The sequence below is a fragment of the Streptomyces sp. Ag109_O5-10 genome, assembly GCF_900105755.1.
Taxonomy (GTDB): Bacteria; Actinomycetota; Actinomycetes; order Streptomycetales; family Streptomycetaceae; genus Streptomyces.
The window spans coordinates 8,328,661-8,386,139 of the sequence record NZ_FNTQ01000001.1 but is presented as its reverse complement, the minus strand read 5'-3'; the positions used below and the strand labels follow the sequence as shown (position 1 = coordinate 8,386,139).

The following is a 57,479-nucleotide window of genomic DNA, read 5'->3' as shown; positions in this document are numbered from 1 at the left end:
CGTGCTCACCGGTCACAACGAGTGCGGGCGGGCACGCGGCCGCCCGACTGCCTCAGGAAAGGAAACCGCCATGTCGTACCCCTACCCGGAACAGAAGTACTTCGGAGACAACGGCGAGGTCAGCGCCGTGTTCCGGCCTGCCGACACGCCGCCCGACCTCGGCGAGAGCGGGCCGGGCAAGGACGCCACCCACTATCTGGCCACCACCGCGACCACCCGCGGCGAGTTCGGGTTGTACCGCGTCGAGATGAGTCCGCGGGCCGGCGGCCCCAAGACCCACTTCCACAAGCGGATCTCGGAGTCGTTCTACATCCTGGACGGCACCGTGCGCATCTTCGACGGTGTGCGCTGGGTGGACGCCCGCAAGGGCGACTTCCTGCACGTGCCGCAAGGCGGGCTGCACGCCTTCCGCAACGACTCCGACGCACCGGCGGACATGCTCCTGCTGTTCACACCGGGTGCGCCGCGCGAGGAGTACTTCGAGCAGGTGTCGCAGCTGGCACACGCCTCGGAGGAGGAGCGCTCCGCGTTCTTCGACCGGCACGACTCCTACTTCGTGGAGTAGGTCCACCCCTGCGGTGTCCCGAGGCACCCGCGTCCTCCCCGCGGTCGTGGTCGCGGGACACCCGCCGTCGGGACGATCCGGGTTCGGGTAACGGGCAGCTTGTCACAACAACACCATTCGTCCGGTCAACAAGGCAGGGCGCGCGGGCGTACCCGCCCTCGTCGCGCCCTCTCAGCACGTCCTGGCCGTCACGCCCGACCGTCCCGCCCCCGGCAAGGGAGACCGCATGAAAGTCGTCGTTGCAGGCTCCACGGGACGGATCGGCTCGGGACCGGTCACCCGTCTGCGGGGCCACGGGGCGCCGGTGGTGCCCCTCTCCCGCGCCCTGGGCGTCGACGTCGGTGACCCACACGCTCTGCGCCGAGCACTGCGCTGCCCGCAGATCCTGGTGGACGTCACCGACGCGCCCTCACGACAGCAGGACGTGAGCACGGCGTTCTTCGGCGACACCACCCGCGGCCTCCCTGACGGCCGCCGGGGAGGCCGGCTTCGAGCACTACGTGGCCCTGTGGGCGCGGGTGCCTGCAGCCCCGCTGCCGCGGCCGGTCGCGGCCGCCGACGTGCTCGCCGCCCAGGACCACGTGACTCCCGTGATCGGCGAGGCACGGACGCCGTTCTTCAGTGCCCTGATCGGGGAGCGGCCCCTGCTGCCCGGACCGGACGCCCATCCGGGCCGTCACACGTCGGCCCAGTGACCCAAAGACCGCTGATCCACCCGCGCCGCACCGTCCGACGGCCCGCGGCATCCACCGCCCCCACCCGTCTCTCCCCCCACGCCTTGAGGAAGGCCGCCCATGAGTGACCCGTCCCGGCCCACCGCGTCCCCGTCGAGCAGTGAGCTCGACCAGCTTCCCGACCGTGACCGCGAGGAGACCGCCGAGTGGCAGGCCTCCCTCGACGCCGTCATACGCAACGCCGGACCCGATCGGGCGGTGTACCTGATTCGGCGCGTGCACGAGTACGCGGCCCGCGCCGGCCTGTCCGTACCGGGGCTGCTCACCACGGACTACGTCAACACAGTCCCGGCGGCCGCGCAGCCGGCGTTCGACGGCGACATCGCCATGGAAACCAGGATCACCGCCCTGAACCGGTGGAACGCCGCGGCCATGGTCACCCGCGGCTCCCGGCTCGGCCTGGGCGGACACATCTCCACCTACGCCTCGGCGGCCTGGCTGTACGAGATCGGCTTCAACCACTTCTTCCGCGGCAAGGAACAGGACGGCTCGGGCGACCAGTTGTTCCTCCAGGGGCACGCCTCGCCGGGCATCTACGCCCGGGTGTTCCTCGAAGGCCGCCTGAGCGAGCAGCAGCTGGACGGCTTCCGGCGCGAGGCCGGCGGTCACGGTCTCCCGTCCTACCCGCACCCCAGGCGCCTGCCGTGGCTGTGGGAGTTCCCGACCGTGTCCATGGGCCTCGGCCCTCTGGGCGCCGTCTACCAGGCACGCTTCAACCGCTATCTGCGGGCCCGCGGCATCAAGGACACCTCCGCCTCCCGCGTGTGGGCGTTCCTCGGCGACGGGGAGACGGACGAGCCGGAGGCCACGGCCGCCCTGACGCTGGCCTCCCGTGAGGGCCTGGACAACCTCACCTTCGTGATCAACTGCAACCTGCAACGCCTCGACGGGCCCGTACGGTCCAACTCCAAGATCGTGCAGGAGCTGGAGGCCCGGTTCCGCGGGGCGGGCTGGAACGTGGTCAAGACCCTGTGGGGCGAGGCCTGGGACCCGCTGCTGGCCCAGGACACGACCGGCGACCTCGTGCGCCGCCTGGGCGAGGAGCCCGACGCCCAGATGCAGACCTTCGCCGCGCGGGACGCCGCCTACATCCGCAAGAACTTCTTCGTCGGAGACGCCCTGTCCGCACTCTCCGCCACCCTGAGCGACGCCCAGGTGGTGGAGCTCTTCGAGAATTCCCGCGGTGGTCACGAGCCGTTGAAGGTGTACGCCGCCTACCGGGCCGCCGTCGAACACCGGGGGGCACCGACAGTGATCCTCGCCCAGACGGTCAAGGGGCACACCCTCGGGTCGGCGTTCGAGTCCCGCAACGCCAACCACCAGATGAAGAAGCTGACCATGGCGCAGTTCCGCGAGCTGCGCGACGTGCTGGATCTGCCCATCCCCGACAGCGCCCTCGCCGGTGACCTCGTCCCCTTCTGGCATCCGGGGGAGAACTCGCCTGAGGTGCGGTACCTGCGCGAGCGGCGCGCCGCGCTGGGCGGTCCCGCCCCCGCGCGCCGGGTGATCGCCAAGCCGCTGCCGGAGCCCGCCGCACAGCCGTTCGAGGCGCTGCTCAAGGGCTTCGGCCACCAGGAGGTCGCCACCACCATGGCCTTGGTCCGCCTGGTGAAGGACCTGATGCGGGACGGCCGCACCGGCGCCCGCTGGGTGCCGATCATCCCTGACGAGGCCCGTACCTTCGGCATGGAATCGATGTTCCCCACGGCCGGCATCTACTCGCCGCAGGGCCAGACCTACGACCCCGTCGACGCCGACCAGCTGCTGCACTACAGGGAGAGCGAGACCGGGCAGCTCCTCATCGAGGGCATCACCGAAGCCGGTTCCATGGCCGAGTTCACCGCCGCCGCGACCTCGTACGCCACCCACGGCGAGCCGATGATCCCTTTCTACATCTTCTACGCCATGTTCGGCTTCCAGCGCACCGGCGACCAGTTCTGGGCCCTCGCCGACCAGATGGGCCGCGGGTTCGTCGTCGGCGGCACCGCCGGACGCACCACCATGACCGGCGAAGGTCTCCAGCACGGCGACGGCCACTCGCACCTCCTGGCCGCCACCAACCCGGCGGCCGTCGGCTACGACCCGGCCTTCGCCTTCGAGATCGCGGTCATCGTCCGCGACGGCCTGCGCCGGATGTTCGGGGAGCGGCCCGAGAACGTCTTCTACTACCTCACGGTCTACAACGAGCCGAAGCCCCAGCCGCCCATTCCTGCGTGGCCCGGCATCGAGGAGGGCATCGTCCGCGGCCTGTACCCGTTCCGACCCGGCGACCGCGCCGTGTCCGGCCCTCGGCTGCAGCTCCTGGCCTCCGGCACCGCCGTCCACTGGGCACTGCGTGCGCAGGAACTGCTCGCCGCCGACTGGAACGTGCGCGCCGATGTCTGGTCGGTGACGTCCTGGACGGAGCTGCGCCGGGACGCGATGGACGCCGACACCGCCCGCACGCGCGGCGAGACACGTGTGCCCTTCGTAACGGAGGCGCTCGCCGGTGCGCCGGGGCCGGTCCTGGCCGTCAGCGACTGGATGCGCCAGGTCCCCGACCAGATCGGCCAGTGGATCGAGCAGGACTACTACTCACTGGGGACGGACGGATTCGGCCTGTCCGACACCCGGGAGGACGCACGGCGCTACTTCCGCGTGGACGCCGAATCGATCACCGTGACGGCCCTGGACCGGCTGGCACGGGCCGGACAAGTGGACCCCGACACCGTCGGCCGCGCCCGCAAGCACTACGGCCTGGACACCTGAAGGAGCCATACGCCGTCATGACTGTTTCCGTGACCCTTCCCGCGCTCGGCGAGTCCGTCACCGAGGGCACCGTGACCCGCTGGCTGAAGCAGCCCGGCGAGCACGTCCAGGAGGACGAACCGCTGCTGGAGGTTTCCACCGACAAGGTGGACACCGAGATCCCCGCTCCCGCCACGGGAGTCTTGCTGACCATCGTCGTCGGCGAGGACGAGACGGTCGAGGTGGGCGCCGAGCTCGCCGTCATCGGCCGGCCCGACGCCGAACCGTCGGCGGCGACCGCGGTCACCGCCGCCCCGGCCGCGCCGGTGACCGCACCGCAGCCCGCCTCCTCGTCGGCGCCGGTCGCGCAGCCGCCCGCCACGGCGCCGATGCCGCACCCCGCGCCCGCCGCCGACCCGGCACCGCAAGCCGCACCCGCCCCGATGCCGGCACCGGCACCCGCGGCCACTCCGGCTCCGCGCCCCACACCAGCAGCGGCTCTGCCGACGGCCGCCTTGCGCGGGCACACCGCCGCCGTCCCCCGGCTGCGCAAGGCCGTCGGCGACAGTCTCAAGCAGGCGCTGCTGGAGCAGGCGCAGCTGACCTCCACCGTCGAGGCCGACGCCACCGGCCTGCTACGGCTGTGGCGGCGGACAGCGGACGGCTACCCGGCCCGCGAGGGATTCGCCCTGACACCGTTGCCGTTCTTCGTCCTGGCCGCCGCCCAGGCGCTCAAGGCACATCCCGTCATCAACGCCAGGATCGACACGGGCGGCGCGACCATCACGTACTACGACACCGAGAACGTCGGCATCACGGTCGACACCGACCAGGGGCCGGTGACTCCGGTGGTGCGGGGCGCGGGCGATCTGACCGTCAGCGGCGTCGCCCGTGCCGTCCACGACCTCACCGACCACGCCTTGGCCGGCCGGCTCACGCCTGCGGACGTGGCCGGAGCCACCTTCACGGTCTCCGACACCGGAACACGCGGCGCCCTCTTCGACACCCTCATCGTCCCGCCGCACCAGGCGGCCATCCTGGGCGTGGGAGCCGCGGTCAGACGGCCCGCGGTCGTACAGGACGGCGACGACGAGCTCATCGGTGTCCGCGACCTGGTCCACCTCTCGCTCTCCTACGACCACCGGCTGGTGGACGGCGCGGACGCCGCCCGCTATCTGGCCACCGTGAAGAAGATCGTCGAGGCCGCGGCGTTCGAGGACATACGCTGACGCGACGCCGGCGGCCGCGGATACGCCGGACACGACCGCCGACCGTCCGGCAACACACGCCGTCCGGCCCGGCGGCTCCACCACGGCCCGGCACGGCGCCACTGCCCTGCGTCTCACCCACCGGGTGACCAGCGCAGATGAGTTGTGTGGCCGCAGACCAGATCTATACGCTCGCAGCCGGGGGTGTTCATGAAAGGCAAGAATCCGGGCTTCCTGCACGGCCGGCAGAGCGAGCGAGCGGTGCTGGACCGGCAGCTGGCCAAGGTGCGCGACGGTCACAGCGCGGTGCTCGTGCTGCGCGGTGAGGCCGGTATCGGCAAGTCCGCCCTGCTGGAGTACATGGCCGAGACCGCCGAGGGCTGCACCGTGGTGCGCGCGGCGGGTGTCGAGGCGGAGATGGAGCTGGCTTTCGGGGGTCTGCACCAGCTGTGCGCGCCCTTCCTGGATCGCCTCGGGCACCTCCCCGATCCGCAGCGGACGGCCCTGGAGACCGCCTTCGGGCTCAGCGCGGGCACTCCCCCGGACCGGTTCCTCGTGGGGCTGGCGGTCCTCAGCCTGCTCGCCGACGTCGCTGAGGAGACGCCTCTGATCTGTCTCGTCGATGACGTGCAGTGGCTCGACCGCGTCTCGGCCCAGATCGTCGGGTTCGTCGCCCGGCGTCTGATGGCGGAGCGCGTGGGGCTGATCTTCGCTGTACGCGAGGCGGACGGGGAACGCGCCCTGCAAGGGCTGCCCGAGCTCACCCTCGGTGGGCTGAGCGAGCCCGACGCCCGCGCCCTGCTGGCCTCGGTGCTTCCCGGCCGGTTCGACGAACCGGTCCGCAGCAGGATTCTCGCCGAGGCGCGCGGCAATCCGCTGGCCCTGCTGGAACTGCCCCGCAGCGCCTCCGCGGCCGAACTCGCGGGCGGCTACGCCGCACCGTCGATGGGGCCACTCGTCGGCAGGCTCGAGCACAACTTCAGCCTGCGCGTCGAGGAACTGCCCCCGCCGACGCGGCGGCTGCTGCTGCTCGCGGCGGCCGAGCCCGTCGGCGATGTCTCACTGCTCCGCCGCGCCGCCGACATACTCGGCGTGTCCATGGGCGAGGCCTCCCCCGCGGTGGCCGCGAACCTGCTGGAAGTGCGCACACGGGTCCAGTTCCGGCACCCGTTGGTGCGCTCGGCCGTCTACCGCGCGGCGGGACCGGCCGAGCGCCGGGAGGCGCACCGAGCCCTGGCCGAGGCCACGGACGCGCGGTCCGACCCCGACCGCCGCGCCTGGCACCTGGCCCGCGCCACCGCGGAGCCCGACGAGGCCGTGGCGGACGAACTGGCCCGCTCGGCCGACCGCGCGCAGGCGCGTGGCGGCATCGCCGCGTCGGCGGCCTTCCTGGAACGAGCGGCCGAGCTGACACCTGATCCCTCCCGCCGCCGCAGCAGAGCGCTGGCAGCGGCCCGGGCCAAGTACCTCGCCGGAGCTTTCGACGCCGCGCTCGAGCTGCTGAACGTGGCCGAGATGGGGGCGCTCGACGATCTGCAACACGCCCAGGCCAGCCTGCTGCGTGGGCGGATCACCTTCGGATCCCGCAGTGCCGGTGCCACTGTGCCGCTGCTGCTCACGGCGGCCCGGGAGTTCGAGCCGCTCGACGCCGGCATCGCGCGCGAGACCTACCGGGACGCGTTCTACGCGGCCCTCACCGCGGGTCGTGTGTCCAGCGGCCCCGGCCTCGATGAGGTCGCCCGGGCCGCACGCACCGCGCCCCCGACGGCTCACCCCGGACCCACCGACCTCTTCCTCGACGGCCTGGCCTTGGCCACCACGGACGGCTACGCGGCGGGCGCCCCGATTCTGCGCCGCGCACTGAACACACTGCGGTGCGCCGGCTTCACGGTGGAACAGTCGCTGGGCTGGCTCCCGTTCGCCTGCCGCATGGCCCACAACGTGTGGGACTTCGACAGCTGGAGCACCCTGTCGGCCAAGCTCGTCGGTCTGGCACGGGAGACGGGAACACTGTCCGTGCTCCCCTCGGCGCTCCTGCTGCGGCTGGCGAACCGGGTCTTCGCCGGTGATCTGGACGACGCGGACTCGCTCGCCGCGGAAGCGGTGACAATCGGCGAGGCCACCGGCAGCCACTTCCTCGCGCACTACGGGGCACTGGTGATCGAACCCTGGCGCGGCCGCGAGACCGAGACGCTGCGGGCGATCGGGACGATCACCGGCGACCGGACCCTCAGCGGCGAGGGAAAGGCGCTCACAGCTCCCCAGTGGGCGCTGGCCGTGCTGTACAACGGCCTCGGGCGACACGAGGAGGCCTGCGCCGCCGCCGCCAAGGGCTGCGAGCACCCGCAGGAACTGGGGCTCGCCCTCTCCTCCCTGGTCGAGCTGGTGGAGGCGGCGGCCCGCAGCGGGCAGCGGGACCTCGCCGCCGAGGCCGCCGACCGCCTCGCGACCATCTGCCAGGCCAGTGGCACGGCCTGGGCGACGGGCACTTCCGCGGCGGCGCGTGCCCTGATCAGTGAGGGGGACACGGCCGACGCCCTGTACCGGGAGGCGATCGCCCGGCTGGAGAGCACCCCGGTGCGAACGGCGCTCGCACGCACCCGGCTGCTGTACGGCGAATGGCTGAGCCGCGAGAACCGCCGCGCCGAGGCCCGGGACCAGCTGGCCCGTGCCCACGAGATCCTCGACCGGGCCGGCGCGGAGGCCTTCGCCGAGCGCGCCCGCCGGGAGCTGGAGGCCGCCGGGGAGACGGTGCGCAGGCGAGACACCGGCACCGACGAGGCGCTCACGCCTCAGGAGGCCCAGATCGCCCGGCTGGCCGGCGAAGGGCTGACCAACCTCGAGATCGGCGCGCAGCTGTTCCTCAGCCCGCACACCATCGAGTGGCATTTGCGGAAGGTGTTCACGAAGCTCGGGATCCGGTCCCGCAAGCAGCTGGGCGCCGTGCTGCCGGGCGGGGCGGCGACCCCCGCCTGACCCCCGGGGGCGGAGCCGTCGGCGGGGGTGCGATCCGCCTGCCGCGCCCGGTCGGGAGCCCGCGCGGGCCGCACAGGCGGCCTCCCCGCCTCGCAGTGCGCCCACGAACTCCCCTGGCCATGCCGTGGCTCCGGACCGTCCGGGGCAGGTCCTGCAGAGGTCCGGTCCCCTTGAGGCCCGGCCCCGGCCAGGGGCCAAGGCGCGGGGGCCGGGGGGCGCGCCCCAGGGGCGTGGGGGCCCGGGGGCAGGCCCCGGGGGCGTCCGGGGCCAGGGGGTGGCAGGCCCCGGACGCCCCCGGGGCCAAGGAGGTGGCAGGCCCCGAGAGCATCCGGGGCCAAGGGGGTGGCAGGCCCCGAGAGCATCCGGGGCCAGGGGGTGGCAGACCCCGAGGGCCTGCGGGCCAGGGGGTGGGAGGCCCTGGCCACGTGGCGGCCACGGTACGACCACGGGGTGCCCCACGGTCAATCAGGGGCGCGGCAGTGCCCTTGTCGGCGCGAAGTTGGTGTCGGCGGCGAGGGAAGCCGCCGATCCCCAGCCAACAAAGGAGCCGATCGTGGAGACATCTGTGATCGCAACCCGGCAGAGTCCGCAGTCGGTGACGGTGACCATCACTGCCGCGCCCGTGGAACTCAACGACGCGGTCTTCGTGTTCGGCCGCGTCCGGCCAGGACTGCTCAGGATCGCCAACCGGATCCTCCGAGATCCCGGCGAAGCAGAGGACGTCATCCAGGAGGCGTGGCTGCGCTGGCAGGGCACGGACCGCACCGTCGTCGCCGACCCCGGTGCTCTGCTCCGCACGACGACCGTCCGGCTCGCCATCAACGTGCTGCAGTCGGCACGCAGACGCCGTGAGTCCAGTGCCACCCCCTGGCTGCCGGAGTCCACGGACACCGGGATGACGCCGGAGGTCCTCGCCGAACGCAAGGACTCGGTGGAGCATGCCGTCCTGCTGCTTCTGCAGACCCTGACCCCCAACCAGCGCGCGGCGTACGTGCTGCGCGAGGCGTTCGGCTATTCCTACGACCAGATCGGCGACCTGCTCGGCCTGTCCGTGGCGAACGCACGGCAGCAGGTCTCCCGCGCGCAGGACAGACTGAACAACCGGCGGCACCGGCAGCACGTGGACGCGGCCACCCATCGGCGGCTCGTTCAGGCGATCTTCACCGCCGCCCGCACAGGAGACCTCGACCGCCTGGAGCACGTGCTGACCGGCCAGGACGCGCCGTACTCCGGCGAGGGGACGGCCGCACGCGACGGCGCGCCTTCCTACCGGGCCACCGCGTGACCGGCACGTCGCACGGGGACGTGGTGTGCGAGGTGCGCGCCGACTGTGCCGACGATCGCACGCATTCCTGCGCGACCGACCGGTGGGACGCCCTCGACCGCCTCCACCGCCGGTTGCAGGGGACGGTGGAGCGGCGGCTGCGCAAGGAGACCGGGTTCGGGTTGAGTGAAGTACAGGCCCTGCGTTACGTGGGAGGAAGCTGTGCCGCGGACGCCGGCGCCGAACCCGTGCGGGTCGGGGATGTGGCCGACGGGCTCGGCCTGAGTCAGTCCGCCACGAGCAGGTTGATGGCACGCCTGCGCCGACAGGGCCTGATCATTTCGAGCGCCGTCGGCCACGACCGGCGCGGCGTGCAGGTGCTGCTCACCTCGGCCGGGCACGCCGCGCTGTGCCGTACCGCGTCCCGCTACGAACAGGTCGTCCGGGACGCGGTCCGCGATCTCGGCTCCCAGGAGGCCGATCCCCTCCTGTGGCGTTTCCTCGTCGGCGAGAGCGGCGCCCGCGCGGTCATCCGTTGAGGAAGTCGCGCACTGCCGCCGTGAACTTCTCGGGACGCTCGATGTGCCCGAGGTGGCCGGTCTCCTGCAGGATCACCAGCCGGGCGCTGGGAAGGAGCTGGTGCATCATGTGCGCCCAGTGCGGCCCGCAGATGAAGTCGTCCCCGCCGACCAGGACCAGGGTCGGGACGGTGAGCCGGGGTAGTTCCTCGCGGACGTCGAACGGGGGCTCCACCCCCCAAGCCGGTGCCGCGAACATCCGCAGGGACGCCCGCCCCGCGGCGAACTCCTCCTCGCGGCCCCAGTAGTCGTGGAAGTAGGCGGGCGAGATGGTGCGCAGCACCTTCGTCGCGCCCTCGTCGTCGGTCTGGTCGAGTCGCGTGGTGAGACCCGCGACGTAGGTGGCCACTTCCGGCCGCTCGTCGGCGTGCCGCTGGACGAAGGTCCGCATGTTGGTCACGGCGGCCGCCCAGAACTCCTCTCCCGTCACCGGTGAGGTGTCGTACAGGACGAGGGACGCCAGGTGCTCGGGGTGGTCGAGGGCGTAGCGCTGCGCGACGAAGCCGCCGTGGGAGTGGCCCAGGAGGGCCACCTTGGCGAGGCCCAGGTGCTCGATCACCGCGTGCAGGAAGTGGGTGTAGGTGGCGAGGGTGTAGTCGCGTGGGTCGGCCAGCCGGCCGGACTCGCCCGTGCCGACCGGCTCGAGGTAGACGACGGTCATGCTGCGCTCCAGCTCGAGCAGGCGCAGGTACTCCCAGCCGATGCCCGGCCCTCCGGAGTGGGCGACGCACACCGGGCCGGTTCCGGCGACGTGGTAGCGCTGGTCGACGGCGGCCGTGCCGTGCTGGACGACGAGGGTGTGGGTGCCCGGGGAGAGGGGGTCCCGGGGATCGACGGCTGGGCTGGGTAGGGGCCTCGGGCCCTGTGTGGCGTTCACAACTCACAGATGGTGCGACGGCCCGGAGCCCCGCTCAAGACATTGTGTCTGTTGTCACACTCTATTTCACACCGTTGCTCTCCGCCATGGAATGTCACAGGAACTCCCTTCGGACGGTCAGATACATGAGAGGCATCCTCGACGAGTAAGGAGACGCTGCCATGAGTTGGCGTGAGAGAGCGGCCTGCCAGGATGTCGACCCCGACCTGTTCTTCCCCATCGGCACCGCGGGTCTGACGCTGGTCCAGATCGACGAGGCGAAGGCCGTGTGCGCCCGGTGCCCCGTGCGGGAACGGTGTCTGCAGTGGGCGCTGGACGTCGGGCAGGTCGAGGGCGTCTGGGGCGGCACGACGGAGAGCGAGCGCCGCGCGACGCGACGACGGTCGGCACGTAAGGACGTCGAGCGGGCCGGTGCGAAGGCGTCCTGACGCGGACAACCTCGGCTTGATCCTCACTTGCGGTCATGTCACACCTTCACCACTTTCTCGGTCCCTTCTGGTGAGGGCAACGAACCCCGGTGCGGCAGCTCGTCGCCATGCACCGTTTCGTTGCGCAGACCCGGCCGCAAGGCGCTCCCGGTGATGTGTTGATGGTGGTAATGACGTGAGCGACGCAATCGAACCGGTCACTACGGCGGGCAGCCGCAGCGGTGACAAGATCGCCGACTGGGCGAGAACACGGATGGGCATCGGGCATACCCCCACGACCGGCGCACGCAGGGCCCGTCCGGAGCACTGGTCGTTCCTGCTGCGCGAGATCTGTCTCTACAGCTTCGTCGTCCTGGTCGTCACCGGCGTGTATCTGACGTTCTACTTCCATCCGTCGTCGAACGAGGTCGTCTACGAAGGCGGTTACGCTCCGCTGCGCGGCCAGTTGGTGTCCGAGGCGTTCGACTCGACGATGCACATCTCCTTCGACGTACGCGGCGGCCTGCTCATCCGTCAGGCCCACCACTGGGCGGCACTGATCTTTGTCGCCGCCCTGCTGGCCCACCTGATGCGTGAGTTCTTCACCGGCGCCTTCCGCAAGCCGCGCGAGCTGAACTGGATGGCCGGTTTCGGCCTGCTCGTCCTCGGCATGTTCGGTGGTCTGACCGGCTACGACCTCCCCGGCGACCTCTTGTCGGGGACCGGGCTCGCCGTGGTGAACGGGACACTTCTGTCGGTACCGGTCGTCGGCACCTACCTGTCGACGTTCCTGTTCGGCGGCGAGTTCCCCGGGCACGACCTGGTGCCCCGCTTCCACGTGATCCATGTCCTGGTCATTCCGGCGCTGATGCTGGCGCTCGTCGCCTTCAACGCCTTCCTCGGGCACCGGCACCGGCACACCCAGTACCCGGGACCCGGCCGCACGGAGCGAAACGTGGTCGGCCTGCCCATGCAGGTGTACGTGGTCAAGGCGGGTGGCTATTTCTGCATGGTCGCCGGGGTCGTCTTCACCCTCGCCGCGATCGCCCAGATCAACCCGGTCTGGGAGTTCGGCCCCTATCGCGCCGATCAGGTCTCCGCGGGATCCCAGCCCGACTGGTACATGGGCATCGCCGACGGGCTGCTGCGTGTCATGCCCGGGTGGGAGGTGAACTTCTGGGGCCACACTCTGGCCTTGGACAATCTGATCCCTCTCCTCGCCGGCTTCGGCCTGTTCCTCGTCATGGGCGCCTACCCGTTCATCGAGGCCTGGGTCACCGACGACGACCGCGAACACCACCTCCTGGAACGGCCACGCAACCGGCCCGTGCGCACCGCGTTCGGCGTGGCATGGCTCGGCGTCTACCTGGTGGCTCTGCTCGGAGCCGCGAACGACATCATCGCCGTGACCTTCCACATGTCGGTCGACACGATCACCTGGACAGTCCGCATCGCCCTGTTCGTCGTACCGGTCGTCCTCTTCCTCCTGACCAAGCGCATCGCCTTGGGTCTGCAACGCCGCGATCGCGACAAAGTCCTGCACGGCCGCGAGACAGGCGTCATCAAGCGCCTGCCACACGGCGAGTACGTCGAGGTGCACCAGCCCCTCGACCCCTACGAACTCCACGCCCTCACGGCACACGAGCAGTACCGGCCCCTCGACCCGGGACAACGCGACGCAGACGGCCACGCGAGCGGCAGGGCGCGACGGCTGCGCGCGCGGCTCAGCCGCGGCTTCTACGGCGAGGGGACACAGATCTTCAAGCCCACCGTCCAGGAGTACGACGAAATCACCGGCGAACATCACTCCACCGGCGAAATGGACCAAGAAACATAAAGTGTCACACCTGCGACACACACACGGTCCTTGAACGTGATAGCACACTGTTTCCCGAAAGGGCCTCCCATGAACCGCAGTTCCACCTACCAGCGGGCCCGCACCCCGCTGTTCCTGCTGGCCACCGCCTCCGTCGCCACTGCCCTCATCGCCACGGCGGTCGCTCCCGCCCACGCGGACAGAACCACATCCGTACCGGACGGCGAGAAGAAGCCCACGGTGGTGCTCGTGCATGGCGCGTTCGCCGATTCCACCAGCTGGAACGGCGTCATCAGGAGGCTGCGGCACGAGGGCTACCCCGTCGTCGCCGCGGCCAACCCGCTGCGCGGGCTCAGCGACGACGCCTCCTACCTGAAGGAGGTCCTGGCCGCCATCGACGGCCCGGTGGTTCTGGCCGGACACTCCTACGGCGGATCGGTGATCAGCGACGCCGCCCACAACGCCGGCAACGTCAAGGCCCTGGTGTTCGTCGCCGCCTTCCTCCCCGAAAAGGGAGAGAGCGCGGTGGAGTTGTCGGGCAAGTTCCCCGGCAGCACCCTCGGTGACGCTCTGCGCTCCGTGCCGGTCACCCTGCCGGACGGCTCCCGGGACGCGGACCTGACCATCGAACCGAGCAAGTTCCACCAGCAGTTCGCCGCTGACGTCCCCCGCAACACCACGGACCTCATGGCCGTCACGCAGCGCCCGATCACCCATGCCGCGCTGGCGGACGACGCCTCCGAGCCCGGCTGGAAGAACATCCCGTCCTGGGCCGTGGTCGCCACCCAGGACCGCAACATCCCGGCCCAGGCCCAGATCTTCATGGCACAGCGCGCACACGCCCACATCACGCGCGTACGAGCTTCACACGCCGTGAGTGTCTCCCACCCCGCGGACGTCGCCAGGGTGATCGAGGCAGCCGCTCGGACCGTGCGCTGACCCACCGGTGCCGGGGGTCAGGGGGCGTGCGGGCTCCGCCCCCCCCTGACCCCCGCACACATGGTGGCCCCCTGGACCGTTGGTCCAGGGGGCCACCATGTGTGCGGGGGTCAGCCGCGGTCTTCCGGAGCGACGTAGTCGAAGGTCGGGCCCGCGGTCAGGCCCTCGCCGTCGGGCATCGACATCAGGCTCTGTGCCTGCCCCTTGAGCGCGTACATCGTGCCCACCGACACCCCGAGCATCGCGGGATTGCCGTTGAACGCCTGCTCCAGGAGCTGCAGCAGCTTGCCGTACGCGATGTTGAACGTCTCCTGCGCCGTGCGGATCGCGCTGCCCTCCGGATGGTCCTCCAGCCGCGGGTTGGGCCGCATCGGGCGCACCCCGGCGGGGTCGACGGTGAGCGTCTCGCCGGTGGGCCCTGTCTCCGGTGTGTCCCCCGGCTGGTAGCGCCGGCCCTGTGCGAGCTCCTGGAAGCGGTAGTAGTGCGAGACCGCCTTGGTCTGCGGGTGGAACATGTCCATGTCCCCGTCCCACACGTCGACGCGCGCCGCACCCTCGCCCTGCTCCACGATCTCCTCCAGGGCGGAGAGCGCCGAGGCGAGGTCGGTGACTGGGCTCAGCCGCCCGCCGGTGTGCCCGAAGGGGCCGGCGGCCACCTGGCGGGCCGGATCACCGGCGAAGACCTGTTCCTCGCCGAGTTCGGCGCACAGGTGTCGCAGGCCCTTCTCGATCGCGTCGTAGAACTGGCCGATCGTCATGTAGGCGTCGCCCTCGGCCGGGTCGCCCGGGTGAGCGGGTTGTTCGAGGCGGAGGAACATGGTGAGCGCCTCCTGACCGAACGGCAGCAGGGACAGCTGCATGGACGGGTCGGCGTGCGGCATGGGCCGCGGATGCGGCGACAGTATCCGCGGGGTGTCGACGCGAGGTTGCCCGCCGACCGCGTTCAGGAGGTTCGCCACCAGCGCGAGGTGGATCATCTCCTCGACGAACACGCTGCTGACCACTTCGACGGCGTGGGCGTTCCGGTCGGGGTCGAGGGAGTAGAGAGCTGTGAGGTAGGGCGGCAGCGTGGCGTGTTCCAGCTCGATGGCCCACTGCAGGTGCTCTCGCAGGCCCTCCACCGTCGTGATCGAGCGGAACCGGGTCTGGCTTGTGGGGTCTTGATGATTCATCGGGAGTCTCACCTGGGTTTCGTGCGTACGGTTCGGCCGCGGTTGCGGACCGACCTGTGGTCACCGGCATCTGTGCCGGCGGGACCGCGCGGCGCGGTCGGTGTTGTGGCGTGGGTGGGTCAGGCGGCATACGACCGGGAGAGGCGGACGGCGGAGATGTCGAAGTCGAGCCTGACCTTGTCGCTGATGAGGACGCCGCCGCTTTCGTCGGGCGTGTTCCCGCCCAGCCCCCAGTCGGAGCGGCGCACCAGAGCGGTGCCGGAGAAGCCGACACGATGGTCTCCGCTCTCGTCCTGCGTGGCCCTGTCGAAGGCGAGGTGGATGTGGAGAGGGAGTTCGACGTCCTTGATCCTGAGGTGGCCCATCAGACGGAACTGGCCGTCTCCGCGGTCGGCGAGGCTGGCGGAGCGGAAGACCATCAGCGGATAGGTGGCGGCGTCGAGGAAGTCCGGACCCGCGAGATGGATGTCCCGGTCAGGACTGCTGGTGTCGATACTGCCGGTCTGGACGCTCAAGTAGGCCTCGGAGCGGCTGAGTTGGTACCCGTCCAGCTTGACCAGCCCCTCGAACGCGCCGAAGCGCCCACGCACGTTCGCGATCATGGCGTGCCGGACGGAGAAGCCGATGGTGCTGTGTGCCGGGTCGACGGTGTAGACACCTGTCAGCGCTGGGTACGGGACGACGGTCGACATATGTGGGTCCTTGCGGTCGCTGGTCACGACGATCAGTCGTTGCGAGCCGTCGCCGTGTGCCTGCCGATGGTGGAGCGGACCGCAGCCGAGGAGTCCCGGGCAAGGTCCGCAGAAGGAGAGACAGGTGAGGGCCCGCGCGTGTGACACCGGGCCCGCCGCCGGGAAGGCGTTCTGTGCGTCACAGCGTGCCGAGGGGAAACGAGCCGCCGGGACGGAGCGCTTCGGTGACGGCGGGGTGGACCCGTCGGCGCGAGGAACGATCGAGGCACGGGGGGTTGCGGCAGACCGCGACACCCGCGACACCGGGCAGGCCGGTCTCCGGGAGGTGCAGGGGTGGACGGTGATCCGCTCGCGCACGTCGGCGGGCAAGGACGCGAGCCGGGTCATCAGGGCGGCGCGCATGGACCGCGCGGGCTCGACGGCGTGCACGCTGACGCCGGACCCGGTGAGACCCCGCGGGGTGACACGGCCGATGCCCGTGCGATGTCCAGCGCACCGACCCGCGCGTTGCCCACCGATTCTCCGTACAGTCGCCGCACGTGCGCGGCATCGGCCTCCCTTTGCAGCACGTCGTAGAACTCGGCACGGACGGCGCAGGCCTCTCCGGAGGGCGCACTCGTCGGATGCGCGGGCGAACGGGACGAAGGCGAGCACACCCCCCACGTGACAGGTCCGGCGCCGGCCTGCGATGGAGTGCGTGACACTGTGTGCCACTATGTTGGGTGCAAACGACGCAGCACATGATGCGCGTCGTCTCGGCCCGCCGCGGCCCCTATCACGAGGGATGTACCGACCATGCCCGCCATCCTCATCCACGGCGTTCCCGACACCCACCGCGTGTGGAACGGCGTACGCCTTCACCTGACCCGCTCCGACGTCGAGGCCTGGGACCTGCCCGGATTCGGCACCCCCCGCCCCACCGGCTTCGGCTCCAGCAAGGAGGAGTACGTCGACTGGCTCGTCGAACGCCTCGAGCGCGTCGGCGAGCCCGTGGACCTGGTCGGTCACGACTGGGGCTGCATCCTCACCGCCCGCGTCGCCTCCCTCCGCCCCGACCTGGTGCGCACCTGGGCCGGTGGCAACGGACCCATCAGCTCCCGCTACGTCTGGCACCCGCTGGCCGAAACCTGGCAGGACCTCGTCGCCGGCGAGCGGTTCATGGCCGAACTGGACCCTGAGTCCTTCGCGAAGGACCTGGTGAACGGCTTCGACGCGCCCGCCGAACCGGTGGAGGAGATGGTCCGGCACGTCGACGGCACGATGAAGGACAGCATCCTGCGGCTGTACCGGTCGGCCGTGACCATGGGGACGGAGTGGGAACCGGCCCTGTCGAACGTCACCGCACCCGCGCTGGTGTTCTGGGGCGAGCGCGACCCGGCCTGCCAGATCGAGTTCGGCGACGAACTCGGCGCCGCCCTGCGCGCCACCCGCGTCCTCCATCTCGACTGCAACCACTGGACGGTGCTGGAGCGGCCCGCGGAGGTGGCCGCCGCCCTCGAAGCGCACTGGGCGCAGGGCACCGGACGCTAGCCCGCGCCGGCAAGCGACGAGAGGCGCGGATCTGCGGACCGACTCGGCCACAGTCGTGGAACACGGACGTCGTCCGCGCCCTCGGCGCAGTGCGGAGCGCCCCTGCATCCGACCGCCGCTGTCCAAGGGGTACCTGCTGGGCAAGGAGGACCGCGAGTCCATATTCGTGCATCCCGAGAACTGGTACCGCGAGCACGACGTCGACCTGATGACCGGAACGCGTGTGACGGCCGTCGACGCACACACCCGCCAGGTCGAGCTCACCGGCGGACGCCGGATGTCCTACACCAAACTGCTCCTGGCGACCGGATCGTCTCCCCGCCGGCTGACGGTGCCCGGGGCGGACGTGGACAAGCGCTGTACCAGCGCCGCGTGGGAGACAGCGAGCGGCTCAAGGCCGCCTTCACCCCCCGGGGCCCGGATCGTGGTCGTCGGCGGCGGCTGGATCGGCTTGGAGACCGCCGCGGCGGCCCGGACGGCCGGGGCACTGGTGACCATCCTGGAGCACTCCGAGCTGCCGTTGCTGAACGTACTCGGCCGGGAGGCGGCCGAGGTCTTCGCCGACCTGCACCGGGATCAAGGGGTGGTCCTGCGGCCCCACGCCGCCGTCGAGCGCATCACCGGTGACGGCACCCGCGCCGACGGCGTCCAGCTCGCCGACGGAACCCGACTGCCTGCCGACGCCGTGGTGGTGGGCATCGGCATCACCCCCAACGTCCGGCTCGCCGAGGCCGCGGGGCTGTAGGTGCGCGTGGAACGCCATCGGTTCCGTCCGCGCCCTGGTCGAGTCCGGTGCCTCCGTGGCGGACGCGGGCCTGTCCGATCCCGACGTACCCCTCGACTGCCCTGACGACCACTGCGAAGGTGACCGCGGCTCGCCGGAGCACGGGGAGGTGCCGCTGCGTACGACCGGGAACCGTGTCACATGGTCTGTCCCTGTCCGGTCAGCAGTGCATCCGTACGACCCGCCGGACGAAAGCGGACTGCCCTTTCCCGGGAGCCGCGGCGGACATCGGCCGGAATCAGGGGTGGCACCGCCTTGTCGGGTGCTGTGCGAAGGGGCGGTGCCAGATGGACCGGGAACAGGACGACGAGACGGTGCCGATCGTGGAACTGCTCGACGAGCGACGGCGGCTGCTCAACGTGGCCTACTGGATGCTGGGCCGGAGCCGGGACGCCGACGACGTCGTGGCGGAGGCCTACCGGCGCTGGTACGGCCTGTCCGACGACCACAGGACCCAGATCGCCGAACCCCGGTCCTGGCTGGTGGAGACCGTCGGCGGCATCTGTCTGGAGCGCTTGGCGCCGACCGGGCGGTCGCACCCGGGCCCGGTCGGCGCGGCGCCCTCTCATGACCTGGACGAAGAGGTGAGCCAGGCCCTTCTCGATGCGCTGGACACGCTGGCACCGGCCGAGCGGGCCGCATTCGTCCTCAACGACGTGTTCGGGATGGCTCCGGGAACGGTCGCCGCCATTGTCGGACAGACGGAACAGGAATGCGGCGAACTCGCCGCCCGGGGCCGGCACAGCCTTCGGACCAGGTGGGCACATCCCACTAGACCGCAGCAGCACGACCGTGTGGCGCGAGCGGTCCGCCGGGCCTGCGTGGCGGAGAGACCCGAGCGCCTGAGGTCCCTCCTGGCACCGGACGCCACCGTGTTCTTCGACGGAGGCGGCAAGGTCAGAACCCTGACCCGGCCCGTCCACGGCGCACGGCGCGTCACCCGCAGCCTGCTGACCCTCCTGGCCGGGCGCCCCGGCACCACACTGCACTGCCAGTCCGTCAACGGCCGCACCGGGATAGTGGTGCGCTACGGCGACGAGGTCGCCGCGGTCATCAGTCTCGACGTCGCGGGTGACCACGTCGTGCAGATCTGGGCGGTCCTCAACCCTGACAAGCTCCGCCACTGGAACCGGGCCGCCACACAGGAGAAATGAGGACACCGCATGGGCCAGGACCTCGATCCGCGTGCCGTCGGCGTCTTTCTGACCGCGGAAGCGGCCCTTCTCGAGGCGCGGATCCGCATCCTTCAAGAAGCGATCGACGACGTCAGCACCCGCATCGAACGATCGGCGGAGCGACTGCGCCGCCTTCGCGAGCAGCCCCGAGGGGAATCCGGCCGAACGCCCGAGGAACCGCCGACCACGGCCGATCCCACCCTCCCCGGCCCGGAGTCCCGTCACGAACGGCCCGAGCGGTCCGCACCCTGTCCACACCGCTGAGGTGCCGCTCACCAAAGGCTGAAGACAGTGGCAGGCACCTCATTCGACGATGGCCTCCCACCACCATCTTTTACATCTTCCGGGTTCGGAACTCGTACGCTGTGACATACAATGCACCCACATACATCCCCGGGTCCGAGCCGAGCGGCACCGCGGCTGACTTCAGCGAGGCGCGGCACGGAGGGTTGAGGATGAGAGGAAGACATGGTCTCGGCAACTCGCGCAGCGCATGAGATTGAGGTCACTGCGGAGAGCCTCCAGGAGGACCTCGCCCGCCTGGAGATTCAGAAGCGGGCACTGGAGAGGGAACTGGCTGCCGTGGCCGCCCACCTCGACTCCGTCCAGCGCGCCCTGAGCGCCCTGACGGTCCTGATGGCCGAGCCGTCCGGCCACCGCTCCGCCGAGCAACCCGAACAGGCGAAGGCCGACACTCCGGCCGTCGCGCTCGCCCGCACGACGCGGAAGCAGTCCGCACCGCGACAGGAGGCGCCCCCGCAGAAGGAGAAGCCGACGCCCTCCTCGCGTGCGGAGGCCGACGAACAGCGCGGCTACGGCGCACTCACTGAACAGATCCTGGAGTACTTCGCCGGCGTCGGTGACGCGGAGGTCCGCGCGCGCGACGTGGCCGCGGCGCTCGGCCGAGACACCGACTCCGGGAGCATCAATGCGGTGCGCAGCACGCTCGACCGACTGGTCGGCACCTCCCGCGTGCGCCGGGCCGGCCGCGGTCTCTACCGCGCCCAGAAGTCCTGAGCAAAGCTCCTTCGGTTCCGAGCACTCAAAGTCATGCAGTTGCCTCGGGTGCCTGCTCGCGGGGGTTCGCGCAGGTGCCCGAGGTACGCACCCGCTGACGGACGGTCCGCGGGTGGGCGAGCGATCCCACACCGGCCCCTAAGTAGTGGCACACGCTGTCGAGTTGCTGTGAAAAGTGTATAGCACTCCACACTGTCTTTGAATCCAACGTCCCGTTACCGGCCCTCGCTCGGACGCCTGGGGCCACGCCTGGTCCCTCACCTTCGCGGCGGCCTCTCCCTCGCCGGAACTCTTCGACAACTTGTGCTCCCGAAAAGGCCGTTAAGCCCTTCCTGCACAGCTCAGTCACAACACACGTGTGACAGAAGCAGTTACTCTTTCCGTGGCCACTGCAGCAAACATGGTCCTATAGTCATCCCGCATCGAGTTGTCGCCCGGGCCTTCCCCCACGAGCGGCCATGCCGCCGGCGCACCTTGATGCCCATGTTTCTTCCTCTGAGGAGCATCACCTTGCACAGAAGAAAGAAGGCCCTTGGCGTGCCCCTCGGCATCGCCGTGAGCGCGTTGGTCGCGGGCTCCCTGCTCACCCTGCCCGGCCACGCACTCGCCGACGGCCCGAGCGCGACCGCGGACTCTCGCCAACAGGCGCTGCTGGCCGCTGCCGAGGAGTTCGACATCCCGTCGAGCGTGCTGCTCGCCCTCTCCCACCAGGAGTCGGCATGGGAGGGCCACGGCGCCTTGCCGAGCACCGACGGCGGTTACGGACCCATGAACCTCACGGACGTCACCCCCACCATATTGGCGGGCGGTGCCGCGGGAGCGGCGGGCCGCACCGACCTCGACTCCCTCTCCGCGGACCCCGCCCTGCACACCCTGCGCCAGGCGGCCGAGCTGACCGGGCTGCCCGTCAAGTCCCTGCGCGAGGACGACACCGCGAACATCCGCGGGGGTGCCGCCCTGCTCGCCTCGTACGAGAAGGAGTTGGTCGGAGCGACCCCCGCGGACCCCTCCCAGTGGTACGGAGCCGTGGCCCGGTACAGCCAGGCCAAGCAGAAGCAGGCGGCTGCCTCCTTCGCCGACCGCGTCTTTCGCACCATCCGCAGCGGCGCCTCGGCGACGACCCAGGACGGCCAGCGCGTACGTCTGGCCGCCGGACCTACCGTCAGTCCCGCCCGGGAGCAGATCAACTCGTTGCGTCTGACGTCCTCTTCGACGGAAGCCGCCACCGAATGCCCACCGACCGTCGCCTGCACGTTCGTCGCCGGATCACCGGTCGGCCGTCAGGTCGCCGACCGACCGACCAACGGCATCCGCATCGACACGATCGTCATCCATGACCTGGAGTCCACTTACGACGCCGGCGTGGCGGGCTTGGCGAACCCCACGAACCCGAGCGCGACCCACTACGTGATGTCCTCGACCGGCGCGGTCACTCAGATGGTGCCCACCAAGGACATCGCCTTCCACGCGGGGAACTACTCGACCAACCTGCACTCGATCGGCATCGAGCACGAGGGGTACGCCGCGCACGGCGCCGCCTGGTACTCGGAGGCGCAGTACCAGTCCACGGCGGACCTGGTGAAGTACCTGGCCGATCGGTTTGACATCCCGCTGGACCGGCAGCACGTCATCGGCCATGACAACGTTGCCGGGCCCAACTCCGCCCTGGTCTCCGGTATGCACTGGGACCCTGGTTACGCCTGGGACTGGAACCACTTCATGAGCCTGCTCGACGCCCCCGTCAGCGGCGTATCCGAGGTGCCGCAGACGGGCTCCGTCGTGTCGATCAAGCCGTCGTTCGCGGACAACGTGCAAACCCTGCAGATCTGTCCCTCCGACGACCCGACCGGCCAGACGACCAGCTGCACCGAGCAGCAGCACCCGGCCAACTTCGTCTACCTGCACACCGCCCCGAGCGAGACGGCCCCGCTCTTCGGCGACCAGGCGATCCACGGCACCGCGCCCGGCACCGGCCGGGTGAACGACTGGGGCAGCACGGCTCAGGCCGGGCAGCAGTTCGTCGTCGCGGATGTCCAGGACGACTGGACCGCGATCTGGTTCAGCGGTGCGAAGGTGTGGTTCCACAACCCCGGCGGCGTCAACACCCGTACCAGCTACGGAGTGAAAATCATCAAGCCCGCGGGCACCGCTCCCGTGTCCCTCTACGGCTCCAGCTACCCCGACAAGGCCGAGTACCCGGCCGGCCTGGGCGCCTCCACGCAGGCACCGCTGAACATGTACGGCATCCCGACCGGACAGGCATACGTGGCCACGCGGGAAGCGGCCGCCACCGACGACTACTTCCCCTCCAGCGGCGCGGTGGTCATCGGAGGCAGGAAGATGTACACCATCCAGTACAACCACCGGGTCGCCCTGGTCTACGCGAACGACGTCACCGCGACCACAGCCGTCCACCACTGGGAGAATGACGGCAACTGATCCTGCCCTTGCGGCAGTTGACCGACCCGAAAGTGGCCCTCACGCGAAGTGCCGTCGGGCAACCTCGCATGAGGGCCATCTCCCCGGTCACAGACGCAAGGCGTCGTCGGTCAATAGGGGCATGAGCCATTCCCTCGCATCGAAGACCAGCACCGACGGGCCTGTCACCGTCATCAAGAGCTACGTCGTGCCGACGGGCGAAGCCGACCGCTTCACCGTCGTGTACCAGGAGAACGCCCGGATCATGGCGGCCCAGCCCGGCTTTCTCCGCTCCCGCCTGCACCGGCCCCTCGCTGAAGGCCCGGAGACCCGCTTCGTCCACATCGCGGAGTGGACGTCGGGGACCGCGCTCGACAAGGCCACCGACAATCCCGAGTGGCATGCCTCGCTGCAGCGCATGTTCGACGACCCCGACCTGCACATCACCTCAGAACCGGCGAGCTACCGCGTAGTCGTGGAACTCCACCCCTCCTGACAGCGCGTCACTCGGCATCCTGACCTCGAGGGGTGCTTTCGTCATCTGCAGCTTGCCGACGTGCTGGGCGTCGGCCCACCACGCAGCAGGCGTCTTCTTGCCGACCGGGGCCGCCTCCCGCAGGGGGAGCCGCGGCAGACCCCGTCCTCGCGGCCGGTTCGCGCGGCGTCCGGCTTTCGCCCACCCCGCGGCCGCGAGGACGGCCCCCGACAGGGCTCGCGCGCCGAGGCAGCGCGCGAGCCCTCACAGAAGGGCGTTGCCGGTCGAGCTCGGCCGTCCCTTGCCCTGTCCCGGCCAGCGGAGTGCCGCCGAACCGCTCACGCACAATCCGCCCTCCCGCCCGCCGATGAACTGCGCGGCCCGGATGCCGAGCCCGGTGTTTGTGTGCTGACCTGCTTCCGGTCGACGTCTCGCTCTCGAACGGGCAGCGGGGACGACTCCCTCCCCAACGAGGTCGCTTTCACCACTCGACATCACAATTGCGCGTTAAGTCTGATATGCGCGCGTACTATGCGCATACTTCTCATTCCTCGCGAGAAATAGCCGCCTTCCCAAGATCTGCCGCCCCCCTCAGGAGCGATGTGATGCCGGACGAGAGACTCATCCCCGAGACCACAGTGACCTTGCAGGTCAACGGAACGACGACACAGGTGGTGTGCGATGTGCGCACATCTCTTCTTGATCTTCTCCGCGAGCGGCTTCGGCTGACCGGAACGAAGAAGGGCTGCAATCGGGGAGAGTGCGGCGCCTGCACGGTCCACCTCGACGGGCGTCGGGTCAACGCGTGCATGGTGCTGGCCGCGAGCGCCGACGGCTCCGAGGTGACGACGATCGAAGGACTCGCGCGGGACGGTGAACTGCACCCCGTCCAGAAGGCTTTCATCGAGGCTGATGCCTTCCAGTGCGGGTTCTGCACTCCCGGCCAGATCATGTCGGCCGTCTGCTGCATCCGGGAGGGCCACACCGGATCGAACGAGGAGATCCGTGAATGGATGAGCGGGAACATCTGCCGCTGTTCCGCCTACCCGCAGATCGCTGCCGCCGTCGAGGCAGCGGCCGGAAAGGAGCGGTGACATGCGACCGTTCACCTACCTACGGGCCGAATCGCTGCCCGACGCCCTGGACAGTGCGCGCACGGAGGACGCCATGTTCCTCGCCGGCGGCACCGAACTGCTCAACTGGGCGCGGATCGGCATCGAGTCGCCGCGCCACCTGATCGATATCGGCCGGCTGCCACGGCTGCACGAGATCACGTCTTCCGGCGACGGGCTGCGCATCGGAGCGCTGGCCCGGCTCAACGACGTGGCCCAGGACCCTCGTGTCGAGGCGTCGTACCCCGTGCTCGCCCAGGCCATTCTCCAGGCCGCCTCCGCGCAGTTGCGCAATCTGGCCACCATCGGTGGCAACCCGGTGCAACGTACCCGGTGCCCCTACTTCCGGTCGAACGGTCCGGTGGCCTGCAACAAGCGTGTCCCCGGCTCCGGTTGCGCGGCCTTGCACGGGGCCAACGAGCGGCTGGCCGTCTTCGGCTGGACCGAGGACTGCGTGGCTGTTCAGCCGTCGGACCCCGCTGTCGCGCTCGCCTGCTTGGACGCCGACATCATCACCGAGCACGTGGACGGCGGCCGCAGGATTGCGGCGGCCGAGTTCCACACCCTGCCCGCCGATGACCCGGCCGCCCACAACGTCCTGCGTTCCGGAGAGCTGATCACCGGCATCGAACTGGGGGCGCCCGCGCCCAGGTCGGCCTACGTCAAGGTACGGGAACGCCAGAGCTACGAGTTCGCTCTCGTCTCCGCCGCCGCAGCGGTCGAGGTCCGGGACGGTCTGATCTCCCGTGCGCGCCTGGCTCTCGGTTCTGTGGCGCTGCGTCCCTGGCGCCTGTACGACGCGGAACAGGCACTGGTGGGCCTGCACCCCGGCACCCCCGAGGTGGTGGACGCCGTCACCTCGGGCTTCGCGGCCGGCAGGCCGCTGTCTTCGAACGCGTACAAGATCCCGCTCGCCCGCAACACCGCGCTGCGTGCCCTCGAACTGGCCCTGGAGGCGTGATGACCCGCATGCGTGGCGTGACGAGGCAGGACGGCTCCGACAAGGTCACCGGAGCGGCGCTGTACGCGGCCGACTACAACGCGGACGATCAGCTGTACGCGGTCCTGGTCGGCGCGACGATCACCGCGGGCCGGGTCAGCGGGTACGACGTCGCCGAGGCGAGGCGGGATCCGGGCGTTGTCCACGTGCTCACGGAACTGCCGGCCGTCGACCAGGCGTTCGTCACACTTCCGAGCCCTCCGCTCGCGACCCGCTTCCTTCCCATGCAGGGGAACGTCGTGCACTACTGGGGCCAGCCAGTGGCCATGGTTCTGGCCGAATCCCTGGAAGTCGCCGAGGGCGCCGCGTCTCGTGTTCGGGTGCACTACGAGCGTGAGCCGTTCATCAACCCGGACACGGCCGTGGCCGTACCGCCGTCGCCGGAGAGCGGTTACGGGATGCTCGACGCACTGGAGTTCCGCAAGGGCGACGCGGCCGGTGCGCTCGCCGAGGCCCGCGTGCGCGTCCGGGGCACTTATACCCAGCCGTCCCGGCACGGCAACCCGATGGAGCCGAGCGCGATCGTCGCCGAGTGGCACGACGGTCGGCTGACCGTCCACGACTCGGTTCAGCACGTTTATGCGGTGCGGGACACCCTCGCCGCGGCCCTCGGTATGACGGCAGACAAGGTGCGGGTGGTCTCTCCCCACACCGGCGGCGGCTTCGGAACCAAGGCGTTCGTCTGGCCGCACGAGATCCTCGCCGCCATGGCCGCCAAGGCCGTCGGCCGCCCGGTGAAGCTGGTGCTCACCCGCCAGGACATGTACAGCATCGTCGGCTACCAGCCGCTGCTGGAGCACCGAGTATCCCTGGGGGCCGACGAACGCGGCGAGCTGCGGGCGATCGTCCACGAGGCCGACAACATCACGGCCGTCACCGACGACTACGTGGAATTCGGCACCGGGCCCTCCAAAGCGCTCTACGCTTCCCCGAATATCTCCACGAGTCAGCGGGTGCGGCGCGGCCACGTCAACCTGTCGTCGTTCATGCGCTCGCCCATCGACGGCCCCGGCACGTGGGCACTCGGTTCCGCCATGGACGAGCTGGCCCGCACCCTGTCCATGGACCCGCTGGCCCTGCGCCTGGTCAACTACGCGGAGACCCACCCCGCCGACGGCACGCCCTGGTCGTCGAAGAAGCTCCGGGAGGCGTACGAGGAGGGTGCCCGGCGCTTCGGCTGGTGGGAGCGGCCCGAAGGCGGCACCCGGGACGGGCACTGGCTCATCGGCTGCGGCATGGCCGACTGCACACAGGGACAGTTCCGCTTCACCTCGCAGGCCCGGGTCCGGCTGCGGGCCGACGGCACGGCGCAAGTCGAGGCCGGCTACACCGACATCGGAGCGGGCTCCACGACGATCTTTCCGCAGATCGCCGCCGAGACGCTCGGTATCGACATCCGCTCCGTCAAGGGCGTGTCGGGCGACACGGACCTGCCGTATGCCGGTCCCACCTACGGATCAGGCACGACACTCGCCATGGGGACCGCGGTGCACCTGGCCGCCAACGCCGTCCTGCGCCGGCTCGCCGGGCTGCTCTCCTGGCCGGCCGAAGAGGTGCGGGCCGACTCCGGCGCCCTCGCCTGGGGCGACCAGCGCCGGTCGTACGCCGACATCCTGCGTGCGGCGCACCTCGACGAAGTGGTCGGCGACGGCGAGATGGCCCTTCCGGGCGGCGCCTTCGCCGATGCGGGAGCACCGGGCGTCGCGTCCCGCACCTTCGGTGCCATGTTCGTCGAGGTGGGCGTCGACCCGGACCTCGGCCTGCTGCGGCTGCGCCGTGCGACAGGGGTCTACAGCGTCGGCGCGGTGGTCAACGAACGCACCGCCCGATCCCAGATGATCGGCGGACTGGTGTGGGGCTGGGGCATGGCCGCCATGGAGGCCAGCCACTACGATCCGCAGCTGGGCCACTGGCTGTCTCAGGACCTCGCCGGAGTGGCACTGCCGGTGAACGCCGACATCCCACCTCACATCGACATGTCCTTCGTCGACGAGTTCGACCCGTATGCCGGGCCGCTGGGCGCCAAGGGGATCGGTGAGCTGTCCGCCACCGGCATCGCCGCGGCCGTGGCCAACGCGGTGTTCGACGCTACGGGACGGCGGGTTCGGGACCTGCCGATCACCCCCGAGAAGCTTCTGGACCCCCGTATGTGAGCTCCACGCCCCGCCCGGACGAGAGCAAGCCCCCTGAGGAGAGGATGCCGGTCACCGCAGCCGAGGTGCGGCACGACGCGAACGAGGTCGTCCTGGTACGGCAGTCGGACTTCGTGGGCTGGTACGCATGGTCATGCCGTGAGTGCGAGGCGTCTGCGGTGGCAGCGCCGGCGGGCTCGGGCCTGATGGCAGCGTCGCCATTCTGACCAGGTCAGATGGAAAGCGACGCTCTGGGTCAGGGGTATTCGCTGCGTGACAGCCAGGCAAAGGAGGCGCTGGATCTCGGGGACGGTCCGCCTGGCCGCCCGGCTGGTCCGTGCCGGTCCGTGCGGCCTATCCCTTGACGGACTTGGCGGAGTTCCACAGGACGCCGCGGTTGAGCCGGTCGGGGTAGAGCGCAACCATCGCGTCGTAGAGGTCTTGGTACCCGGTGGCCTTTTCGGCGGCGGTGTCGAAGTCCTGGATGTAGCGGCGGGTGCGGGCGATGTCCTCGGGGTCGTCCGGGTCGCCGTCGCGTTTGTGTCCGGACACGACGGCGGTGGGTGCGAGCTTTTCGATGGTGTCGAGTACGTTGAGCCAGTCGCCGCGTCCGGTGCCCTCGGACTCGGCGAGGTAGAGGTGGACGTCGCCGTAGACCGCGTCGCCGGCGACGACCAGGCCGATGGAGGGGACGTGGAGGGCCGCGGAGCCGTCGGTGTCGGCGTGGCCCAGTTCGATCGCGTGGAGCTGCTCGCCTTCGAGTTCGATCAGTGCGTCGTCACCCAGCGGTTCGGCGATCAGACGGGTTTCGGAGATCTGGCCGGGGAAGCGGGGGTTCCAGAATCCGTCGAACCAACGCGGACCGTACTGGGCCTGCATGAACTCCACCACGCCCGGAGTCGAGACGAGCTTGGCGTGCGGGAAGCGTTCGAGGATCGCCGGGGCGCCGAAGAAGTGGTCGCCGTGCGCGTGGGTGACGAAGACGGTGGTGACGTTCTTGCCGGTGTTCGCCACCCAGTCGGCCAGGGCGCGGGATTCGTCGATGGTCATCAGCGGGTCGACGAGCACCGCGTCGCGCTCGCCGTGGATCAGGGTGGCGGCGGTGGGCGACCACATCCGGCGCGCCTCGCCCGGGGGCAGGTCGTCGGAGACCGCCGGCTTGGACGGGGTGACATACACGGAGTATTCGAGGTCGGTCATTCCTGCTCCTCAGGTTCGCGGACCCGGTTGGTTCGAGAGGGGGGTTCTCACCTTTCGGGGGTCAGGGCGGTCAGTTCGGCGACCTCGTCGGCGGACAGGGCGACCTGTGCGGCGGCGAGGTTCTCGCGCAGGTGCTCGATGCTGGTGGTGCCGGGGATCGGAAGGCTCCCCGGGCTACGGTGCAGATGCCAGGCCAGGGCGAGCTGTCGCGCGGTGACGCCGTGGCGGGTCGCGATCGTCTCGACCACCGCCATCACCTCGGGGGTGTCAGGGCCTTCGGTCAGGGTGACCGGGTGCCAGGGCGAGAAGGCGATACCGTCGCGCGCGGCTGCTTGCAGCAGGTCAGCGCCGGTGCGTACGGCGAGGTTGTAGTGCGCGGTGACGGCGGCGATGGGTGTGATGCCTTGGGCGGTGCGCAGTTGCTCGAGCGTGACGTTGGAAAGTCCGATGTGCCGGATCAGACCTTCGTCGCGCAGCGCGGCGAGGGTTTCCACTTGCTGCTCGAACGGTGTGTCGACGGCCCGGCCACTGTGCAGGTAGTACAGGTCGAGCCGGTCCAGTCCGAGTCGTCGGGCGGAGAGGTACGCGGCCTGACGCAGGTAGTTCGGGTTGCCCACGGCGCCGAGGGTGGAGTAGTCGAACCCGCCGCGCACGAACCCGCCCTTGGTGGCGATGACCAGGTTCTCGGGGTAGGGATGCAGGGCCTCGCGGATGAGCAGTTCGTTGGTGTGCGGGCCGTAGACGTCGGCGGTGTCGATGAAGGTGACCCCCGCCTCGACGGCTGTGCGCAACAGCGCGATGGCGCCGGCCCGGTCGGGGTAGTCGCCCCAGACCTGTTTTCCGGTCAGCTGCATGGCGCCGTAGCCGATGCGACCGACGGTCAGTTCGCCGCCGAGGGTGAGGGTGGATGCGGGAGGAGTGGACATTCCAGCGCCTGCCTTCGTCCTGCTAATCTGATAGAGACACTCTCACTTTAGCGGAATGCATCTATCACTTCCAGTGTCGAGGGGACCCTCATGGCTCTGGCCGACATGATCGCGGCTCGCCGCCCACAACGGATCGACGCGCGCCGCAACTTCGACGCGGTCCTGGCCGCGGCCGAGGCGGCATTCACCGAACTGGGCGCGGAGGTGTCCATGGAGGAGATCGCCAAGCGTGCCGGAGTCGGCGTCGCCACGCTCTACCGCAACTTCCCGACGCGTGCCGATCTGATGGAGTGCGTCTACATGGTCTCCGTGGACGAACTGGTCCGCTACGGCCACGGCATCGACCCCACCGACCCGCACGCCGCCCTCGTCGACTGGCTACGGCACCTCGTAACCCATCTGGCGACCAAGCACGTGCTCACCGCCGTCCTGACCCGCGAGTCGCGGGCCTACCAGCCCAGCCGCGAGGCCATCTACGCCGTCGCCGACCCCTTGTTCGCCCGCGCCCAGCAGGCCGGCGAGGTGCGTGCCGACGTCGACGCCGACGACGTCATGCGCCTGATCTTCGCCGCCACCGCCGGCACCTACCGCGACGACGCCCAACGCGAGCGAGCCGTCCAGATCATCCTCGACGGCATCCGGCCGACACGGACGACACCCGCATGAACCCCTGCCGAATCCGGCAGGATCGCGCGGAGCGTGACATTTCGAGTGATCCACCATGCGCGGTTCCTTCGCTGCGGGAGCCCGTCGGTGCCCAGTTTCCGGCCGCCGCCGGTTTCGCGGAAGGCCGCAGCTTCCTAGGTGCGCCGCACCCAGGAAGATCAGTGCGCCGACAGCCTTGCCAGCGCGCCGGCGCTCGGGCTGCCCGGTTCCGCGGTGCCGACGAGCAACTGCTGTCCAGGGGCCGCCCGCACATCGAATGTCTGGTAGGTCAGCTCGATCCGGCCGGCCTGCGGATGATGGAAGATCTTGTACGCCCGGCTCAGGCCGCGCGCCGTCTGCTCCTCCCACAGCGCCCGGAACTCGGCGGACCGCGGCAGCAGGTCATCGACCAGCGACTTGATCTCGGGCGCATCGGGGTAGGCGACGGCGTTCAGCCGCACCGCGTGCACCGCGCGGGCGGTCACCGCCTCCCACTCGCCGAAGATCGTCTTGGCCTGCGGGTGTTCGAACATCATCCGCAGCATGTTCGTCATGCCGAACGGTGCGAGCAGCGCCTGCGCGGTCCGGTTGGTCGCCAGGATCTCGTAGGCCGGGTTGAGGACGTAAGCGGCTGCCGCCGGGAAGTTCTCCAGTAGGTGCAGGAGCGCCGGATGCACCTGGTCCCGCGCGGCCCCGAGGCGCGGCGGCACAGGCGTCAGGCCGGCCAGCCGGAACAGATGCGCCCGAGCATCCGCGTCCAGCCCGAGTGCGTGCGCGATACCGTTGACCACCTGGGCCGAGGGGTTACGCTCCCGACCCTGCTCCAGACGGGTGTAGTAGTCCGCGCTCACGACGGCCAGCACGGCGACCTCTTCACGCCGCAGGCCGGCGACCCGCCGGTCGCCGCCGGCCGGCAGCCCGACCGACGCCGGTTCCACCCGGGCCCGATGGGCGCGCAGGAAGGAAGCCAGCTCACTACCGGATGCGGCCACATCCACAAGATAACGCCCCGCCAAGGCGCACACTCACTTGTCCGCGATGCGCGCTGATCGGCTCCGGAAAGTCCTTCGAGGGTGGACGTGAGCCAGATTGTGCGCGGGTTCCCGCGATAGCGAGGTAGCGGCTGATAGGGCACTCCAAGGCATCCTCAGGGGATCGAGGAAGTCGTCGGTGGCCAGGGAAGCCGTCTTCGTACCTGCCGGATCTGGTCAGACAGGGAGCGGGGAGTGTCAGGTGATGGCCGAGTCGCCAGAATCGACGGGCTCGCTCAACAGCTTGCTCGCCGCCTTGTGGACCTTTGCCAGGGCGTTCAAGAGGGCTTCGCGTTCGGTCTCGGTGAGATCCGCGGTCACCTTCTCCTCGATCAACCGCCGTTCCGCTTCGACCGGTTTCTGCAGGGCACTCCCCGCGTCGGTGAGCCAGAGCCGGACGAGGCGGTTGTCCCGGTCGTCACGGCGACGGGTCAGCAGCCCGGCCGTAGTCATCCGGTCAGCCATCTTGACGACGGTGGGCGTCGTGACGTTCAGCGCGGCGGCGACCTCGCCCGGTGTGCTGCCGTCCCGCTCCCACAGCACCGCGAGCAGGTAGTTCTGTCCGACGTGCAGCCCGTGGCGTCGCATGGCCGCGTCGGCCAGGGACCGGAGCACCTTCGACGTTCTGCCGTGCAGGTCCAGGAACTCTGACATCGCGGCCTTTCGGTGATGTGCGAAGCGGATGCCCGAGCCGCACGCAAGTCGATTGACGGCTAATCATTCACCGGCTAACGTTCCCTCGCATCGCTAGACGGCAAACGACTTTGGGGAACCACGATGATACTGGTCACTGGAGCCACCGGGCACATCGGCCGCGAACTCACCCGCGAACTCGACGCGAAGGGCGCGAAGTTACGCCTCTTGGTCCGCGACCCCGCCCGCGCAGCACAACTGCCCGAGCGTGCCGAGCGCGCCGTCGGCGACCTGGGGGAACCCACGACATTGGCTCCCGCCTTCGCCGGCGTCGACACACTCTTCCTGCTCACGCAGGGCATCGGCACCGAGTACACCGCCGCCGCCATCGCCGCCGCCGAGGCCGCCGAGGTGCACCACGTCGTGCACCTGTCCTCCTTCCACGTCACCTTCGACCCGATACCCGCCATGGGGCGCTGGCACCACGAACGCGAGAAGCTCATCCGCAGCTCCGGCATACCCGCCACCTTCCTGCGGCCCGGCGGCTTCATGACCAACGCCCTCGACTGGCTGCCCACCATCCGCGAGGGAAACTACGTCCTCGACCCGGTCGGCCCGGGCCGCTATGCGCCGATCGACCCCGCGGACATCGCCGCGGTCGCCGCCCTCGCCCTGACCGAGGCCGGCCACCAGGACAAGCAGTACGTCCTCACCGGCGACGAGACGTTCACCGTCACCGAGCAGGTCCGGATCATCTCCGAGACGATCGGCCGCGACATCGAGGTCCGCGAAACGGCCACACCGGCCGAGGCAGTACGGTTCCGCTTCCCCGACGGCGCACCCCAGGCACTCGCCGACGCCATCACGGAGGGCTTCACCCTCATGCGCGCCGACACCGTCGGGTTCCGGACGGACACCGTGGAGCGGCTGCTCGGACGCAGGCCGCGGACTTTCGCCGACTGGTGCGCGCGTAACGCCGAAGCATTCCGGCGGCCTGAAACGGCCTGAGCCTTCGGACGCCCACCCCCTCTTCTGCTTCTGCTGACCGGTCCGCCCGCTGTGCCAGCCTGCGTCGCCCGCCCGATGAGCCTGACCGCCTCCGAACGCGCACGGTCGAAGAAGGCCGCCTACGGTCACAAGACTGAGCACCGGCTGCGGGTGCGCGCCCAGGTGGTCCTGCACGCGGCTCGCGGGTGTTCCGACGCGCGCGTCGCCCGCGAGAGCAGCCTGCACCTGGACACAGTCCGTGTCCGGCGCGGCCGGTTCGCAGAACAGGGCCCGGCAGACCGCAGGCGCCACGGCTCTCACCTTCTGCTTCTGCGCCGTGTATCCCCAGTCGGTCGACGCGCTGTTCGAGGAGACCTCCCGGCGGAACATGCGGATGGCCGCGGGCAAGGTACTGATGGACCGCAGCGCCCCGGCCCCGGCCCGCCACTCTCCCGACCTCGGCACAGGTCCGGTGGGGGCCAGGCGGGAGTTGCCTCCGAGGTGGTTGGTGCGGATACCTGCGCGAGGAGTCCCTGAGCGCCTGTGTCGCATCCTGTTTCCGCAGGTCACGAGTCGGTCCGGTGGATCCGCCCGGGTGAGGCTGCGGGTCATGGGTGATGTCGCTGCCGGTGTCGCCGTCACCGCTGCCGGTCCAGGGCGAGGTGGCCCGTCAGGCGGCGGGCGTGGGCCAGCAGTGCGCCGTGTGTGGCCAGGGTGCCGGGATCGTCGCGTACGGCGCCGGGCAGTGTTCGGTGGAGTTCGTCGAGACTCCGGCGCAGTTCCTCGGCAGCCCCGTCCAGCGCCTCCTGAGCGCTCGGCTCGGTGCCGGTCTCCGCGAACCGGATCCGGCCGTAGAGACCGAGCGCCCGGCCCGCTTGGTGCAGGAAGTCGGCGTAGGGGCCGGTGATACGCGGGCCGGGGCGTACTGGGTCGTCGTGGTGGCCGGCGATCTCCAGCACCGTGCGGGTCACGCCCGCGAGGTGCACGGCGACATGGTCCAGTACGGCCAGTGCGTCGTCATACGTCCTTCCGGGCGGGGACACGGCACACGGACCGCGACCGCGATGATTACCCCGCATGCTCTCGCGGCTCCATCCGACCGCGGAACGGGCCTGCTCGACCAGACGCCCGAGGCGCAGTGCCCGCTCGTGCCAGGCCCCGGCCACATGCTCGTCCCACTCCCCCCGGGCCAGCCCCTCGGCCACCGAGGAGAGGACCTCTTGCGCTTCCCGGGCGGCGTCCTGGAGGGCGGCACGGGTGTCGCGCAGATAGACCGGGGGCCGGATCACCGCGTTGACCGTGATGCCGACCACCGCACCGAACACCGCCTCCGCGACCCGTGCCCCCGAAGTGGCGAAGGTGATCTGCCCGCTGGTCAGCACGAACAGCGCGGCGGTCGCGGCATGGATGCCCTGGCTGCCCAAGCGGCGCCACCGCGTGAGCAACAGCACCGCCGGGAGCACCACCGCCATCGCGGCCATCGTGTTGTCCAGCACCAGCGCGACGAGCGTCGCCGCCACCGTGCCCACCGCGATCGCCGCCACCTGCTGCAGACCGTGCGCCAGCGACCGGTACACCGTCGACTCCACGAGTACGACCGCCACCCAAGGAGCGACGAACGCCACCGGCGCCTGCAGCCACCACCCGGCCGCTCCCCACGCCAGACAGGCGGCCAGTGCCGCCTTGCCGGCCTGCACCGCCAGATCCCGTTCACGGCCCGGCTCCGTCCACACCCGCCGCACCGCCCGCCGAGCCGCTCCACCCTGACGCCGAACCGTCCCTGCCACCCGGCCCATCCACTCCATGACACACCCAGTGCCACACCAGGAGACCCGGATGCGCCTTTGTGACCACCATCATGGATGGACAGTCGAGCGCACACGGCGCCGACGGGACGGGGCCGCACAGGAGGAACCGCCCGCTCGCGTCCTCCACCTCGGTCGAGTGGAGCGGAATGCGCGGGTCGGCCGGGCTCCACCGGTTCCGCAAGACCTTCCTGGGCTGCACGCACAGCGCAGCACGCGCGGCGCCATGGACACCTCCGTGGTCGGTCGGTCAATGACCTGCCTCCCCGGTACTCCTCCTCGTCCCGGCGTCACTCCGTGCACAACCCGGTGGCCACCGGGCACTCGGCAGCGGTGCCCCGCCACACACGTGGGCAGGAGAGACGGTGGCGGCCCCTCGGATACTTCCTCTCGTGCGAGGAGCACGGCCCCGCGCACGTTCGGTACACGTACCACTGTGGCGACCATGCATGAAAAGGGCGCCGCCGGACACCCGGGGAGCGAGTTATCTCAGAGCAAGGAGCCTCTCCGCGTGATCACTCCCCATACCCAGGTGCTGCGTGTGCTGCTGGCTCGCTACGCGGAAGCGTGTGCACGGCTGCTGGAGCACGACACAGCCGCGAGCCGAGGTTTCCTCAGGGACACCGCTCACACGCTGTGCGTCGTCACCGGGACATGCGGGATCAAGGACGCCCTCGCAACGGCGGACCGGCTCCTGGCCACCGTGGCCACCGAACAATCGGACGCAGCGGTTCGACCCGACGGCGCGAGCCGGGATCAGGCCGGCCAGACCCTGGCCGTGTGAACCGGTCCCATCTGAACCGGTCCCATCTGAACCGGTCCCCTGGCCGTCCGGTCGATCAGGGCGAGACACCGGGCGGACGAGTAGCAAGGACACCACCTATGACGGGCACCACCTTGTCACCCGACGTCTCCGCCGGAGACGGTTCGGACCACGCGCGACACGACGGGATCACGCCGGATGCGGCCCGCAGGGAGAGCTCCGCGCGGTTCGCCTCGGCGGTCGAGTCCATCGACGCCGGAAGGCTGGAGTTCCCGCTGCCCGGTTCCGGGCGGACCGCGGGCCGCCTGGCCGCCCTGCAGTCGATCGCCGAGGAGGACCTGAGCCTGGCACGTCTGGTCGAGGGGCATGTCGACGCGCTCGCCATCCTCGCCGAGCTCGACGGACCGCCGCCCCGGACCGGCCACCGCTGGGGAGTGTGGGCAGCCGAACCTCCGGGCACCACCCTCGAGGCCACTCCCTCCGGGGGCGGATGGGTCCTGAGCGGCCTGAAACCGTACTGCTCAGGCGCGCGCAGCTGCACCGACGCCCTGGTGACCGCGCGGACGCCGGAGGGACGGCGGCTCTTCGCCGTCGCCGTCGACCCGCACGTCTGCGTGCCGGTCGAAGGCAGCTGGCAGGCCGTCGGGATGGCCGGCAGCGACACACCGGACGTGCACTTCGACCACGTGCCCGCGGTTGCAGTCGGCGGGGTCGACGCCTACGTGCGCCGGCCCGGGTTCCAGCACGGCGGGATCGGGGTCGCCGCCTGCTGGTACGGCGGCGCCGTGGCCGTCGCCCGCACCCTGCACCGCGCCACGGCCCAGCGAGCCGACCCGCACGCGGACGCGCATCTCGGCGCCGTGGACGTCCAGTTGCACGCCGCCGCCACAGTGCTTCTGCGGGCGGCCGCGGAGATCGACGAGGATCCGTCGGACAGGAACGGCCAGGCACGGGCACGAAGCCTGCGGGTACGCGCCTTCGTCGAATCGGTGTGCGGCGAGGTGCTGACGCGGGTCGGGCGCGCCACCGGGGCCGCTCCGCTCTGCCACGACCTTCGCCACGCCCGCAACGTCGCCGACCTGACCGTCTACCTGCGTCAGCACCACGCCGAACGCAACCTCGCGGAACTCGGCAGCCTCCTCGCCCGCCCGCAGGACTCCCGGTGAGGCCCCTGCCGCGTACCGGACGGGCCGGCACCGTCTCAGGTCCCGCGAACCCGATCCAGGCGCCCGGGACCGACGAGACGTACTGGCGTCGATGGAACGGATGGGAGACGCTCCCGGCGGCCGGCCTGCCGACCGGCGGCCGGGTCGTCGTGGTGGCCGCGCACCCCGACGACGAGGTGCTCGGCTTCGGCGGGGCGATGGCCGTACTCGCTGAGCGGGGTGTGGAGTTGACCGTCGTCTCGATCACGGACGGCGAGGGCTCGCACCCCCGCAGCCGGGTGGTGACACCCGCCGCCCTGGCACGGCTACGGGCCCAGGAGCTGCGGGACGCCCTCACCGAACTCGGCGCCGTGCACGCCCGGATCGTTCGCCTGCAGGTGCCGGACACCGGGGTGGCCCGGCACGAGGGGCAGGTCGTGGACGCCCTCACGCCGCTCGTCCGTGCCGCGGACCTGGTCGCCGCACCGTGGACCGGTGACGTGCACAGTGATCACGAGGCGGCCGGCCGTGCGGCTCGCGCGGCCGCGCATCGCGCAGGCACCCTCTGCCGGCTGTATCCGGTCTGGATGTGGCACTGGGCGACGCCGGGGGACGCACGGATTCCCTGGCAGACGGCGCGACGCCTCGACCTTCCGCCACACATCCAGGCATTGAAGCGAGCGGCGATCGACCGGTTCACCACGCAGATCCGACCGCTGGGACCCGGACCCGACGAGGCGGCGATCCTCCCGCCCGAGGAACTCGCCCACCATCTGCGCCCCATGGAGGTCCTGTTCCAGTGAGCACGCCCCCCTCCTACTTCGAGAACATGTACCGCGATTCGTCCGACCCCTGGCACCTGACCGAGCGCTGGTACGAGCAGCGCAAGTACGACCTCACCCTCGCCGCCCTTCCCCGCCCTCGTTTTCGCCGTGCCTTCGAACCCGCTTGCTCCGTCGGCGAGTTGACTTTGCGACTTGCCGCGCGCTGCGACGCCCTGCTCGCCTGCGACCGCGTCCGGTCGGCGGCGGAGACCGCAGCTCGCAGAACCCGGGAGCTGCCCCATGTCGAAGTCCGCCATCTGACCGTGCCCACGCAGTGGCCGCCGGGCACCTTCGACCTCGTCGTCCTGTCCGAGCTTCTGTACTACTTCGACAGCGTCGAGTTGGCCACCTTGCTCAGACACACGGTCGACGCTCTGGAGCCGGGCGGCACCCTCGTGGCCGTGCACTGGAACCACCCGGTGCCCGAGCACCTGCACACCGGCGCGGAACTCGCCGACATCCTCGGGTCCGTTCCGGAACTGACCCTGTCGTGCGAGCACCGCGAGGACGACTTCGTCCTGCAGACGTTCGGCCGCCGCCAGGACGACGGGGCGGTTCCCCGCTCCCCCGCGGCCGCGGAAGGCCTGGTGTGAGACCGCGCGCGCTCGCCGTCCTCGTCCCCGCCCACAACGAGCAGGACCTTCTCCCCCGCTCCCTCGAAGCGATCCGTGCCGCCGCGCAACACCCCGCCCTGTGCGAGGTACCGGTGATCACGGTGGTCACCGCGGACAGCTGCTCGGACGGCACGGCGACCACTGCCCTGCGCGCGGGCGCCCAGGTCGTCCAGGTCGAGGGACGCAACGTGGGACTGGCCCGAGCCGCCGCGGCGGACCGCGCCCCGGAGATGCTGGGCGGCCCGGAAGGACTCTGGCTCGCCTCGACCGACGCCGACAGCCTCGTGCCACCCGACTGGCTCGCCTTCCAGCATGTGCGCGCCGGCGAGGGATGGGACGCGGTCGTCGGCACCGTCACCGTCATCCCCGGACCGCACCAGCCGCCTTTCCTGGCGGCCCGCCACCAGATGCGCTACACCGCGTCCCGTCCGGCGTTCGGCCCCTGGACCCACCCCCATGTGCACGGCGCGAACCTCGGAGTGTCCGCCGAGTCCTACGTGGCTGTCGGGGGCTTCCCTCCGGTGCCGGTGGGCGAAGATCGCGGTCTCGTCGCGGCGCTGGGCCGTGGACGGCACCGGGTCCTGCGCACCGCCGAGTGCCCTGTCGCCACATCGGGACGCCTGCGCCCACGAGCCAGAGGCGGATTCGGCGATCATCTCGTCAGCCTGGCCCTTGAAGAGGGTGCCCCGCCCTAGGCACGACGGATCCGGGGCGCCCGGCCCGACGCTGCCCCTCCTTCTTACATGCCGCACCGCCCAGCGGGGTACTCGCCACGTCCCGTACGTCAGACGGCAGGTCCGAGGAAGGCCGATGGCCGTCGGCCCACCCCCTTCTCTTCTTCCTTCGGAAGTGACCAGTCGTGTCCAAGCCAGTCACACTGACAGAAGTCCATCCGCATCGTGTCACCACATTGCGCCACCATGCGCACCTGGTCCGCGCCGATCGGCCCGCCGTGCCGCTCGACCTGGAGCTGCACTACACCGCCTTGGACCCGTTCGCCGTCCGCATCGTCCTGCGGACGGACGGCGCTTCAGTGCGGTGGTCACTGTCGCGAGAGGCGCTCCTGCTCGGCCTGCGCCGCCACGAGGGAATCGGCGACGTGGCCGTATGGCCCGTCCACCCACCAGGCACCCCAGGACGACTGTGCATCCGGCTCGGCCCGCTCAGGGCCTGCGCCGTTGTCCAGGCAGAATGGGACGTGATCTCTGACTGGCTGGACGTCACGCTGCAGCTCGTTCCCGCGGACACGGAGAGCGGTCACCTGCAGTGGGAGGATTTCCTCGCGCCTCTGCTCGGACAAGAAGGGCCCTGACCGACCAGGACGCCGTCCGGTTCGGTCCTGGTCTCGAAGCACGGCTGCGGCGCCGTCGCGGGACCGCTCACCGGGGCACCGTCGGACAAGATGCGCCGCTCGGGAGTTCCCCGCTTCAGGTCGGCGACCGGGTCAGGCCGGTGCCGGCCGGGCTGCACCAGGTGGGCGACGGGCCCGGTCTTGTGGGCGCCCGCCCCCTGTCGCCAGGCGAGACGGCCGCCGACGAACCCGCCGGCACCCGCGCCCACCAGACCTCCGAAACCGGGCGCCCGACCGGCCCTCGGGCGGTGGCCACGCACGGCGAACGACGCGCCGAACAGCACAACCGCGTCGGCGTTGGCAGCCGCGTGCGCCAGTCGGGTGCGCATCTGCTGTTCATGCTGCCCCGCCCAGTCCGACAGTCCGAGGCGAAACAACCACACACCGACCGACCAGCCACATCTCCACGCCCCGACGACCACCATCCGTCGGCATGCCTGCCACTGATCTCACCCGCTAGTGCCGCGGCAGGCACCGTTTGCCCGTCAAGGAGCGGCGTCCGGTGCGTGCTCTCGGCGTGCCGGCCGGAAGTCCTCGTACTGGATGTACTTGGACTTTCGGCCGGTGCGGCGAGAGTGCGTGCCGGGCGTCGTGACAGGGCGAACGTTGCCTGCTGCGGCACTAGTCACCGTGGTCGTCCCGCAGCGCACTGCGACGCTCCTGTTCGCGCTTGGAGTAGGCGGCTGCCCGGATCGCCTCGTCGCTCTCCAGACCCGATCCCAGCGCGCCGCCCACCGTGGCGACCGAGGCGACGAACCAGGCCAGCGTCCAGTACCCCGAGGCGTGCAGCGGCGTTCGTGTCGTGGAAGCGAACAGCCGGCCGTTGAGGATGAACAGCGCCCACACCAGGTTGATGACCACCAGACCCGCGTAGCAGACGATCACCCCGATACCCACGGTCAGGATCGTCGAGGCGTTGTAGAGGGCCGCCCGCTTCCTCGCCTCCGGCGCAACCTCGTCCGTTCGATGCCACAGGTTCGCGTCCACGATCAACCAGCCGATCATGAGCGCGACAGACCCGACCGTGGCGATCACCATGCGTGGCGTGCTCAGGGAGGTGGCCAGGTTCCAGATGGTGGAGTTCACGGTGGCGACCGCTCCCGTGGCGAGTGCGGCCGCCAGGGCCTTCGACAGGCCAGGCACCAAGCGCCACGGCCGGTTGGCGCGGACCATACCGAGGAGCACTCTCACGTAGCCGCGCGGCCCACCGACGACGTACCGCAGGTCGGCGATCTCCTCCTCACCGATCTGGCCCGGATGGAAAGGCGCGAGACGGCGGATGAAGGGCCCCCGCAGCGGCTGGCCTCCCGCAGGCACCTCAGCCTCCGTGGCCGCCGCCAGGCTGAGCACGGCTTCTTCCACCGCCTGCCGGGCCCTGGTCTGCAGCCGGAAGCCCCCCAGCGGAGGAAGAGACAGCAGCGCCAAGCCGTGTTCGTGACTCAGATCCACCACGAGATTGCGCCCGTGTGAGTGCAGCGGAAGGTCGGTGAGGGCCACGACGATGTCCCAGTTCCCCGCACTTCCGCGGTCGATGATCCGGCGCATCAAGGTGAGCGGGTCCTCGGCCCCCGCGGTGAAGGGCTCACTGATCACCTCGACCTCGAACCGCCGTCCCTGCTCCGACCTGCCGGCCAGCCGATCAGGGAGCATGTCGGCCATACGCTGTGCGATCTCCGTCGGCGCATCCGGATCCGCCAGAAGAGCCACGACCGTAACGCCCTGAGACGACACCCGCATGACTCCCTCTCGTCGGCTGCCCCCGCGATCGCGAGTGCCCACAGGATGCCCCCGAGGTGCCACCGACACCCCGTGACACGCTGGCCCCTGCCCGCAGGTGCGGACGGCACGATCAGATCTCCTCGTCCTCTCCCTGCATGACCTCCCCACCACCGGCCCACACAAGTGTGGCCGCATGCCCCCAGCCGGTCGGCCGCTTGGCCCGGTCGGCTGACACCAGCGGCAAGTCGGCGGCGGTTCTTCGGTGTTCAGGCCGCGGTCGCCGTGGACGGGTTCCCCGGCGGCAGGTTGAACGGTGTGACCACCTGGATCGCCGACGGGAGGGCAGGGCCGTCGTACGGGAGTGCCTTGTGGGCGCGCATGATCGTCTGGCAGGCGCGGCGCATGTCCTGGCGCAGGTCGTGGTGGAGCACCGCGGACAGGCGGCGCTCGCGCAGCAGGCGGGTGTTGTCGCGGTCCAGGTCGTGGGCGATGAAGACGGCGCATGCGCGTCCGAGGGCTTCGAAGGCCTCCAGGGTGGCGTGGTTGCCGCCGCCCACGGAGTACACGGCCACGATCTCCTCGTCGCGTCTCAGTGCTTCGAGGACGAGGTCGTACTGGGTGGTGTCCAGTCCGTCGCTGTCCGTGACCTCGACCAGGGACCGCTGCGGATCGGTGAGGCGCATCGCGCTGCGGAAACCCATCTCGCGCTCCTCCTCGCCCCGGAAGGAGCCCCGGCTGATGGTCGTGAGCACGTGGCCGGGACGGTCGCCCAGCCACTGTTCGAGGAGATAGGCGGCCGTGGTGCCGGCCGCACGGTTGTCGATGCCGACGTAGGCCAGGCGTGCGCTGTGCGGGAGGTCGGTCACCAGGGTGACGACGGGGATGCCCGCCGCGACCAGTCGTCCTACGGCGGCAGCGACCTCGGGTACGTCGGGTGCCTTGAGGATCACGCCCTGCGAACCCCGCTTGGCGATCTTGTCCAGGGTCCCGGTCAGCTCGGCGGCCGGGCCGGTCTCACGGAAGTGGAACCGCGACCGCACGACGGCGGGATGCAGGGAGGGCAGTTCGGCCTCCAGTGCCTCGCGCACCGCGGTGGAGAACCGCTCCGGTGCCTGCATCACGATGTCGATCATGAAGGTGCGGCCGCCGATGCGGACCTGCGCCTGCTGGCGGTCCAGGTCCTTGATGGCTTCCCGCACCTCCCTGACGGTGCTCTCCCGCACGTTGCCGCGCTCGTTGAGCACGCGGTCGACCGTGGCCGTGCTCAGGCCTGCCTGGCGGGCGATTTCCCTGATCGGGTAGGGGTGCCTCATGACGGATTCCAAGAGCTCCTGATGCACTTTTGATGTATTGCCAAGCATTGAATGATGGCTTCGGGTTCTCAAGACTGGCAGAACTGCACGGACGGCGAAAGGACCACGGATGCCCACCTCAACCGCGGGAGCGCGGACCTGGCTGACCGAGGCCGACTGTGACCTCGACGCGTTCCGCTCCCTCGTGGACCAGCGCACCGATCCCGCCGACACCCCCTCGGCCGAGCGCGTGGAGCTGAACGTGCCGCTCTACGACAGCGACCGGCTCCGCGCCCTCACGGCGACCCCGGAGGGCCGGCGCGAGGTGCAGGGCGAACTGGTCCGGGCGTTGCTCGACGGCCCCGGCATCGTGGTCCTCAAGGGCGCGTTCGCCGACGCGGACGTCGTGGACCGGGCCACCGAGGCCTTCACGGCGCTGATCGAGGAGGAGCGCGCGGGCGGCGCCGCCCGCGGCGACCACTTCGCCAAGCCGGGCGCCAACGACCGCGTCTGGAACGCCCTGGACAAGATGGCCCTACGGGCGCCCGAGGTGTTCGCCGACTACTACGCCAACGACATGGTCGCGCTGACCGCCGAGGCCTGGCTGGGCCCCGCCTACCAGGTCACCTCACAGGTCAACGTGGTCAACCCGGGCGGCGCCGCGCAGAGCGTGCACCGCGACTACCACCTCGGCTTCCTCTCCCAGGAGCAAGCCGCCGCCTACCCGGCGCACGTGCACCGCCTGTCGCCCGTCCTCACTCTCCAGGGCGCCGTCGCCCACTGCGACATGCCCGTCGAGTCCGGCCCGACCCTCTACCTCCCGCACTCCCAGAAGTACGAGCCCGGCTACCTCGCCTGGCGACTCCCCGAGTTCGTCGAGTACTTCGACGCCCACCACGTCCAACTCCCCCTGGACAAGGGCGACGCCGTCTTCTTCAACCCCGCGCTGTTCCACGCCGCCGGGCACAACCGCTCGACCGGCATCCGCCGCATGGCGAACCTGCTGCAGATCTCCTCCGCCTTCGGGCGCGCGATGGAGACGGTGGACCGTGCGGCGATGGCGAACGCCCTCTTCCCGGTGCTGCTGCGCCGCAAGGCCGAGGGCGTCTCGGAGGACTGGCTGCGCCGCGTGGTCGCCGCCACCGCCGAGGGCTACCCCTTCCCCACCAACCTGGACCTCGACCCGCCGGTCGACGGTCTCGCCCCGCCCTCCCAGGCGGACACCGTCCGGGCGGCCGTAACCGAGGGCTGGGCCCCCGGTCGGCTGCGCGAGGAACTGCAGGCCGACGCCGAGCGCCGCCAGAGCTGAAGGGAACACCGCGACTCATGGGACTCCTCAAGGACAAGGTCGTTCTCGTCAACGGCGGCAGCCAGGGCGTCGGCGCGGGCATCGTGCGGGCCGCGGTACGGGAGGGTGCGAGCGTCGTCCTCACCGGCCGCCGGGCGGAGGTGGGCGAGAAGCTGGCCGCCGAGACAGGCGCCCGCTTCGTACGCGCGGACCTCGCGGACCCGGCGCAGGCGCGGGACAGCGTCGTCCGCACCCTGGACGCGCACGGCCGTATCGACTGTCTGGTCAACGCGGCCGGGCTGACCTCGCGCGGCTCGCTCCTGGACACCACGCCGGAACTGTTCGACCAGCACATGGCGGTCAATCTGCGGGCGCCGTTCTTCGCCATGCAGGCGGCCGTGGCCGACATGGTCGCCCGTAAGGCGCCCGGCACCATCGTCAACATCATCTCCAACTGCGCCCACGGCGGCCCGCCCTTCCTGGCGCCCTACTCCGCGGCCAAGGCCGGACTCGCCGGGCTCACCCGCAACGCGGCCCACGCACACCGCTGGGACCGTATCCGGATCAACGGGCTCAACATCGGCTGGACCGACACCGAGGGCGAGGACGCGGTGCAGCGTGCCTTCCACGGCGCGGGCGACGACTGGCGGGAGAAGGCCGCCGCGACCCAGCCGATGGGCAGGCTCGGGCAGGTCGACGAGATCGCCGACTTCGTCGTCCTCCTGCTCTCCGACCGCAGCGGGGTGGTGACCGGTTCGGTCATCGACTGGGACCAGACCGTCTTCGGCGGCCAGGACTGAGCCGCTCCGTCGGGGAAGAAGAAGGTCGGGTCCAGGACGAAGGACTCACATCGTGCAGGAGTCATCAGGGTGGACCGGGCCGCCGGAGCGTGCGAGGTATGACGGACGAACCCCCTGCGGACCGGCGTCCTGGGCGCCGCCCGGATCGCCGAACTCTCGACCGTCGGCCCGGGACGCGGAGGAGCGCTGACCACCATGGCCTCATCGGCGAGTGCTGCCTGGCGGCCGCTTTCCCGGTCCGGTACCGCGCGCCGTTCCGCTCTGCACGGCAAGCTCCCGTCGCCGCAGGTCAGTTGCGACGCGCATGCCGGTCGGGCGACTTCTGCGGCACGTTACGATCATCCGGCACAGGTGATGCGCTCATGACGTAGGAGCGAGATGAGTACGCTGAACGGCAGAACGGCTCTGGTCACCGGTGCCGGGCGCGGGATCGGGCGGGCCATCGCCCGCCGGCTCGCGGCGGACGGCGCGCTCGTCGCCGTGCACTACGGCAGTGACGAGTCCTCGGCCCGCGAGACCGTCGCGCTGATCACCGACGCGGGCGGGCGGGCGTTCCCGCTGCGCGGTCCGCTCGACGAGCCCGACGGCATCCGGACCGTGTACGAGCGGTTCGAGGCCGGCCTGCGCGCCCTGGGCGAGCCGACCGCGCTGGACGTCCTGGTCAACAACGCGGGCTTCAACATCGGGGGCGGTGTCCTTGAGGTGACCCCGCAGGACTTCGACCGGCTCATGGCCGTCCATGCCAGGGCCCCGCTCTTTCTCGTGCAGGAAGGGCTTCCGCTGCTGCGCGAGGGCGGACGCATCGTCAACATCAGTTCGGCGGCCACCCGCGTCGCCCTCCCGTCCGCCCTCGCCTACTCCATGGCGAAGGCGGCCCTGGAGGCCCTCACCCACACGCTCGCCAAGGAGCTGGGAGCCAGGCAGATCACGGTGAACTGTGTGGCACCCGGCTTCGTCAGGACGGACATGAACCGAAGGCGCTGGGAAACGCCCGAGGCCGAGGCCCGGCACGCGGCGCTCTCCGCGTTCGGCAGGATGGGGGAACCCGCGGACGTCGCGGACATCGTGGCCTTCCTCGCCTCCACGGACTCCCGCTGGGTGACGGGGCAGTGCATCGACGCGTCCGGCGGCTCGGCCCTGTGATCGCCGCATCGAACGGTAACTCTGCGCGAAGGCTGGGCCAATGGCACAATCACAACGCCCTCCACCGCCTCGTCCGCGGCGCGCGAAGCGACCTCGGTGAGCCGGTCAGTGATCTAGTGCGCGCTGGAGTCATGCATGGCCGCCTTACCTTCCTCCGAAGGCCGTATCGACACGAGCAGGCCCCATCCGGCACGGGTCTACGACTGGCTGCTGGGCGGCAAGGACAACTATCCGGTCGATGAGGAGGTGGCGTCGAAACTGCCGCCGGAAGCGCGTCTCAACGCCCTGCGCAACAGGGCGTTCATGCACCGCGCGGCGGCCTGGCTGGCCGGCAACGGCATCGACCAGTTCCTCGACATCGGTACGGGCATCCCGACCGAGCCGAACCTGCATCAGATCGTGCAGGGCATCGTGCCGTCGGCGCGGGTCGCCTACGCCGACAACGACCCCATCGTGCTGCGGCACGCGGAGGCCCTCCTCGTCAGCAGTCGCGAGGGAGCCACGGACTACATCGAGGCCGACGTGCGCAGGCCGGGAACCATCCTCGACCACGCCCGTACGTTCCTGGACCTCACCCGGCCGGTCGCGCTGTCGATGATCGCGCTGATGCACTTCATCACCGACGACGAGGACCCCTACGGCCTGACGCGGACGATTCTCGACGCGCTGCCCCCGGGCAGCTACTTCATGTTCTCCCACGGCACCACCGACGAGCACCCGCACCTCGTCAAGTCGGTGAACGCGACCTACCGCAAGGGCGAGATCCCCCTGCGCATGCGTACGCGGGCCGAGATCGAGCCGTTCTTCGAGGGCCTGGAACTGGTGGCTCCCGGGCTGGTCACGGCGACCCACTGGTACAAGGACACACCGGCTCCCGCCCAGGAGCTGAGCGGCTTCTACGTCGGCGTCGCCCGCGTGCCGTGAGAACGCCCCCGCCCGCGCCCCCGAGGGCGAGGCGGGAACGCGGGAGGATCACCCCTCCGGCGGCGACTGCCCGGTGCGGGCGCCGTCGGCAGCCGGACGGGCCGGTCCACCGACTGGACGGACCCGGTCCGCCGCGTCGGCCGCGTCAGTTCACGCGGACGGTGACCGTGACGGTCTTGAGCACGGCCGGCAACTTGGCGGTGTCGACCTTCAGGATCTCACCGTTGTCGGTCTGGCCCGTGGCCGGCAGCACCTTCTGGTGGACGGTCCACTTCCCGTCGGGGTCGACGGCGATGGTGTCGATGCCGAAGTCGTCGTCGTTGGACAGGTACAGCGTCTTGCCGGCGTCCGTGGTGGCGACGCCCTCGACCTTGTCGTGCCCGAAGAACGTCCCGGTGGGGTCGAGCTGGCTCACCAGCGTCCCGACGTCGAGGTACGGCTGCTTCTGCGCGACCTGGACGCCGGCACCGGTGAGCGCGGTGAGCGCGGCGTTGGTGCCGGCCTTGCCGACGAACGCCTCGGGCGACTTCCCGCCGATGGTCAGCCCGCTGACGTCGGTGGCGCCGTTGATGTCGGCCTCGTAGAGGGACTTCCGGGCGAACGGCTCGACGTTCCCGTCACGTTCGTCGATGACGAACTTCGTGTCGGACAGCGCCGTGATCTCGCTGTTCGCGTCACCCGTGGTCGCCGGGTCGTCCAGCAGGTACAGGTACTGCTTGGTCCTGAACGTGCGCAGGTCGATGGTGACGATGCGGGTGGGCGCGAGGTTGGACGCCTTCGTGCTGCCGAGATCCGGCTGTTGCAGCGCGGCCTGCATGACGCCCACCAGGGTCGAGCCGTCCGGCGTGACCGTCAGGCCCTCCATGCCCTTGTTCTTAGGGCGGTCGGCCAGTTCGGCCGGCAGGTAGCCGAGGATCTTGTGGTACTGGTTGTCCTGGCTGTCCTTGTAGGGGGTCAGCCGGCCCAGTTCATAGCCGTTCGCGTCGAAGTGCGTGAGGTACGGACCGTACTCGTCCGAGACCCAGAACGTGCCGTCGGGCAGTGCCACCAGGCCCTCGGAGTCGTAGCCGTAGGGGTCACGCCGGACGGGCACGGGCGTGCCGCCGCTGGCGTTCGTCGCGGCGACGTCGTCGATGACCTCGCTCGTGTCGTGCGGCGGACGGCCGCTGTACGGCACACCGCCGAGGCCCTTCGGCCCCTTCAGGGTGATCTTCCGGACCAGTTCGGCCCTGCCCTTGTCGAGCTTGAACTCACCGACCTGCGGCGTGAAGTCGGTGAGCATCTCGGACTTGTTGCCGTCCGGGGCGTCGGCGTTGGGACCGCGGTCGGTGAGACCGTAGAAGCGGCCCGGCTTGCCCGGCACCGGGGTGAGCGCGGAGCCGTAGCCCTCGCCGGAGATCCGGGTGGCGGTACCGCCCGGGCCTGCGACCGTCGCGAGCGAGGGCAGCGGGTCGCCGTTGCGCCGCGTGTCCTTGAACAGCTGTACGGCGTCGGTCGCCGTGTACGTGAAGGTGTCCGTGCCCTTGAAACCGGCGTCCGGCGTGTACGTGAACGTGCCGTCCGCGTCGACCGTCGCCGTGCCGTGGGACGGGGCGGTGTGTCGCACGACCGCGGTCGCGCCGTAGTCGTTGCGCAGCACGTCACCCGTCACCTTGCCGTGGCCGGAGAACGAGTCGGCGGCCGCGTCGAAGTCGTGCGCCGGGGCCGACAGCCAGCCGTGGGCCTGGGCCACGACGGTGCCCGTGCCCGCCACGGCGGCGGTGACAAGGATCGCTATGCCGATCCGGGTGCGCTTGCGCAAGCGAGGTCTTGAGGTCATGCCCAAGAACTTGTAGGTCCGGGATGAACCCTGAGCCGCCATCAGGTGAACCGACGGTTCACAGTGGCCTGTTGACGGCCTTCGGGTCGCGGCGCATCGACACATCTGTCATGTTCACATCTTGACGGACTTGGTATAGACCTTTTACCTTCCCGCCATGGCCGCTCGCGCTCCCTTCCGCACCGCCGCGTCACGCGGCACTCCCGTCATAGCCCTGCTCACCCGCAACACCTGCGGCAGGGGCGACCGACACCGTCGGGTCCTCGGCTGAGACCTCTGCCCCGGCAGACCGGTCACGGCTCCCCCCTCTCACTTCACGTCAGGAGCAGCTCTCCATGCGCCTCCCTCTCGTCATGCCCCGCCGCGGGCGCCGCGTCCTCGGCCGGCCGGCACTGGGCGTCGTCCTCGCCGCCGTCCTGTCCGCCCTGTTCACCGTCACCCCGGCCCAGGCGGCGACCGGCCAGATCACCGGGCTGGCCGGCAAATGCCTCGACGTGGCCGGCGCCAACAGCGCCAACGGCACCGCCGTCCAGCTCTACGACTGCAACGGCACCGGCGCCCAGAGCTGGTCGAACAGCGGCGACGGCACCCTGCGCGCCCTCGGGAAGTGCCTGGACGTGGTCGACCGCGGCACCGCCGACGGGGCCGCCGTCCAGCTCTGGGACTGTTCCGGCGGAGCGAACCAGCAGTGGGTCGTCACCGCCGCCCACGACATCGTCAACCCCGCCGCGAACAAGTGTCTCGACGTGCGCGACAACAACAGCGCCAACGGCACCCGCCTGCAGATCTGGACCTGCACCGGCGCCGCCAACCAGAAGTGGAACGCCCCGGCCGGCAACGGCGGAGGCGGCAACCCGTCCGGGTTCGTGGTCAGCGAGGCGCAGTTCAACCAGATGTTCCCGAACCGGAACGGCTTCTACACCTACCAGGGCCTGACCGCCGCGCTCAGCGCCTACCCGGGCTTCGCCACCACCGGCAGTGACACCACCAGGAAGCAGGAGGCGGCCGCCTTCCTCGCCAACGTCAGCCACGAGACCGGCGGCCTGGTGTACGTCGTCGAGCAGAACACCGCCAACTACCCGACGTACTGCGACTGGAGCCAGTCCTACGGCTGCCCCGCGGGCCAGGCCGCCTACTACGGCCGTGGCCCCATCCAGCTCAGCTGGAACTTCAACTACAAGGCGGCCGGCGACGCGCTCGGCATCGACCTGCTCGACAACCCCTGGCTGGTGCAGAACGACTCGGCCGTCGCCTGGAAGACCGGCCTGTGGTACTGGAACACCCAGAGCGGACCCGGCACGATGACCCCGCACAACGCCATGGTCAACGGTGCCGGCTTCGGCCAGACCATCCGCTCCATCAACGGCTCCCTGGAGTGCGACGGCCGCAACCCGGCCCAGGTCCAGAGCCGCGTCGACGCCTACCAGCGCTTCACCTCGATCCTCGGTGTCTCCCCCGGCGCCAACCTGTACTGCTGAGCACCGCCGCGTGCGCGTGGAGCCGGCCGGGCGTTTCGGCTGCCCGGCCGGCTCGTGCCGCTCAGCCCGGCAGCTTCCAGTTCTGGGCCGCGGTGCCGTTGCAGGTGTACAGCTGGAGCTGGGTGCCGTTCGTCGTCGAGGAGTTGGGGTCGTCGAGGCACAGCTTCGACTCGGGGTTGACCAGCGACCCGTTGCTCCCGGCGGTCCACTGCTGGGCGCCGGTGCCGTTGCAGGTCCACAGCTGGATCAGCGTGCCGTTGGTGGTCCCGCTGTGGTCGGCGTCCAGGCACTTGCCGAGAGCCCGGACCGTTCCGTCGCCCGCGACGATCCAGTCCTGGGCGTACGTGCTGTCGCAGCCCCAGATCTGGACGTGGGTGCCGTCGGTGGTGCCGGAGGACGCCACGTCCGCGCACAGGTTCGAGGCCACCGACGAGGTGAGCGGACCGATCCTCGGCGAGGCGGGCGCGGTGGTGTCGCCCGCGTAGGAGGGCGGCGCCGCGCCGGCCGTCGTCGCCCAGGAGGTGTTGGCGCCGGTGCCCAGCGTGAAGTCCAGCGTGCCGCCCGCCGTGATCGCCGCGGTGGGAGCGTAGGCGTTGTTCCACGCCGTGCCGTTCCACGCGGCGGACTGGACGTAGGGGGCGTTGTCGGCGGCGCCGTTGCCGTTGACCGTCAGCGTCCTGCCCGACGGGAGCGTGACCACGGCCTGCGTGAACAGCGGTGAGCCGAGGGCGAGGTCGGAGGTGCCGGGCGTCTCGGGGAACATGCCGAGCGCCGACCACACGTACCAGGCGCTCATCGCGCCGAGGTCGTCGTTGCCGTCGGCCAGGCCGCCCGGGGTGTTCGACCAGATCTGGTCCTGGATCGCCCGCACCGTGCCCTGCGTCTTGTAAGGCTGCCCGGTGTAGTCGTACTCCCACGGGAGTTCGATGCTCGGCTCGTTGCCGACCCAGGCGTAGCCGTTGGCGCCCGTGTAGCTGCGCAGCACCGTGTCCAGGTAGTGGTTCATGGCCGTGTTGCCGCCCTTGGCGTGCGCCAGGCCGCCGATGTCGAAGGGCACCATCCCGGTGTAGATCCACGAGTCGGCCTCGACCATGTCGGTGCCGCTGGTGGGATCGAAGCCGCCGGTCCACGAGCCGCTCGCGTTGCGGGGCTCCACGAAGCCGGAGGCGGGGTTGAGCACGTTGCGCCAGTCCTGCGCACGGTTGGCGTAGGTCTTCTGGTTCGCGGTGTCCCCGAGCGCTCCGGCCATCGCGGAGATCGCGAAGTCGGCGGTGTCGTACTCCAGGGTGGTGGCCACCGGGCCGTAGAAGTTGCAGCAGCCGTAGCTGCCGTCGTGCGGCATGTAGCCCGGCGAGTTCAGGTAGGCGAGGCCGGGGCGGTCGTTGTTGGTGGTGCTCGCCTGTCTCACCATGTCGGCCAGGGCGGCGGTGGTGTCGAAGTTCCGGGCGCCGAAGGCGTAGTAGTCGGCGAGGATGGCGTCCGCCGGGTCACCGACCATGACGTACGACTCGCCGTTGTTCTCCGACCACTTGGGGAAGATCCCGGTCTGCGCGTAGTCGTCGACCATGGACTGGGCGGTGTCCGAGGCGACCTGGGGGGCGACGAGGGCTTCGAGCTGGGCCTGTGAGCGGTAGATGTCCCAGCCGGAGTAGTTCGCGTACACCGCGCCGTGGCCTGCGTCCACGGTGTGCGTCTTCCCGTCGAAGCCGTAGTACTGGCCGTTGCTGTCGCTGATCACGTTCGGGTGCAGCAGCGAGTGGTAGAGCGCCGTGTAGAAGCTCTGCTGCTGTGCGGCCGTCCCGCCGGCGATCTGCACCTTGCCGAGCGTGCTGTTCCACGCGTTCTGCGCCGCGGTCCGCGTCGCGTCGAAGTCCCAGCCGGTGTTCTCCGCGCTCCGGTTGGCGACCGCGTTGGCGACGGACACGTAGGAGATGCCGACCTTGGCCTGCACGACCGGGTTGCTCGTGGTGTTGAAGGTGACGTAGCCGTTCGAGGCGGCGGCGGCAGGGGCGACGCCGCCCTGTGCGGTCCTCGCGGACCCGGAGTCCGCGCTGCCGGCGGTCCTGCCGTGCAGGACCGGCCGGTTGGGCTTCTCGGCGGCGTTCTTCGAGGCCTTGGTGGTGGCCGGAGGAGTGGTGGCCGCGGCCTTGGCGAGCGAGCTGCCCTGCGAGGCGAACGACTGGTCGAAGACCATGTCGAAATACACGGTGTACGTGTTTCCCGCCCCGCAGAAGTGGCCGCTGGTGACCTGCCCGCTGACCTCGGTGTTCGACACCTTGGTGAACTGCGTCGAACTGGCGCCGTTCTGGCTGCCCGTCAGCTTGAAGACGAGGTTGGCCTGGCTGGTCGAGGGGAAGGTGAAGCGGGCCATGCCGCTGCGGGTCGTGGTGGTCAGCTCGGTGGTCACCTGGTTGTTGAGGGTGACCTTGTACGACCCGGCGGAGGCGGTCTCGTTGGCGTGCGAGAACGCGTCCGTGGCACCGGTGTTCACCGCTCCCACCGTGGGCAGCACGGGTATGTCACCGGCCGCGCCGCAGCCGGGGCCGGCGATGTGGGTCAGGCTGAAGCCGGTGATCGACGAGTCGTTGTACTCGTAGCCCCCGCCGTCGGGCCGTGAGGGCGTGTCCGGGCTCCACTGCACCATGCCGAACGGGACGTCGGCCCCCGGGAAGTCGTCGGCCTGGTTCGACGTTCCGATGAACGGATTGACGAGAGTGGCCGGTGAGGTGACGAGCGCGGCCTTCCCTGCGGCCCACGCCGGCGTGCACAGTCCGGCCGCGGCGAGCGCCGCGGCCGCGAGGAGTCCGATCGCCGTGGTGCCGGGCGGTCTCGACAGTCGTGTGATCACGGGGTTTGCTCCTCCACTCGGAAGTTGAGGGTCCGACAACGTTGTCGGCGCGGTCGGGAACGCGACCCCGGATGAGGAACGGCGCGCGCCGGATGGTCTGATGGCCGAGCCTGACAACGTTGTCCACCCATGGAGACGAGGTGCCTTGGCTACGAACGCTTCGACGGGTCCCCGGGTCGTGAGCGCCCCGGGAGCAGAGCGGGAACTGTCCGTGAAGCTAGCCACAAGGCAGGGGCATGTCAACGACTGCCGCAGGGTGCCCCGTTGAGTACGAATCGGCGGGCCGCCGGCCTGCGGGTCGCGGACGGCGTCACCACGCAGCGGCAGGCTACGGTGGCCCATCCGGCGCCAAGGGAGGCAGCGCGTGATCGACGTCGTTCTCGGAGTGGACGTGGGCACTTCCAGTACCAAGGGCGTGGTGGTGGACGCGGCCGGCCGGGTCCTGGGCGAGGCCGTCCGCAGTCACGTGGTGGACCGTCCCCGGCCTGGGCATGTCGAGATGGACGCACAGGTGTGGTGGGACGAGTTCGTCTCGCTCGCGGCCGAACTGCTGGACCGCGACGACGTCACCGTCCGGGCCGTCGGGGTCAGCGGCATGGGCCCGTGCACCCTGCTGGTCGACGACGCGGGAGAGCCGGTGCGGCCGGCGGTGCTGTACGGCGTGGACACCCGCGCCGGGGAACAGATCACGCGGCTGAACCGGGAGTTGGGGCCGGACACGGTCTTCCGCAGGTGCGGTTCGGCACTGTCGTCCCAGGCCGTCGGGCCGAAACTCGCCTGGATCCGCGAACGGGAGCCCGACGCGTGGGCACACGCCCGCCGCCTCTACATGCCCGCGTCGTGGCTCGCCCACCGGCTGACCGGCGCCTACGTGCTGGACCTGCACTCCGCCAGCCAGTGCACCCCCCTGTTCGACATCCACGAGCGGCGCTGGATCCCCGAGTGGGCCGAGCACATCGCGCCCGGCATCGAACTCCCCCCGCTGCGCTGGCCGGGCGAGGAGGCCAGCCGGGTGAGCACGCCCGTCGCGGGCATCCCGGCCGGGACACCGGTCACCGTGGGGACGATCGACGCCTGGAGCGAGGCCGTCAGCGTCGGCGGCCACGGCGTCGGCGACCTCATGCTGATGTACGGCACCACCATGTTCCTGGTGAACACCGTCGACCGGCTCGTGACCAGCCCGTCGATGTGGTCCACGGTCGGCGCCCTGCCCGGCACCCGCTGCCTGGCCGGCGGCATGGCCACCTCCGGAGCCGTCACCGACTGGCTCGGGCACCTCTGCGGCGACGTCGGCTCCGGCGTGCTGTTCGGCGAGGCGGCCGCGTCGCCCCCGGGTGCGAACGGCCTGGTGATGCTGCCCTACTTCGCCGGGGAACGCACCCCCCTGATGGACCCCGACGCCCGGGGGGTGATCGCGGGCCTGACACTGGGTCACACCCGGGGCGACCTGATGCGGGCGGCGCTGGAGGCCACCGCCTACGGGGTCCGGCACAACGTCGAGACGATGCTCGCGGCCGGCGCCGACATCCGGCGGATCGTCGCGGCCGGCGGCGGCACCCGGGGCGGACTGTGGCCCCGGATCGTCAGCGATGTCACCGGTCTCGAACAGATCGTCGCCCGCACGACCATCGGTGCCAGTTACGGTGCCGCCTTCCTCGCCGCCGGGCTGACCGGCCGGCCCGACATCGCGGCCTGGAATCCGGCGGAGTCGGTGGTCCGGCCCGATCCCGCGACCGCGGATGTCTACGCCCGCCGGTTCAGCCAGTACCGGGACCTGTACGAGAGCACCACCGCGGTCACCCACGCCCTGGCCCACGACCAGCTGACGGACCGTGGAACAGGCTGACCGGCGCGCGGATTCGGCCTGCTATGGTGCGCCGATGCCGGCGATCAAACAGTTCCAGGTCACCTTCGACTGCGCGGAACCCGAGCGTCTCGCACACTTCTGGTGCGAGGTGCTGGGGTACGTCACGGCGCCGCCGCCGGCGGGCTTCGCCACGTGGGACGAGTACAGGCGCGCGCAGCCGCCCGAGCAGCGGGACGCGTGGTTCGCCTGCGTGGATCCCTCGGGAGTCGGACCGCGGCTCTACTTCCAGCGCGTGCCCGAAGGGAAGGCCGTCAAGAACCGGGTGCATCTGGATGTGCGGGTCGGCACCGGCCTCGTGGGCGAGGAGCGCCTCGCCGCGCTGGAGGCCGAGTGCGCGCGGCTGGTCCCGCTCGGCGCGGTACACGTGCGGACGCTGTACGACGGCAATGACGCGTGCATCCCGATGCTGGACATCGAGGGCAACGAGTTCTGCATCGACTGACCGCACGGGCGCGTCCCGCCCGCTCCCGTGCGGCTCGGATCAGGTTCTTCTCCCCTCGGTGGCGAGGGCCGGCGTGCTGCGCGGCACCGCGGCGCCGCGCAGCACGCCCCGCCGCCCCGGGGTTGTCCCGGTCTGCTTGTTCAGGTCCGTCAGAAGCCGGTGAGCGTGGTCTTTCCGATGGCGGAGCCGGCCTCCTGGAGGCGGTGGGCCGCGCGGAGGTTGGCGGCGTTGATCGGGCCCAGGTCGCGGGTGGCCGTGGTGGTGAGAATGCCGGTGTCGACCAGCCGGGCGACCTGGGTGAGGATGTGGTGCTGCATGCTCTGGTCGGCCGTACGGAACATCGACCGCGTGAACATGAACTCCCAGTGGAAGGAGATGCTCTTCGGCTTGAGCACGCCGATGGGCAGCGTCTCGAAGTCGTCGATGGCGACGATCCGGCCGAAGGGGGTGAGCGACTCGGCGTACGCGGTCAGGTTGCGTTCGGTCCCGGTGGTGCTGAAAACGAAGTCGATGCCGTTCGGGGCCACTTCGGCCAGCTGTGCGGCCAGTGGCCGGTGGTGGTCGACGAGGTGGTGGGCACCCATGCGGCGCGCGAAGTCGACGCTCTCGGGGCGCGACGCCGTGCCGATGACGGTGAGGCTGGTCAGGGCGCAGGCCATTTGCGTGGTGATCGAGCCCACGCCGCCCGCGGCCGCGGTGACCAGCAGGGCACCGGTCTGCTCCAGGGCGCCCGTGCGCAGGCCGAGCCGCTCGAACAGTCCCTCCCACGCGGTGAGGGAGGTCAGCGGCAGCGCGGCGGCCTCGGTGAAGGAGAGGGTGGAGGGCTTGCGGGCGACGATGCGCTCGTCGACCACGTGGTAGCGGGAGTTGGCGCCCGGCCGGTCCACCGCGCCGGCGTAGTACACCTCGTCGCCCAACGAGAAGAGCTCCACCTCGCCGCCGACGGCGACGACGGTCCCGGCGGCGTCCCAGCCGAGCACCTTCGGCTCGCCGCCCGGGTCGGCGCTCTGCCGGATCTTGTAGTCCACCGGGTTGACGGCGATCGCCTCGACGCGCACCAGCAGGTCGCGGGGTCCCGGCTCCGGGGTGGGCAGGGTGACGTCGACCAGGCTCTCGGCGTCCTCGACGGGCAGCGACTTGCGGTAGGCGACCGCGGGCATCGTCGCGGGGATGTCGTACGTGGCGTTCATGGTGGTCCGGCCTTTCCATGGGTGCGTGTTCCGGGAGCCGCGGACGACGCCGCTCCGGTCCAGGTGCGTCGGCAGAACGCGGCCGCGCCGACGGCACCCGCGGGCAGGCGGTCCGTGCCTGCGGCCACGTCCGCGCCAGTACGAAACGGATCGTGGTTACCCGCAAGGGCCCATGGTTCCTGTTGGGTGCCATTGCTGCATGCCGACCACGGCTGACCTGGGCGACGACCCGAAGAGCGTCTGTCTTGCCGCCCGCCTCTGCCGCGACATGCTGGATCCGCCCGCCGACAAGTGGAGCGCCTCGCCCTGGGCGCGCCGGAGGAGGGTCCCCGGCGCTTCGGGGGCCTGCGCGCGCGGCTGCAGGGGATGAGCCCGAAGGTTCTCACCCGGACGCTGCGCCGTCTGGAGGACCACGGCCTGGCGCACCGCGAGATCTGCCCGGAGGTCCCGCCCCGCGTCGAGTACCGCCTGACCCCGCTCGGCGAGGACGTCTGCCGCCCGCCGGCCCACTTGCGCACCTGGGTGGAGGACACCATCGAGCGATCCCGGCGTCCCGCCGACCCGGCGGGCCGGACCTGGTGGACGGCGGTCTCCGGCGCGGGTCCTGACCGCTGCGGGCGCCCGCCCGCCGTCAGGTTCGACGGGCGCAGGACGCGAGGCGGTCGGCGAGGGCGGCGACGAGGTCGCGCAGTTGGCCGGGACGCTCGACGACGAACGGCCGGTCCAGTGCGGCGAGGACCGGAGGCAGCCAGTCGAGCCGCTCCGCCCGCAGCTCGACCCGCAGCCAGCGCTCGGCCGCCGGGTCCCGGTCGGCCGCGGGTTCGTGTTCCTCCAGGGTCGCGACGGCGGCGGGCAGCCGGGCCCGGATCTGCTCGGGCGTCCCGTGGATCCGCAGGGTCACCTCGTGCCGGTACCCGGCCGTGGCGAACCCGGACAGCACGCGCTCCGCGGGACCGGGACCCTCGGGTGCCTCGAAGGAGCCGGGCAGGGTCCGCGCGTCCGCGATGCGGTCGAGCCGGAAGGTCCGGTCCGCACCGGCCGAGGCGTCCCTGCCGGTAACGTACCAACGGCCCGCGTGGGCGACGATCCCGTACGCGTGCAGGATGCGCTCGCTGCGCCGTCCGTCGCGGTCGGTGTAGCGGATCGA

General features: G+C 70.6%; 49 protein-coding genes and 1 pseudogene (1 of these 50 running past the window's edge). 36 read left to right on the top strand and 14 right to left on the bottom strand.

The genetic code is table 11. The features are described 5' to 3' along the window. The first annotated feature begins 70 nt into the window (after positions 1 to 70). From BLW82_RS38205 to BLW82_RS38175, 7 genes are all read left to right on the top strand, one after another. Complete coding sequence (locus BLW82_RS38205) at positions 71 to 565, top strand: cupin domain-containing protein (RefSeq protein ID WP_093506379.1); 495 nt, start codon at positions 71 to 73, stop codon at positions 563 to 565. A 518-nt stretch (positions 566 to 1,083) separates the two neighbouring features. Next, complete coding sequence (locus tag BLW82_RS45870) at positions 1,084 to 1,260, top strand: hypothetical protein (protein ID WP_256216094.1); 177 nt, start codon at positions 1,084 to 1,086, stop codon at positions 1,258 to 1,260. Positions 1,261 to 1,359: 99 nt separating this feature from the next. Next, positions 1,360 to 4,047, top strand: coding sequence for a pyruvate dehydrogenase (acetyl-transferring), homodimeric type (gene aceE / locus BLW82_RS38195; RefSeq protein ID WP_093506376.1), 2,688 nt, complete (start codon positions 1,360 to 1,362; stop codon positions 4,045 to 4,047). 17 nt (positions 4,048 to 4,064) lie between these two features. Continuing rightward, positions 4,065 to 5,255 (top strand): 2-oxo acid dehydrogenase subunit E2, encoded by a 1,191-nt coding sequence (locus tag BLW82_RS38190; protein ID WP_093506374.1) that lies wholly within the window; start codon positions 4,065 to 4,067, stop codon positions 5,253 to 5,255. 189 nt (positions 5,256 to 5,444) lie between these two features. Further along, complete coding sequence (locus tag BLW82_RS38185) at positions 5,445 to 8,210, top strand: ATP-binding protein (RefSeq protein ID WP_093508490.1); 2,766 nt, start codon at positions 5,445 to 5,447, stop codon at positions 8,208 to 8,210. 553 nt (positions 8,211 to 8,763) lie between these two features. Beyond that, positions 8,764 to 9,495, top strand: a complete 732-nt coding sequence (locus BLW82_RS38180) for a sigma-70 family RNA polymerase sigma factor (RefSeq protein WP_177233200.1) — start codon at positions 8,764 to 8,766, stop codon at positions 9,493 to 9,495. Next, positions 9,492 to 10,013, top strand: a complete 522-nt coding sequence (locus BLW82_RS38175; protein WP_093506370.1) for a MarR family winged helix-turn-helix transcriptional regulator — start codon at positions 9,492 to 9,494, stop codon at positions 10,011 to 10,013. The genes BLW82_RS38180 and BLW82_RS38175 overlap by 4 nt, the downstream gene beginning before the upstream one ends. Here BLW82_RS38175 and BLW82_RS38170 read toward each other — a convergent pair. Then, complete coding sequence (locus tag BLW82_RS38170; protein WP_093506368.1) at positions 10,003 to 10,929, bottom strand: alpha/beta fold hydrolase; 927 nt, start codon at positions 10,927 to 10,929, stop codon at positions 10,003 to 10,005. The genes BLW82_RS38175 and BLW82_RS38170 overlap by 11 nt on opposite strands. A 161-nt stretch (positions 10,930 to 11,090) precedes the next feature. On the opposite strand from BLW82_RS38170, the gene BLW82_RS38165 reads away from it, so the two are divergent. The 3 genes from BLW82_RS38165 to BLW82_RS38155 all read left to right on the top strand — a co-directional run bounded on the left by BLW82_RS38165 (position 11,091) and on the right by BLW82_RS38155 (position 14,091). Continuing rightward, positions 11,091 to 11,357, top strand: a complete 267-nt coding sequence (locus BLW82_RS38165) for a WhiB family transcriptional regulator (RefSeq protein WP_093506366.1) — start codon at positions 11,091 to 11,093, stop codon at positions 11,355 to 11,357. A 253-nt stretch (positions 11,358 to 11,610) separates the two neighbouring features. Further along, entirely contained in the window at positions 11,611 to 13,173 is a 1,563-nt protein-coding gene (locus BLW82_RS38160; RefSeq protein WP_093508489.1) for a cytochrome bc1 complex cytochrome b subunit, read from the top strand. Positions 13,174 to 13,242: 69 nt separating this feature from the next. Continuing rightward, positions 13,243 to 14,091, top strand: a complete 849-nt coding sequence (locus BLW82_RS38155; protein WP_093506364.1) for an alpha/beta fold hydrolase — start codon at positions 13,243 to 13,245, stop codon at positions 14,089 to 14,091. A gap of 110 nt (positions 14,092 to 14,201) precedes the next feature. Here BLW82_RS38155 and BLW82_RS38150 read toward each other — a convergent pair whose 3' ends face one another. Further along, positions 14,202 to 15,263 carry a ferritin-like domain-containing protein gene (locus BLW82_RS38150; RefSeq protein WP_093506362.1) on the bottom strand — a complete coding sequence of 354 codons (1,062 nt, stop codon included), beginning with the start codon at positions 15,261 to 15,263 and terminating at the stop codon, positions 14,202 to 14,204. A gap of 119 nt (positions 15,264 to 15,382) precedes the next feature. Further along, positions 15,383 to 15,955 carry a YceI family protein gene (locus BLW82_RS38145; RefSeq protein ID WP_093506360.1) on the bottom strand — a complete coding sequence of 191 codons (573 nt, stop codon included), beginning with the start codon at positions 15,953 to 15,955 and terminating at the stop codon, positions 15,383 to 15,385. 795 nt (positions 15,956 to 16,750) lie between these two features. Between BLW82_RS38145 and BLW82_RS38140 the strand changes: the two genes are divergently transcribed. The 10 genes from BLW82_RS38140 (at position 16,751) to BLW82_RS38095 (ending at position 27,619) form a co-directional block, all read left to right on the top strand. Continuing rightward, positions 16,751 to 17,485: an alpha/beta fold hydrolase gene (locus BLW82_RS38140; protein ID WP_093506358.1), complete on the top strand. Its 735-nt coding sequence runs from the start codon at positions 16,751 to 16,753 to the stop codon at positions 17,483 to 17,485. A gap of 55 nt (positions 17,486 to 17,540) precedes the next feature. Then, the gene (locus BLW82_RS38135) at positions 17,541 to 18,230 is read left to right on the top strand and encodes an NAD(P)/FAD-dependent oxidoreductase (RefSeq protein ID WP_256216093.1); all 690 of its coding nucleotides are present in this window, start codon (positions 17,541 to 17,543) and stop codon (positions 18,228 to 18,230) included. 326 nt (positions 18,231 to 18,556) lie between these two features. Continuing rightward, complete coding sequence (locus BLW82_RS38130) at positions 18,557 to 19,423, top strand: sigma factor (protein ID WP_093506356.1); 867 nt, start codon at positions 18,557 to 18,559, stop codon at positions 19,421 to 19,423. A gap of 9 nt (positions 19,424 to 19,432) precedes the next feature. Then, entirely contained in the window at positions 19,433 to 19,708 is a 276-nt protein-coding gene (locus BLW82_RS38125) for a hypothetical protein (protein ID WP_177233199.1), read from the top strand. A 204-nt stretch (positions 19,709 to 19,912) separates the two neighbouring features. After that, positions 19,913 to 20,461 carry a hypothetical protein gene (locus BLW82_RS38120; protein WP_093506354.1) on the top strand — a complete coding sequence of 183 codons (549 nt, stop codon included), beginning with the start codon at positions 19,913 to 19,915 and terminating at the stop codon, positions 20,459 to 20,461. A gap of 483 nt (positions 20,462 to 20,944) precedes the next feature. Continuing rightward, positions 20,945 to 22,900, top strand: coding sequence for an N-acetylmuramoyl-L-alanine amidase (locus tag BLW82_RS38115; RefSeq protein WP_371131445.1), 1,956 nt, complete (start codon positions 20,945 to 20,947; stop codon positions 22,898 to 22,900). 121 nt (positions 22,901 to 23,021) lie between these two features. Further along, positions 23,022 to 23,375 (top strand): antibiotic biosynthesis monooxygenase family protein, encoded by a 354-nt coding sequence (locus tag BLW82_RS38110; RefSeq protein WP_093506350.1) that lies wholly within the window; start codon positions 23,022 to 23,024, stop codon positions 23,373 to 23,375. 584 nt (positions 23,376 to 23,959) lie between these two features. Beyond that, positions 23,960 to 24,448, top strand: coding sequence for a (2Fe-2S)-binding protein (locus BLW82_RS38105; RefSeq protein WP_177233353.1), 489 nt, complete (start codon positions 23,960 to 23,962; stop codon positions 24,446 to 24,448). A 1-nt stretch (position 24,449) separates the two neighbouring features. Further along, entirely contained in the window at positions 24,450 to 25,427 is a 978-nt protein-coding gene (locus BLW82_RS38100; protein ID WP_093506346.1) for an FAD binding domain-containing protein, read from the top strand. Further along, the gene (locus tag BLW82_RS38095; protein WP_093506343.1) at positions 25,427 to 27,619 is read left to right on the top strand and encodes a xanthine dehydrogenase family protein molybdopterin-binding subunit; all 2,193 of its coding nucleotides are present in this window, start codon (positions 25,427 to 25,429) and stop codon (positions 27,617 to 27,619) included. The genes BLW82_RS38100 and BLW82_RS38095 overlap by 1 nt, the downstream gene beginning before the upstream one ends. 333 nt (positions 27,620 to 27,952) lie before the next feature. On the opposite strand, the gene BLW82_RS38085 is transcribed toward BLW82_RS38095, so the two are convergent. Both BLW82_RS38085 and BLW82_RS38080 read right to left on the bottom strand, forming a co-directional pair. After that, positions 27,953 to 28,798 carry an MBL fold metallo-hydrolase gene (locus tag BLW82_RS38085; protein WP_093506339.1) on the bottom strand — a complete coding sequence of 282 codons (846 nt, stop codon included), beginning with the start codon at positions 28,796 to 28,798 and terminating at the stop codon, positions 27,953 to 27,955. A gap of 47 nt (positions 28,799 to 28,845) precedes the next feature. Continuing rightward, on the bottom strand, positions 28,846 to 29,724 hold the full coding sequence (locus BLW82_RS38080; RefSeq protein ID WP_093506337.1) for an aldo/keto reductase: 879 nt from the start codon (positions 29,722 to 29,724) through the stop codon (positions 28,846 to 28,848). Between the two features lie 90 nt (positions 29,725 to 29,814). Here BLW82_RS38080 and BLW82_RS38075 point away from each other — a divergent pair, with 90 nt between their 5' ends. Then, positions 29,815 to 30,390, top strand: coding sequence for a TetR/AcrR family transcriptional regulator (locus tag BLW82_RS38075; RefSeq protein WP_218162393.1), 576 nt, complete (start codon positions 29,815 to 29,817; stop codon positions 30,388 to 30,390). Positions 30,391 to 30,548: 158 nt separating this feature from the next. Here BLW82_RS38075 and BLW82_RS38070 read toward each other — a convergent pair whose 3' ends face one another. Next, positions 30,549 to 31,385, bottom strand: a complete 837-nt coding sequence (locus tag BLW82_RS38070; protein WP_256216092.1) for a helix-turn-helix transcriptional regulator — start codon at positions 31,383 to 31,385, stop codon at positions 30,549 to 30,551. Between the two features lie 213 nt (positions 31,386 to 31,598). Continuing rightward, positions 31,599 to 32,054 carry a MarR family winged helix-turn-helix transcriptional regulator gene (locus BLW82_RS38065; RefSeq protein WP_093506333.1) on the bottom strand — a complete coding sequence of 152 codons (456 nt, stop codon included), beginning with the start codon at positions 32,052 to 32,054 and terminating at the stop codon, positions 31,599 to 31,601. A gap of 123 nt (positions 32,055 to 32,177) precedes the next feature. On the opposite strand from BLW82_RS38065, the gene BLW82_RS38060 reads away from it, so the two are divergent. Then, positions 32,178 to 33,041 carry an NAD(P)H-binding protein gene (locus BLW82_RS38060; RefSeq protein WP_093506331.1) on the top strand — a complete coding sequence of 288 codons (864 nt, stop codon included), beginning with the start codon at positions 32,178 to 32,180 and terminating at the stop codon, positions 33,039 to 33,041. Between the two features lie 617 nt (positions 33,042 to 33,658). Here the strand turns inward: BLW82_RS38060 and BLW82_RS38050 are convergent. Continuing rightward, complete coding sequence (locus tag BLW82_RS38050) at positions 33,659 to 34,825, bottom strand: FUSC family protein (protein ID WP_093506327.1); 1,167 nt, start codon at positions 34,823 to 34,825, stop codon at positions 33,659 to 33,661. Positions 34,826 to 35,336: 511 nt separating this feature from the next. Between BLW82_RS38050 and BLW82_RS38045 the strand changes: the two genes are divergently transcribed. The 6 genes from BLW82_RS38045 to BLW82_RS38020 all read left to right on the top strand — a co-directional run bounded on the left by BLW82_RS38045 (position 35,337) and on the right by BLW82_RS38020 (position 39,483). Then, positions 35,337 to 35,609 (top strand): DUF5133 domain-containing protein, encoded by a 273-nt coding sequence (locus tag BLW82_RS38045; protein ID WP_256216091.1) that lies wholly within the window; start codon positions 35,337 to 35,339, stop codon positions 35,607 to 35,609. Positions 35,610 to 35,707: 98 nt separating this feature from the next. Beyond that, complete coding sequence (locus tag BLW82_RS38040; RefSeq protein ID WP_256216090.1) at positions 35,708 to 36,754, top strand: acyl-CoA dehydrogenase family protein; 1,047 nt, start codon at positions 35,708 to 35,710, stop codon at positions 36,752 to 36,754. Then, entirely contained in the window at positions 36,751 to 37,536 is a 786-nt protein-coding gene (locus BLW82_RS38035) for a PIG-L deacetylase family protein (protein ID WP_256216089.1), read from the top strand. Before BLW82_RS38040 ends, BLW82_RS38035 begins: the two co-directional genes overlap by 4 nt. Further along, a complete protein-coding gene (locus BLW82_RS38030) occupies positions 37,533 to 38,150 on the top strand; it encodes a class I SAM-dependent DNA methyltransferase (protein ID WP_093506325.1) in 618 nt (205 codons plus the stop codon). The genes BLW82_RS38035 and BLW82_RS38030 overlap by 4 nt, the downstream gene beginning before the upstream one ends. Then, entirely contained in the window at positions 38,147 to 38,866 is a 720-nt protein-coding gene (locus BLW82_RS38025) for a glycosyltransferase family 2 protein (protein WP_093506323.1), read from the top strand. Before BLW82_RS38030 ends, BLW82_RS38025 begins: the two co-directional genes overlap by 4 nt. Positions 38,867 to 39,030: 164 nt before the next feature. Continuing rightward, a complete protein-coding gene (locus BLW82_RS38020) occupies positions 39,031 to 39,483 on the top strand; it encodes an SsgA family sporulation/cell division regulator (RefSeq protein WP_093506321.1) in 453 nt (150 codons plus the stop codon). Positions 39,484 to 40,143: 660 nt separating this feature from the next. Here the strand turns inward: BLW82_RS38020 and BLW82_RS38015 are convergent. Both BLW82_RS38015 and BLW82_RS38010 read right to left on the bottom strand, forming a co-directional pair. After that, positions 40,144 to 41,229 carry a hypothetical protein gene (locus BLW82_RS38015; RefSeq protein ID WP_093506319.1) on the bottom strand — a complete coding sequence of 362 codons (1,086 nt, stop codon included), beginning with the start codon at positions 41,227 to 41,229 and terminating at the stop codon, positions 40,144 to 40,146. 278 nt (positions 41,230 to 41,507) lie between these two features. Beyond that, positions 41,508 to 42,554, bottom strand: a complete 1,047-nt coding sequence (locus BLW82_RS38010) for a LacI family DNA-binding transcriptional regulator (protein WP_093506317.1) — start codon at positions 42,552 to 42,554, stop codon at positions 41,508 to 41,510. Positions 42,555 to 42,663: 109 nt separating this feature from the next. Between BLW82_RS38010 and BLW82_RS38005 the strand changes: the two genes are divergently transcribed. From BLW82_RS38005 to BLW82_RS37990, 4 genes are all read left to right on the top strand, one after another. Continuing rightward, positions 42,664 to 43,842, top strand: coding sequence for a phytanoyl-CoA dioxygenase family protein (locus tag BLW82_RS38005; protein WP_093506315.1), 1,179 nt, complete (start codon positions 42,664 to 42,666; stop codon positions 43,840 to 43,842). 17 nt (positions 43,843 to 43,859) lie between these two features. Then, positions 43,860 to 44,621, top strand: a complete 762-nt coding sequence (locus BLW82_RS38000; protein ID WP_093506313.1) for an SDR family oxidoreductase — start codon at positions 43,860 to 43,862, stop codon at positions 44,619 to 44,621. A 378-nt stretch (positions 44,622 to 44,999) separates the two neighbouring features. Next, complete coding sequence (locus tag BLW82_RS37995; protein ID WP_093506311.1) at positions 45,000 to 45,764, top strand: SDR family oxidoreductase; 765 nt, start codon at positions 45,000 to 45,002, stop codon at positions 45,762 to 45,764. A 135-nt stretch (positions 45,765 to 45,899) separates the two neighbouring features. After that, positions 45,900 to 46,688, top strand: a complete 789-nt coding sequence (locus BLW82_RS37990) for an SAM-dependent methyltransferase (protein WP_093506309.1) — start codon at positions 45,900 to 45,902, stop codon at positions 46,686 to 46,688. 145 nt (positions 46,689 to 46,833) lie between these two features. Here BLW82_RS37990 and BLW82_RS37985 read toward each other — a convergent pair whose 3' ends face one another. Beyond that, positions 46,834 to 48,507 (bottom strand): esterase-like activity of phytase family protein, encoded by a 1,674-nt coding sequence (locus tag BLW82_RS37985; RefSeq protein WP_093506307.1) that lies wholly within the window; start codon positions 48,505 to 48,507, stop codon positions 46,834 to 46,836. A gap of 335 nt (positions 48,508 to 48,842) precedes the next feature. Between BLW82_RS37985 and BLW82_RS37980 the strand changes: the two genes are divergently transcribed. After that, positions 48,843 to 49,985: a chitinase gene (locus tag BLW82_RS37980; protein WP_371131444.1), complete on the top strand. Its 1,143-nt coding sequence runs from the start codon at positions 48,843 to 48,845 to the stop codon at positions 49,983 to 49,985. 61 nt (positions 49,986 to 50,046) lie between these two features. Here the strand turns inward: BLW82_RS37980 and BLW82_RS37975 are convergent, their stop codons facing one another. After that, positions 50,047 to 52,833: a lectin gene (locus BLW82_RS37975; protein WP_256216088.1), complete on the bottom strand. Its 2,787-nt coding sequence runs from the start codon at positions 52,831 to 52,833 to the stop codon at positions 50,047 to 50,049. A 367-nt stretch (positions 52,834 to 53,200) separates the two neighbouring features. On the opposite strand from BLW82_RS37975, the gene BLW82_RS37970 reads away from it, so the two are divergent. Next, positions 53,201 to 54,679: an FGGY-family carbohydrate kinase gene (locus tag BLW82_RS37970; protein WP_093508483.1), complete on the top strand. Its 1,479-nt coding sequence runs from the start codon at positions 53,201 to 53,203 to the stop codon at positions 54,677 to 54,679. Positions 54,680 to 54,713: 34 nt separating this feature from the next. Continuing rightward, entirely contained in the window at positions 54,714 to 55,142 is a 429-nt protein-coding gene (locus tag BLW82_RS37965) for a VOC family protein (RefSeq protein WP_093506303.1), read from the top strand. A gap of 149 nt (positions 55,143 to 55,291) precedes the next feature. Here BLW82_RS37965 and BLW82_RS37960 read toward each other — a convergent pair whose 3' ends face one another. Beyond that, positions 55,292 to 56,302, bottom strand: a complete 1,011-nt coding sequence (locus BLW82_RS37960) for a zinc-binding alcohol dehydrogenase family protein (RefSeq protein ID WP_093508482.1) — start codon at positions 56,300 to 56,302, stop codon at positions 55,292 to 55,294. Positions 56,303 to 56,698: 396 nt separating this feature from the next. On the opposite strand from BLW82_RS37960, the pseudogene BLW82_RS45865 reads away from it, so the two are divergent. After that, positions 56,699 to 56,815, top strand: a pseudogene (locus BLW82_RS45865) (winged helix-turn-helix transcriptional regulator); the annotation flags it as partial. 148 nt (positions 56,816 to 56,963) lie between these two features. Here BLW82_RS45865 and BLW82_RS37950 read toward each other — a convergent pair. After that, a protein-coding gene (locus tag BLW82_RS37950; protein ID WP_093506301.1) for a helix-turn-helix transcriptional regulator crosses the window boundary here: on the bottom strand, positions 56,964 to 57,479 show its 3' portion. The gene runs 471 nt beyond the window's last position; the window shows 516 of its 987 coding nt (coding positions 472-987); its start codon lies beyond the right edge, outside the window — the gene reads right to left on this strand; the stop codon is at positions 56,964 to 56,966.

Coding starts and splice junctions, on each gene's coding strand:
- BLW82_RS38205 (WP_093506379.1), top strand. CDS start 71: ATGTCGTACCCCTACCCGGAACAGAAGTACTTCGGAGACAACGGCGAG.
- aceE (WP_093506376.1), top strand. CDS start 1,360: ATGAGTGACCCGTCCCGGCCCACCGCGTCCCCGTCGAGCAGTGAGCTC.
- BLW82_RS38190 (WP_093506374.1), top strand. CDS start 4,065: ATGACTGTTTCCGTGACCCTTCCCGCGCTCGGCGAGTCCGTCACCGAG.
- BLW82_RS38185 (WP_093508490.1), top strand. CDS start 5,445: ATGAAAGGCAAGAATCCGGGCTTCCTGCACGGCCGGCAGAGCGAGCGA.
- BLW82_RS38165 (WP_093506366.1), top strand. CDS start 11,091: ATGAGTTGGCGTGAGAGAGCGGCCTGCCAGGATGTCGACCCCGACCTG.
- BLW82_RS38160 (WP_093508489.1), top strand. CDS start 11,611: ATGGGCATCGGGCATACCCCCACGACCGGCGCACGCAGGGCCCGTCCG.
- BLW82_RS38155 (WP_093506364.1), top strand. CDS start 13,243: ATGAACCGCAGTTCCACCTACCAGCGGGCCCGCACCCCGCTGTTCCTG.
- BLW82_RS38150 (WP_093506362.1), bottom strand. CDS start 15,263: ATGAATCATCAAGACCCCACAAGCCAGACCCGGTTCCGCTCGATCACG.
- BLW82_RS38145 (WP_093506360.1), bottom strand. CDS start 15,955: ATGTCGACCGTCGTCCCGTACCCAGCGCTGACAGGTGTCTACACCGTC.
- BLW82_RS38140 (WP_093506358.1), top strand. CDS start 16,751: ATGCCCGCCATCCTCATCCACGGCGTTCCCGACACCCACCGCGTGTGG.
- BLW82_RS38130 (WP_093506356.1), top strand. CDS start 18,557: ATGGACCGGGAACAGGACGACGAGACGGTGCCGATCGTGGAACTGCTC.
- BLW82_RS38125 (WP_177233199.1), top strand. CDS start 19,433: ATGGGCCAGGACCTCGATCCGCGTGCCGTCGGCGTCTTTCTGACCGCG.
- BLW82_RS38120 (WP_093506354.1), top strand. CDS start 19,913: ATGGTCTCGGCAACTCGCGCAGCGCATGAGATTGAGGTCACTGCGGAG.
- BLW82_RS38115 (WP_371131445.1), top strand. CDS start 20,945: ATGTTTCTTCCTCTGAGGAGCATCACCTTGCACAGAAGAAAGAAGGCC.
- BLW82_RS38110 (WP_093506350.1), top strand. CDS start 23,022: ATGAGCCATTCCCTCGCATCGAAGACCAGCACCGACGGGCCTGTCACC.
- BLW82_RS38105 (WP_177233353.1), top strand. CDS start 23,960: ATGCCGGACGAGAGACTCATCCCCGAGACCACAGTGACCTTGCAGGTC.
- BLW82_RS38100 (WP_093506346.1), top strand. CDS start 24,450: ATGCGACCGTTCACCTACCTACGGGCCGAATCGCTGCCCGACGCCCTG.
- BLW82_RS38095 (WP_093506343.1), top strand. CDS start 25,427: ATGACCCGCATGCGTGGCGTGACGAGGCAGGACGGCTCCGACAAGGTC.
- BLW82_RS38085 (WP_093506339.1), bottom strand. CDS start 28,798: ATGACCGACCTCGAATACTCCGTGTATGTCACCCCGTCCAAGCCGGCG.
- BLW82_RS38080 (WP_093506337.1), bottom strand. CDS start 29,724: ATGTCCACTCCTCCCGCATCCACCCTCACCCTCGGCGGCGAACTGACC.
- BLW82_RS38075 (WP_218162393.1), top strand. CDS start 29,815: ATGGCTCTGGCCGACATGATCGCGGCTCGCCGCCCACAACGGATCGAC.
- BLW82_RS38065 (WP_093506333.1), bottom strand. CDS start 32,054: ATGTCAGAGTTCCTGGACCTGCACGGCAGAACGTCGAAGGTGCTCCGG.
- BLW82_RS38060 (WP_093506331.1), top strand. CDS start 32,178: ATGATACTGGTCACTGGAGCCACCGGGCACATCGGCCGCGAACTCACC.
- BLW82_RS38050 (WP_093506327.1), bottom strand. CDS start 34,825: ATGGAGTGGATGGGCCGGGTGGCAGGGACGGTTCGGCGTCAGGGTGGA.
- BLW82_RS38040 (WP_256216090.1), top strand. CDS start 35,708: ATGACGGGCACCACCTTGTCACCCGACGTCTCCGCCGGAGACGGTTCG.
- BLW82_RS38010 (WP_093506317.1), bottom strand. CDS start 42,554: ATGAGGCACCCCTACCCGATCAGGGAAATCGCCCGCCAGGCAGGCCTG.
- BLW82_RS38005 (WP_093506315.1), top strand. CDS start 42,664: ATGCCCACCTCAACCGCGGGAGCGCGGACCTGGCTGACCGAGGCCGAC.
- BLW82_RS38000 (WP_093506313.1), top strand. CDS start 43,860: ATGGGACTCCTCAAGGACAAGGTCGTTCTCGTCAACGGCGGCAGCCAG.
- BLW82_RS37995 (WP_093506311.1), top strand. CDS start 45,000: ATGAGTACGCTGAACGGCAGAACGGCTCTGGTCACCGGTGCCGGGCGC.
- BLW82_RS37990 (WP_093506309.1), top strand. CDS start 45,900: ATGGCCGCCTTACCTTCCTCCGAAGGCCGTATCGACACGAGCAGGCCC.
- BLW82_RS37985 (WP_093506307.1), bottom strand. CDS start 48,507: ATGACCTCAAGACCTCGCTTGCGCAAGCGCACCCGGATCGGCATAGCG.
- BLW82_RS37980 (WP_371131444.1), top strand. CDS start 48,843: ATGCGCCTCCCTCTCGTCATGCCCCGCCGCGGGCGCCGCGTCCTCGGC.
- BLW82_RS37965 (WP_093506303.1), top strand. CDS start 54,714: ATGCCGGCGATCAAACAGTTCCAGGTCACCTTCGACTGCGCGGAACCC.
- BLW82_RS37960 (WP_093508482.1), bottom strand. CDS start 56,302: ATGCCCGCGGTCGCCTACCGCAAGTCGCTGCCCGTCGAGGACGCCGAG.